Source organism: Rhizobium leucaenae USDA 9039 (assembly GCF_000426285.1).
Lineage (GTDB): Bacteria > Pseudomonadota > Alphaproteobacteria > Rhizobiales > Rhizobiaceae > Rhizobium > Rhizobium leucaenae.
The window spans coordinates 1-55,536 of record NZ_AUFB01000012.1 but is presented as its reverse complement, the minus strand read 5'-3'; the positions used below and the strand labels follow the sequence as shown (position 1 = coordinate 55,536).

Genomic DNA, 55,536 nt, shown 5'->3' with positions numbered 1-55,536 from the left:
AAGAAAGCCGGGGTCTCGGCCCTCGGCTTTTTCATGCCGGACAGGCCTCGTCATGCCCATAGTCGATGCTGCCATCGGCTTTGAAGACATCCGGGTTCTTCGTGTAGCCCGGGCCGACCACAAGCGCCCTTGTCGGCAGCACGGTCTGATCGAGATCGGATTTCACCTCGGTCTTGATGGTCTGGATCGTCTTGTCTTTGGCATCGACCAGCTTGATCGAGACGGAATAGGGGCGGTCCTTGCGGACGCAGCGCAGATCCGGACTTTCGAGCGTGATCTTGTCCCAGAACGTATATATCTTTTCCCGCACTACCAGGGGATCGCCACCCATCGGATTCTCGAATTCCGCGACCGCCGTCGTCCCTTCCGGGATCGGCGCGATCTTTTTCAGCGTGATCATGTAGTTCGCGGTTGCGACACGATAGTCGAAGACGAAGAGCCGGCCGCTCAGTTCGGTCGGGCCGTTTTCGGCCTGCCGCTGGCAACCGGCAAGCGCAAGGCCCGCAATTGCGGCCATCAAAACGATTGCCTGGGTTCTCATGGTGCACTCTCCTCCTTCTTGCGGCGATAATGCCGGTTCGCCTTGGCGCGGTTGCCGCAGACCGCCATGTCGCACCAGGCCCGGCTCTTGTTCTTGCTGCGGTCGATGAACAGCCAGCCGCAATTGCGGCAGATTTTCATGCGGTCCGGATCCGGCATGGCAATGAGCCTCAGCGTCGAATGCACGGTTGCGGCATCGAGCCCATCAGACGACGCGGCCCGCCGCAGCACCTTCGACTGCGCCTCCAATAGATCGGCGAGCAGCGTGTCGGCGTCACGGTCGAGAACACGGGCGCGAAAATAGCCGTCGATCGCCTCACGCAGATCGATAAAGCCGGATTTATTCTCCTGCCGCACCGGCAAGATATCGCCGAACAAAGCCCGCTCGGCGCAGAAATTCACTGCCGCTTTCGGAAAACTTTCCATCTGCCCCTGCGCCTCGAAACGATCGATGCGCCGCTCGTCGTCGTGGCGCATTATGACGCTGTTGGCGACGTCCAGCGCCAGCGCACCGCCGGAAAACCGATGTGGGGTCCAGGAAAAGCTCATGCGCTAAATTATAACTGGTAAAATGGATTTTACTAGTTACTATTCGTCGACATCCGGAGGTTCTATGGCCTATCTCCTTCAACAATTGGCGAATGCCGTTCCGCTCGCCGCACTCTATGCGGCGTTGGCTTTCGGCTATGCCGTTGCTTTCGGCGTGATGAAGCGGGCCGATATCACCTATGGTGCGCTTTTCGCCTTTTCCGGTCAGATGCTGGTGCTGTTTACCGACGTCGGCTACACGAGGATGTTTCTCATTCTGCCGGCAGCACTCGCCTTCGGCGGCGCCATCGCGCTCGCTTATACGCTGGGGACGAGCTTTCTCATCGGCCGGTCGGTCATGCTGCCGCTGTCGCGCAAATCGCCCAATACGATCATCGTCGCAGCGCTCGGCATGATGATCATCTTGATGGAGACGGCGCGGCTGGCCTCCAATACGCGTGGCATCTGGCTGCCGCCTTTCCTGAATGACATGATCGTCTTCTGGGATAGCGGCAATTTCCGGGTCACATTGACCGAGATCCAGCTTCTCAACACGGCGCTGATGGTTCTGGTGATCCTCGGCGGAGCCTATGTGCTGAGATTTACCGGATGGGGCCGTATCTGGCGGGCGGTGACGGATGATGCGCTGGCGGCCGAGCTTTGCGGCACGAGTGCCAATCGCGTCTTTCTGCTGGCTTATGTCGCCTCGGCATTGGTCGCAACCGCCTGCGGCCTGCTCGCGACCTGCTATTACGGCACGATGGATTTCGGCGCCGGGCTGATGTTTGGGCTGAAGGTGCTGATGATAGCCGCTGTCGGCGGCTATTCCGATCCGCTGAAATCGGCTGGCGGCGCGGCGTTGCTCGGCCTGTTCGAGACCATGTGGGGCGCCTACGGACCGTTCCTGTGGCGCGACTTCGTGATCTTCTCGCTGCTCGTCCTGCTGCTGGTATTAAGCCGGCGGGAGCGTGTGGTTCCGTAAGGATCAGTCCTTATCCGCCCACTTGGCGCGCGCGGCATCGTCCGCATCCTTGGCCGAAACCCAATCGCCCTCTTTCCCGTCTTTCGCATGTTCCTTCTTCCAGAACGGCGCCGAAGTCTTCAGGAAATCCATGAGGAAATTGGCGCCGTCGAAGGCGGCTTGCCGATGCGAGGCGGCGGCGATGACGAGAACGATGTTTTCTCCGGGTGCAATTTTGCCGTAGCGGTGAATGGCGGTCAGGCCGCGAAGCTCGAAGCGTTCGATCGCGAGCGTCGCGATGCGGGTGATCTCCGCTTCCGCCATGCCGGGATAATGTTCGAGTTCCAGTGCACCGAGCGCTCCGCCCTCGTCGCGGCAGAGGCCGGAAAAGGTGACCACCGCGCCGATATCATGATGCCCTTCCGTCAGGCGGTCGATTTCGACCCGAAGGTCGAAATCCTCGCGCTGGACTTTGACGAATGGTGCAATCATTGGCAATTTCCTATAGCCCTCTGAAAGAGTTTGCGGAGACTCCCGGCCCTTCGCTAGGGCTCAGGGCGTTCGTCGCTGCAATCGATTCACTGGATCGATTGCTCGGGCTTCGCCCGACCGCTCCTCACCCACCTGTCATCGGCGGAAAAAGCCCGATCTCGCGAGCTCCGGCGATAGGCTCGTCGTGGTCGGCATGTTCCATATTGATGGCGACGCGGATCGCCTCCGGAAACTGAAGTGCCGTCTCGTATTCCTCGCCCAAGGTCTTCAAATGATTCAGGAGATCGCCCACGGTAATCACTTCGGCGGGAAGCGAAATCTCTTCCTCTCCCTTGCCGATCCGCTCACGTACCCAGGCGAAATAGACGAGCTTCGTCATCAGTCCTCATCCACGACATGCTTCAAACCGGCGCGGAAATAATCGTAGCCGGTATAGATGGTCAGCAGCGCCGCAATCCAGAGGAGGACGATGCCGGTCTCCGTCGTATAGGGTAGCACCTTGTCGCCTGCCGGCCCAGCCAGCAGGAAGGCGATGGCGACAAGCTGGGCGGTCGTCTTCCATTTGGCGATGCGCGTCACCGGCACGCTGACCTTCAGCGCCGCCAGATACTCACGCAGGCCTGAGACGAGGATTTCGCGGCAAAGGATGATGATGGCAGCCCAGAGCGACCACCCCGCAATCGTGCCGTCGGCCGCGACCAGCAGCAGGATCGCAGAGACCAGCAGCTTGTCGGCGATAGGGTCGAGCATGCGGCCGATATTCGACGTTTGATTCCAGATGCGGGCAAGATAGCCATCCAGAAAGTCGGTGATCGAGGCGACGATGAAGATCCACAGCGCGATCCAGCGCGCAAAGTCGGACCCTTCCAGTTTGCCTTCGATGAAGAAGCACAGGACGATCAACGGCACGCAGAGAATGCGGCCATAGGTGAGCAGATTGGGAATGCTATATGCGCGCGAAGCCATGGAAATCGTTTCGTTTCAGTTGTTTCACTGGACCAAAATGGCCTCCCCCAAGGCGTCATCTCTTTCCAGCTATTCGATTTAGCATGATCTTATCCAAAAACCGTCCCGCGCCTCTTGGGATCATGCCCTAGATGGCGGTGTGAGGAGCTTGCCGTCAATATTGTTTCTGTTTTTTCATCCTCATTACGTGGAATTTGCGACCAGCTTCTTTTATTTCGCGGCGTCCTCGTGAAAATGGTTGTACACCTGCCGCGCCACGGTTTCCGATATGCCTTCGACCGTCATCAGGTCGGATAGTGCCGCGCGTGATACGGCCTTGGCGGTGCCGAAGTGTTGCAGCAGCGCCCGCTTGCGCGAAGGGCCGATGCCGCCGATTTCATCCAGCGGGTTTTTCACCATTTCCTTCTTGCGTCGTGCCCGGTGCGAGCCGATGGCGAAACGATGCGCTTCGTCGCGCAGGCGCTGGATGAAGTAGAGCACGGGATCGCGTGGCGGCAGGGTAAAACTCTCGCGGGCGGGCGCAAAGAAGCGCTCGCGCCCGGCATCGCGATCGACACCCTTGGCAACGCCGATGGCGATGACGCTGTCGGTAATTCCGAGCTCTTCGAGAATGGCACGCACCGCCGTCATTTGCCCCTGGCCGCCATCGATGAGGATTACGTCCGGCCAGGCGGGGAAGGGCTGATCGGCGGCATCGACGGCTGCCGTTTCCGCATCAGGGCTGCGGTCCGGCTTGCCCTCTTCCTTCAAGAGGCGAGAGAAGCGACGGGTCATGACTTCGCGCATCATGCCGAAGTCATCGCCGGGCGTGATGTCGGTCGATTTGATGTTGAACTTGCGGTACTGGCCTTTGACGAATCCTTCCGGTCCGGCCACGACCATGCCGCCGACCGCATTCGTGCCCATGATATGGGAGTTGTCGTAGATTTCGATGCGTTGCGGCACGTAGGGAAGCTGGAACGTCTCCTTGAAGCCTGCGAGCAGCCGCGATTGCGAGGCAGTTTCGGCAAGCTTGCGGCCATGTGCCTCGCGGGCATTGGCGACGACATGATCGACCAGATCGCGCTTCTCGCCACGCTGCGGCACCAGGATGGTGACCTTATGCGCCGCCTTTTCGCTGAGGGCGGCGGCCAGCAGCTCGATCTCCTCCACCGTCTCCGACAGCAGGATCTGCCTCGGCACGGGCTTGTCGTCATAAAATTGCGCGAGAAACGCATTCAGCACTTCGGCGCCGGAAAGCGACGGATCGGCCTTCGGAAAATAGGCGCGGTTGCCCCAGTTCTGGCCGGTGCGGAAGAAGAAGACCTGGATGCAGGAAATGCCACCCTCGTGATGGATGGCGAAGACATCGGCCTCTTCGACGCCGGCGGGATTGATGCCCTGATGGCTCTGCACATGCGAGAGCGCCGCCAGCCGGTCCCGATAGACGGCGGCGCGCTCGAAATCGAGGTCTTCGGCGGCAGCGTTCATGGCTTCCGCCATGTGCGCCTTGACGTTCTGGCTTTTGCCGGAAAGGAAGTCCTTCGCCTCCTGCACCAGCTCGGCATAGCCCTCATCGCTGATTTCGCGCGTACAAGGCCCCGAGCAGCGCTTGATCTGATAGAGCAAGCAGGGCCTCGTGCGCGTCTCGAAAACGCTGTCGGTGCAGGTGCGGATCAGAAAGGCGCGCTGCAGCGAATTGATAGTGCGGCCGACGGCGCCCGCTGAGGCGAAGGGGCCGAAATATTCACCCTTGCGGGCCTGCGCGCCGCGATGCTTGAAGATCGCCGGCGCCCGATGATCGCCAGTAATGAGAATATAGGGAAAGGACTTGTCGTCCCGCAGCAATACATTGAAGCGCGGCCGTAAGCGCTTGATCAGATTCGCTTCCAGCAGCAGTGCTTCGGTCTCGGTGCGGGTGGTGACGAACTCCATATTGGCGGTTTCGCGCACCATGCGGGCGATGCGGTTGGAATGCACACGGCCCATCGCATAGTTGGCGACGCGCTTCTTCAGGCTGCGGGCCTTGCCAACATAGAGCACGTCGCCGTCTTCATTGAACATGCGGTAGACGCCGGGATTGTTCGGCAGGCGCTTGACGAATTCCGCGATCAGCTCGGCGCCCCGAAGACCGGTTTCGTTCTTGCCGCCTTCGTTCCAGTCGACAGGCACGACGGGGGAGGCGCCGGCATCGCCTTCCACCTCGACGTCGTCTTCAATGTCTTCTGATTCGTCATAGAGAATGCCGCCGTCGGGCAGCTTTCGTCCGTTCATTCCATGCTCTCCGACACGTCAGGCGTTTCCCAGGCAAGATGCTGGCCGCCATCGAGCGCTATCATTTGGCCCGTGATCGAAGGCGTGTCAAAAAGAAAGCGGACGGTGCGACCGAATTCCTCAAGCCCGGGCGCCACCTTCAATATGAGCCCATCGATCTGCGCCTGGAAGTCCTCTTCCGTCTGGCGGACGCTGCGCACCGTCGGACCGGGACCGATGGCATTGACCCGGATATCAGGCGCAAAACTCTGCGCCATCGTCTGGGTCGCCGTCCACAGGGCAGCCTTCGATAGCGTATAGGAATAGAAGCGCGGGTTCAGCGCCCAGACGCGCTGGTCGATAATGTTGACGATCAGCCCGGGGACATCCTTCGGAAGCTGCCGCACGAAATCCGCAGCGAGGATGGAGGGCGCGCGGACATGCACGGCAAAATGCGCATCGAACGCTTCGGCGTCGAAATGGTCGGCAGAATCGGTCTGAAAAACGGAGGCGTTGTTGACCAGAAGATCCAGCGGTCCAAGCTCTGAAACAGCCCTTTCGATCAGCGTTGATGTTTCCGCCGAATTTTGCAGGTCGGCCTTGATGGCGATCGCCTTTCTGCCCTGTTGCCGCAATTTCGCCACGACTTCGGCTGCCACGTCCAGCGATTGATTGGCATGCAGCGCCACCGCAAAGCCGTTAGCCGACAAATCCTCTGCGATCGCCCTGCCTATTCTTTTAGATGCACCTGATATCAGCGCGGTGCGTAGTTTTTCCTGGCTCAACTTCTCGCCTTTTCGTCGCCATTACCCAACTGGCACTCATATAGGGCTTCGATACACCACATGAAAAGATGCTTCTGCATCGCGATGGGCAGCAACAACTTATGTAAAGCTTCAGTTATATTTCGATTAAAATAAGTATACCTGCATTAACCAATCATTATGGTTAACAATTCCTCTGTTGCGTTGAAGCAACATCGAAATTCAGCCACCTCTGTGCCACAATGATATCATATTTTAGCTCTTCGAATTCCTCAATTGCATTCCAATTTCAGTCCCGATCCGGGAGGGACATCTTGTAATTGCTCGTGGTGCTTCGAGGTCAACAGTAGACGAAGAACACGGGACTGAAAGGAGAAAAATATGCGTACTCTCATCACGACCCTCATGGTCTCTGGTTTTGCTCTCGGCGGCTTCACTGTGGCTCATGCAGCCGACGCTGTGGAGCAGGTTCCGCAGCCGCCCGTCGCTCAGGAAGCCCCGCCGGTGGTCAACAACTGGTCCGGTTTCTACATCGGTGGCGCTGGCGACTGGAATGCCGGCCACTTCAATCACAACGGCAACTCCTACGCCTTCGGCGGTGACGCTTTCACCGGCTACAACTGGCAGCAGGGTCAGATCGTATATGGCGTTGAAGGTGACATCGGCTACGCAGACTCCGACTCGACCCGCAACGGCCTCACCGCCAAGAACGGCGTAAACGGCTCGGTTCGCGGCCGTATCGGTTATGACTTCAACCCGTTCATGCTGTACGGCACGGCCGGTCTGGCAATCGGCCAGAACAAGCTCGAAGACGCTACCTCGTCCGAAAGCAAGACGGCTGTTGGCTACACGGTCGGTGCAGGTGCTGAAACATTCCTGACGAACAACATCACGGCTCGCCTCGAATACCGTTACACCGACTACGGCAAGAAGGACTTCAACCTCGACTCCGGCAGCTTCTCGCGCGGCTATGACGAGCAGAGCGTTAAGGTCGGTATCGGCGTCAAGTTCTAATAATTTGATGGCATAATCTGACGAAAGCCGGGGTTCGCGCCCCGGCTTTTTCCGTTTCACGGTTCTGAATATTTAAGCGCGTCCTTCGGAAAGTCTGTCGAGGCGGCGCGCTTTCGTCGATTTCGGGAAGACTGAGGCTGTCTGCCAGAGCTAATGCATGTCGCGCAAAAGTGTGCGGCGGTTTTGCGAGAACGACATGCAAAAACAAAGAGCTAAAGCGTCGGAGCGAATCTGAAAGCTCGCGACGAGCTTTAAGCCTGCTGCGGTTTCATCGCCTGATAATCCGGAAAATGCTTCTCGAACTTGCCTGGCCAATCGATGAGGTCGGCGTGGTCCGCTTCCCACTGTCCCTCGAAGCGCAGTTGCAGATAGCCCAGCAAGGAGGCGAGTGCAAAATGCCCGCCATGCAGCTTCTTGCCGACCTTCGGCGGTTCGGCATTGAGATGGGCGAGCGTGCGGCTCACCTTCGTCCACTGCCGGCCGATCCAAGGTTGGTGCTGCTTCTCCTGATCGCGCAGGCGCCGCTCGTAGACGATCGACAGGAGGCATTCGTTGGTGCCGTCGCAAAGCGCTTCCAGCACCTCGGCCTCAATGCGTTGGCTATCCTTGGCAGGATAAAGCCTCTTGCCCTTCTGCCGGTGGAAATGATGCATGATCGCGCGGCTGTCGAAGATCGACACGCCGTCTTCCGTCAGCAGCGTCGGGATCTTGCCGAGCGGATTATTGTCGACCAGCACGGCCGGGCCGGCATTGGTGTCAACGTGGATTTCGGTGAGTTCGATGCCGAGATAGCGGGCTGCCATCCGCACCTTGCTGGAAAAGGGGGAAGGGGGCGAGCAGAGAAGCTTCATGGGATTACCTATGCGATGGGCGAAGAATATTAGTGTTCGCCACGCAACCAGAAGGCGCGTTGCGAGGCGAAGCGGTCCTGCGCCAGCATATCCTTCAGGGCTGGCAGCAATGCATGCAGCTCATCCTTCAGCGTAAATGGCGGATTGACGATAATCAGGCCGGAGCCGGTCAGGCCGGTGAAGCCCCGATCGCTTTTGACGGTCAGTTCCGCGCAGAGCATCTTGGGAATCTCCAATGCCTGCAGCGCCTCATGGAAAGCCTTGATCGGCGCATCCTTCTTGAGGGGATACCATAGGCAGTAGGTGCCGCCGGGAAAGCGGCGCCAGGCCTTCGCAAGGCCGTCCGCCAGCCGCTCATACTCACCGTCCTCCTCGAAAGGCGGATCGACCAGTACGATGCCGCGCTTCTCCTTCGGCGGCAGGTGCGCGCCAAGCGCCAGCCAGCCGTCGAGTTCGGTGATGCGCGCATGGTGATCGCCCTCGAACAACCGATGCAGCCGCTGGAAATCTTCCGGATGCAGCTCCATCGCCGATAGCCGGTCCTGTGGGCGAAACAGCATGCGGGCAAGCTTTGGCGAGCCGGGATAGAGCCGGATGCCGCCTTCGGGGTTGAGTTCCCGGACAGCGGTGAGATAGGGCTCCAGCAGATCGGCCACTTGCGGCACGAGCTCGGCCTCCAGCAGCCGGCCGATCCCATCTAGCCATTCACCGGTTTTCTGCGCTTCTTCCGACGAGAGGTCGTAGAGGCCGATGCCGGCATGGGTATCGAGGACGCGGAAGGCCTTGTCCTTGTTCTGCAGGTAGCGGACGAGACGGGCAAGCACCGCGTGCTTCAGCACATCGGCGAAATTGCCCGCGTGGTAGATATGCCGATAGTTCATTGTCGGTGAAGTCCGCATGAATTGTTGCGATGGGCCAGATTATGCCTTTTGGCCGGACAAGGCATGAAATATACAAACGCTATGAACATTGCGACCCCTATTCACGCCAAATCCCGGATCGGACACACGGCCTGTCCGCACGACTGTCCCTCCACCTGCGCGCTGGAGGTCGATCTGACGGAGGATGGCCGGATTGGCCGCGTGCGTGGCGCGGGCGACCATTCCTATACGTCAGGCGTCATCTGCGCCAAGGTCGCCCGCTACGCCGAGCGGCTTTACCATCCGGATCGCCTGATGAAGCCGCTGCACCGCGCCGGCGCCAAGGGAGAGGGTCGCTGGCAGGAAATCTCCTGGGACGACGCGCTGGATGAAATCGCCAATGCCTTCGTCAAGGCTGAGGCAAAAGACGGCAGCGAGGCGGTCTGGCCCTACTATTACGCCGGCACCATGGGCTGGGTTCAGCGCGATTCCATCAATCGTCTGCGCCATGCCAAGCGCTATTCCGGCTTCTTTTCCTCGATCTGCACCAATCCCGCCTGGACCGGATTCACCATGGCGACGGGTACGCTGCGCGGTCCTGATCCCCGTGAGATGGGCCTGACCGATTGCGTCGTCATCTGGGGCACCAACGCGGTCTCGACCCAGGTCAATGTGATGACCCATGCGGTGAAGTCGCGCAAGGAGCGCGGCGCCAAGATCGTCGTCATCGATATCTACGACAATCCGACGATGAAGCAGGCCGATATGGCGCTGATCGTCAAGCCGGGGACGGATGCCGCGCTCGCCTGCGCCGTCATGCACATCGCCTTCCGCGACGGTTATGCCGATCGCGCTTATATGGCCAACTATGCCGACGATCCGACCGGCCTTGAGCAGCATCTGAAGACGAAGACGCCGGAATGGGCGGCCGCGATCACCGGCCTGTCCGTCGATGAGATCGAAGCCTTCGCCAAGCTCGTCGGCACGACGAAGAAGACCTATTTCCGCCTCGGCTACGGCTTTACCCGGCAGCGCAACGGTGCGGTCGCGATGCACGCGGCAGCCTCGATTGCCACCGTGCTCGGCTCCTGGCAATATGAGGGCGGCGGCGCTTTCCATTCCAACAGCGATATCTTCCGCATGGATGCGAGCGAACTGACAGGCCGCTCGATGCTGGACGCCGATATCCGCATGATCGACCAGTCGCAGATCGGCCGGGCGCTGACCGGCGATGCCGTCGCTTTGCGCCATCGTGGACCTGTGACGGCCATGCTGATCCAGAACACCAATCCGGTGAATATTGCGCCCGAACAGCGGTTGGTGAAGCGCGGCTTTGCCCGCAACGATCTCTTCGTCGCCGTGCACGAACAGTTCATGACCGATACCGCTGAGATGGCCGATATCGTCATCCCCGCCACCATGTTCGTCGAGCATGACGACATCTACCGCGCCGGCGGTCACAACCATATCCTGCTTGGCCCCAAGCTGGTCGAGCCGCCGCCGACGGTGCGCAGCAATCTCTTCGTCATCGAGGAACTGGCCAAGCGCCTCGGCGTCGCCGATCGTCCGGGCTTCGGGTTTTCGGCCCGCGAGATGATCGACCGCATTCTGGAGCGAAGCGGCCTGCCGGATTACGATCATTTCCTCGAGCACAAATGGTTCGATTGCCAGCCGGCTTTCGAGGACGCGCATTTCCTCAACGGTTTCGCCCATCCCGACGGCAAGTTTCGCTTCTGTCCTGATTGGAGCAACCAGCCGGCTCCGAACCGGCCACCGGAGGCCGTCGGCCTGCTCGGCCCGCGTGTCGAGCTGCCGCAATTTCCGGATCAAGTCGACGTCATCGAAGTTGCCGATCCCGAGCATCCATTCCGGCTTGCCACATCGCCCTCGCGCAATTTCCTGAATTCGAGCTTTGCGGAAACGAAGACCTCCCGCCAGAAAGAAGGCCGCCCGGAAGTGATGATCAATCCGGCGGACGCCGCAGCCTTGGACATCGCCCATGGCGACCTCGTCCAGCTCGGCAACCTCAGAGGCGATATCCGCATCCACGCGCGCATCACGACGGAAGTGAAGCCGGGCGTCTTGATTGCCGAGGGACTATGGCCGAACAAGGCGCATGTGGACGGCGAAGGGATCAATGTTCTGACCGGCGCCGATCCTGTGGCTCCCTATGGCGGCGCTGCCGTCCACGATAACAAGGTTTGGTTGCGCAGGGATAGAGCATGAACAAGTTCGACAAGGCGAAGGTCGAGATCGTCAGCGAGAAGACGCTTTCCGATCAATGGACGCGACTCAGCACCTTCGACATCGACTATACGGATTCGGCGGGCGAGACGCATCGGGTGAAGCGGGAAATCTATCACCGCACGCCGGCGGCCTGCATCCTGCTCTACGACCCCAAGCGCGAAAAGGTCATCCTCGTGCGGCAGTTCCGTCTGCCGGCGCATCTCACTGGCTTTCCCGCCTGGATGATCGAAGTGCCCGCCGGTTTGCTCGACGGCGATCACCCGGAAGAGGCGATCCGCCGCGAGGCTATGGAGGAAACCGGCTTCCGTGTTCGTGATGTGCGCTTTCTGTTCAAAGCATTCACCTCGCCGGGCGCCATCACCGAAATCATCCATTTCTTTGCCGCCGTCGTCGATACTGCCGACCGCATCGGCGACGGCGGTGGGCTCGCCCACGAGCATGAGGATATCGAGGTGCTCGAAGTGCCGCTCGCAGAAGCGATTGCGATGATCGAAGCCGGCGAGATCTACGACGCCAAGACGATCATGCTGCTGCAGTGGGCAATGTTGAACAAGGCAAGCCTGAAATAGCGATCACTCCCATGAGCGTTGATCTTTCGGCAGGCGGCCCGTCGGATCGATAACCGCAACGCTGTGGGGGAATTTGTCAGACCACGTCCACAATACCAGGTTGCTGATCGCCGGCTCGGCGCGATGGGCGAATGATGGAACGAGCACGCCGGCATGTTTCGCGTGCAGCTTGTCATAGATGCCCCAGGAGTCTGGACGCCGGCCTTCCGACAGGGCGGTGGCCCAAGCCGAACCCATGTTCTCGAGGGAAATGCCCAATGCCTTGCGCTCGTCAGGGCTCGTCAGATCGGCAATCCCCTCGCAATCGATTTCGTAAGAGCAAATAGTCAGCGGATGAATCTTATGACCAAAGCCCTGGCTCGCCTCCGTGATGGCGCCTTCGATGGAAGTGGAAAGATAAAGCGCGGAAACGCCCTTTGGATTGAAGCGCGCCCCACGAAGGCCTGCGCCGTCGCCAGAGGTCGGGCTCATTGCCCACCGCGGATCGTGGGCACGATAACAGACGCCGGTGAACCTCAAGCAAAACCGCCAAGCGCAAGGTGATCAAGATAGTCGCGCAGCGCTGCCGCCTTGCCGCTCTTGACGATGCTCTCCGCGGTCCGGCCGCCGAAGGCGGGAATGGGTTCGGCACGATACCAGGCAAGCGCCTGCCGCTCGCTCCCGGCCCATTCGGAGACACGATGAATAATCTCCGCCATCTCGCCGATGCGGGCCGTGACAGTGGGACCCTGCGCCCTCGTCTTACGATGCAGCGTCGAAGTTGCCAGTCCCGCCGTTTCAGCCAGTTCACGCTTGGATATCCCAAGCCGCTCCGAAACTGCATCGATTTCCAGTGCTGGCCATGCCGCCATGCTCTTCTGCCTTTTATGCATCTTGTCAGATTCCTGTACAGAAAATCTGTACAGGATATATGACGTATAAGCTCCGTTGTCCACCTGCGGACACATGGCGAGCTGTCGGCGTCTGCGCGGAAAATCAATCTTGGGGAAGTCATACCCATGTCACGAATCGCGACTACCGAGGGGCGCTCGCCGGATAGGTTCGGACCACAGCCATACCTTCAAAACGATTGATGTTCTTTCAGGAGAAAGCCGATGTGGCTCAGCAATTTCACGCTTGTGCTTCCCGATGAAGTCGTCGATCAAGGGTCTGTTCGCATCGAGGATGGCGTGATCGCCGAAATCCGGCCTGAGCTGGCGGAGGCTGCGACCTTCGAGGGCGGCGGACGGCTGCTGATGCCGGGCTTCGTCGATCTGCACGGTGACATGATCGAGCGCGAAATCGCGCCCCGGCCGAATGCGACGATGCCGATCGATTTCGGTATTCATGAACTCGACAAGAAACTCGCCGCAGCCGGTATCACCACCGCCTATGCCGCCGTCTCCTTCGCCACCGAAAGTGTCTACGGCCACGTGCGTTCGCTGGAGACCACCTCCGCAGTGATCAAGGGCATCAACAGCCTGCGTGATCATCTGCTGATCGACCATCGGGTTCATGCCCGCTATGAGATCACCAATGTCGGCGCGGCGGCGACGCTGGAGCGGCTGCTGGAAGATGGTTTCGTCGATATGGTGTCGCTGACGGACCATACGCCGGGGCAGGGGCAATATAACAATATCGAAGCCTACCTTCTCAGCATGTCGGAGCGCCGCGGTATTACTCGGGAAGCTGCCGAGGAAGTGCTGGCCCGGCGTATCGCCTTGCGGCACGACCTGGATATCGAACACAAGCTCCGCGATATCATCGGCCTGTCCTTGAAGCACAAGCTGTCGCTCGCCTCGCATGACGATGACAGCGCGGAAAAGGTGGCTGAGATGTTCGATCTCGGCGTCACGATCAGCGAATTCCCGGTGACACTGCCGGCCGCTGAAGAGGCCCGCCGTCGCGGCCTCTGGACGCTGATGGGCGCGCCGAATGCCTTGCGCGGCCAATCCATGTCCGGAAATCTGAGTGCGCTCGATGCCGCCGGCGCCGGCCTGCTCGGCATCATTGCCGCCGATTATCACCCGGCCGCCTTCGTGCCGGCGATTTTCAAGATTGCTGAGGTTGCCAAGGGTGGTCTCCCGGCGGCGGTGGCCATGGCAACGGCTGGTGCCGCGCGGGCGGCGGGACTCACGGATCGCGGCGAGATCGCCGTCGGCCAGAAGGCCGATCTGGTGGCCGTCGAGCATGGCGTTGTTCACCGCATCCGTGCAACCTTCCGCAACGGCCGCGTCGTCTACAGCGACGGCACGCTTCATCCGCTGATGGCGATGTCTGCTTAAGCAAAGACAATTGAAAAGGGCAAATTGAGGCAATCCGCGCCCCCTCATCCGCCCTTCCGGGCACTTTCTCCCCGAGGGGAAAAGGGGTTTTGCTAAACGCTCAATCCCGACGAAAGTGCCTCACAGAGAGGATGAAGTTTTCGCCTTTGAACGATACGGGCCTCGTCGAAACGGGAGCATCGGCAGCGCTCCCTCCTTCTCGGGGAGAAAGTGCCCGAAGGGCGGATGAGGGGGGGCCGTCGAGCGCCGTAGTTGCCCTACTTAACCCACATCACCAAGCAGTGACAAAATCTGCCGTCCATGCGCGGCGGGCGCGCTGGCGAGGCTTATGGCTTTGCCGCCCTCCATCCTGACTTTGCCCTCCGCCAGCAACCGAAGCGACTGCGGATAGAGCTGGTGCTCGATCGTCAGCACGCGGGCGGCAAGCGTTTCAGCCGTGTCATCGGTCAGCACCGGCACGGCAGCCTGGCCGATCGCCGGGCCTTCGTCCATGCCCTCGGTGACGAAATGCACGGTGCAGCCAGCGATCCGCTGACCTGCATCGATGGCGCGCTGATGCGTGTGCAGGCCGGGGAAGAGCGGCAGCAGCGAAGGGTGGATATTGATGATCCGGCCTTCGTAGCGCTGGATGAAACGGCCCGACAGCAGGCGCATATAGCCGGCAAGGCAGATGATGTCGGGCGACAGCACATCGAGTTGCGCGAGGATCGCCTCCTCATGCGCGTCCTTGCTGGCAAAATCCTTGCGCACGAAGGCGAAGGTGGAGATGCCCTCAGCCGCGGCTTTCGCCAAACCGCCGGCATCCGCTTTATCGGAGATCACACCGACGATTTCGGCTGGATAATCCGAAGCCGCTGCAGCCTTGACCAGCGCCATCATGTTGGAGCCACTGCCCGAGATGAAGACGACGACGCGTTTGCGGGCCGAACTCATATCGCCAGCGTACCCTTATAGACGGTGCCTGCTGCGCCTTCATCGCGGGCGATCATGCGACCCAGCGTGACGATGCTTTCGCCTTCGGCTTCAAGCGCTGCCTTGACGGTTCCAACATTCTCGGCTGCGACGACGGCGATCATGCCGATGCCGCAATTGAAAGTGCGCAGCATTTCCTTGGCCTCGACGCCGCCTGTCTTGGCGAGCCAGGAGAAGACCGGCGGCACCTTGACGGCGGCCAAGTCGATCTCGGCGGAAAGATGCTTCGGCAGCACTCGCGGAATATTCTCCGGAAAGCCGCCGCCGGTGATATGGGCGAGCGCCTTGATGGCATGGGTCTCGCGGATCGCCTTCAAAAGCGGCTTCACATAGATGCGTGTCGGCGTCAGCAGGGCTTCGCCGAGCGCCTTGCCATCCGCAAAGGGGGCAGGCGCGTCCCAACCAAGGCCGGAGAGGCCGACGATCTTGCGCACCAGCGAGAAACCGTTGGAATGCACGCCGGAGGAAGCGAGCCCGAGAATGACATCACCTTCGGCAATGTCGCCGGACGGCAGAAGCTGCCCGCGTTCGGCTGCGCCCACGGCAAAGCCCGCAAGATCGTAGTCGCCATCGGAATACATGCCCGGCATTTCCGCCGTCTCGCCGCCGATCAGCGCGCAGCCCGCCTCGCGGCAGCCGGCCGCGATGCCGCCGACGATCGCAGCACCTTGATCGGGGTCGAGCTTGCCGGTGGCGAAGTAGTCGAGGAAGAACAAAGGTTCGGCGCCTTGGACCACGAGGTCGTTGACGCACATGGCGACGAGATCGATGCCGACGGTGTCGTGGTAATTCGCGTCGATGGCGATCTTCAGCTTTGTGCCGACGCCGTCATTGGCGGCCACCAGTACCGGATCGGTGAAGCCCGCCGCCTTCAGGTCGAAGAGGCCGCCAAAACCGCCGATTTCGCCATCGGCGCCGGGGCGGCGGGTCGAACGGACCGCCGGCTTGATCTTTTCGACCAGCAGATTGCCGGCCTCGATATCGACGCCCGCGTCGCTATAGGTCAGACCGTTTTTTCCAGACTGGCTCATGCTTTCGCCTCCGGTGGCCATCGTTCCAGTTGGAACAATTTTAATCGGGTCGCCATTGCATGACAGCAACCTTTATGCAAGGCGCCAGCGCAGGCAAACCCTCGATTTTCCCCGCTTCACAGTGCTCCAAGGCCGATTTCGGCCGCAGGCTTGACCATAATTGCGGCGTCATCCTATGTCCTAAGCGAGCGGCAGATAGGCGGCGAAGAGTGGGGAAGTCGATGGAGCAACATGTCAGCGGGGCGAGCCTCAAGCGCCAGATCATCTTCTGGGTGATCGTGCTCGTCGTCTTCATTGTTTTTCTCTATCTTTTCAGCTCGATCCTCTTGCCCTTCATCGCCGGCATGTCGGTCGCTTATTTCCTCGATCCGGTCGCCGACCGGCTGGAAAGGATCGGGCTCAGCCGCTTCATGGCGACGGTGGTGATCCTTGTTGCCTTCGTGCTGGTCTTTGCGCTGGCACTGACGATCTTCATTCCGATCATCATCAATCAGTTCAACGATTTCATTCAACATATACCGGGCTATGTGCAGCAATTCCAGAAGTTCGTCGCCCATACGCAAACGACGATGCTGCCGGATTGGATGCGCAATCAGCTCGGCGCCATCAAGGACAATTTCTCCAACATACTGTCTGATGGCCTGAGTTTCGTCGCCGGCCTGTTTGCGCAGATCTGGAGCTCCGGCAAGGCACTGGTCAACATCATTTCGCTGATGATCGTCACTCCCGTCGTCGCCTTTTATATACTGCTCGATTGGGACCGGATGATAGCCAAGGTCGATGCCTGGATACCGCGCGACCATGTCTCGACCGTGCGCCAGATCGCCAGGGAAGTGGATCAGGCGATCGCCGGCTTCATCCGTGGCCAGGGCTCGCTCTGCATCATCCTTGGCGTCTATTATGGCGTCGGTCTGTCGCTGGTGGGTTTGAACTTCGGCCTGTTGATCGGCCTGTTTGCGGGCATGATTAGCTTCATTCCCTATGTCGGCTCGCTCGTCGGCCTATTTCTAGCGCTTAGCGTCGCTTTGGTGCAGTTCTGGCCGGACTATCTCTGGGTCGGCCTGACGCTTGCCGTCTTCTTCACCGGCCAGTTCCTGGAGGGCAATGTGCTGCAGCCGAAGCTGGTCGGCGAAAGTGTCGGCCTGCATCCGGTCTGGCTGATGTTCGCCCTTTTTGCCTTCGGCGCGCTCTTCGGTTTCGTCGGTCTGCTGGTCGCCGTCCCGGCTGCAGCCGCCTGCGGCGTCCTTGTCCGTTTCGCCCTTTCGCGCTACCTTCAAAGTGACCTCTATTATGGACGCTCGGAAGCCGGCAAGGCGCGCAGAACCAAGGCCGGCAATCCTGAGAACAAATAGCATGACCGATGCGAAGAATGCTGATTTGAGGTGGAAACCCGCCGAACAGCTACCCCTGGCTTTTACGCACGATGCCGCGAGCGGCCGCGATGACCTGCTGGTTGCCGATCCCTTGAGCGCGGCGGTGAAGATCGTCGATTCATGGCCGCATTGGCCATCGCCGGTGGTCATTCTCGCCGGGCCGGTCGGTTCGGGAAAATCGCATCTTGCCAGTATCTGGCGCGAGAGAAGCGGTGCGATTGCCATTCATCCGCAAGCCGGCTCTGGAGCGGCGGTCGTGGCCGCGAATGGCCCGGTCATCTTCGAGGATGTCGATCGCCTGGGTTTCGACGACACCGAGCTTTTCCATGTCATCAACAGCGTCAGGGAAAACGGCACGGGCTTGCTGATGAGCAGCAGGCTTTGGCCGATGTCCTGGCCGGTGACGCTGCCCGATCTGCGTTCGCGGCTGAAGGCGGCGACCGTCGTTGAAATCGGTGAGCCGGACGAAGAATTGTTGTCGCAGGTGATCGTGAAGCTCTTCGCCGACCGCCAGCTTTATATCGATGACAAACTTGTCCTCTATATCGTCAACCGCATGGAACGCTCCCTAAACGCTGCCCAGTTGATCGTCGATCGGCTGGACCGCCTCGCGCTCGGCCGCGGCACGAGGATCACACGCATCTTGGCCGCTGAAGTATTGAACGAATTGGGTAATTCCGCCCCGGCCGATTGAGCGATGGGTGAACTGTCACAGTTCCGTCGTCAAACTGCTATACGTGGCGCAAGGTTCTAAGATCAGGCAGGTGGAACATGGACTCGGCATTAACGGAACATCAGGACGCCAACCAGCAAGCCCCGGAGGCCGCGCCGCCGATCAATGAGTTGTTGACCAGCCCGGAGCGCTTCATCAATCGCGAATTCTCCTGGCTTCAGTTCAATCGCCGCGTTCTCGAGGAAACGCTGAACACGGCGCATCCGCTCCTGGAACGCATCCGTTTCCTCTCCATTTCCGCCGCCAACCTCGATGAGTTCTTCATGGTGCGCGTCGCCGGCCTCGAAGGCCAGGTCCGCCAGAAGATTCTGATGCGGACCCCGGACGGCAAGACACCAGCTGAGCAACTCGATGACATCCTGCGCGAAATCGACAATCTGCAGATGGAACAGCAGGCGTCGCTTGCCGTACTGCAGCAGTATCTCGCCAAGGAAGACATTCTGATCGTCCGCCCGCCAGCGCTTTCCGAGGTCGACCGGCAATGGCTTGCCAACGAATTCGATCAGGCGATCTTCCCAGTCCTGACGCCGCTTTCCATCGATCCGGCGCATCCGTTCCCGTTCATCCCGAATCTCGGCTTCTCGATCGCGCTGCAACTGAACAGCATGAACGGCCGCGAGCCGATGACTGCGCTGCTGCGTCTGCCGCCGGCGCTCGACCGCTTCGTCCGCTTGCCGGATGCCAGTAACGTCATTCGCTACATCACGCTGGAAGATGTGGTGAACATCTTCATTCACCGGCTCTATCCCGGCTATGAGGTGCAGGGTTCGGGTACATTCCGCATCATCCGAGACAGCGATATCGAAGTCGAGGAAGAAGCCGAAGATCTGGTGCGCTTCTTCGAAACAGCGCTGAAGCGCCGCCGCCGTGGATCGGTGATCCGCATCGAGACGGACTCGGAAATGCCCCTGGAGCTGCGCCAGTTCGTGGTGGAATCGCTGAACGTTCCGGAAAACCGCATCGCCGTTCTGCCAGGCCTGCTGGCCCTCAATACGCTCTCGGAAATCGCCAAGGCGCCGCGCGACGATCTGCGCTTCGAGCCCTACAATGCCCGATTTCCTGAGCGCGTCCGCGAACATGCCGGCGATTGCTTCGCCGCGATCCGCGAAAAGGACATGGTGGTTCACCACCCCTACGAATCCTTCGACGTCGTCGTCCAGTTTCTTCTCCAGGCTGCGCGCGATCCTGATGTTTTGGCGATAAAGCAGACGCTCTACCGTACCTCCAACGACAGCCCTATCGTGCGGGCGTTGATCGATGCCGCGGATATGGGCAAATCGGTGACGGCGCTGGTCGAACTCAAGGCCCGCTTCGATGAAGAAGCAAACATCCGCTGGGCGCGCGATTTGGAACGGGCCGGCGTGCAGGTCGTCTTCGGCTTTATCGAGCTCAAGACGCATGCGAAGATGTCGATGGTCGTGCGCCGCGAAGACGGCAAGCTGCGCACCTATTGCCACCTCGGCACCGGCAACTACCACCCGATCACCGCCAAGATCTACACCGACCTTTCCTACTTCACCTGCGACCCGAAGATTGCCCACGACATGGCGAACATCTTCAACTTCATCACTGGTTACGGTGAGCCGGAAGAGGGCATGAAGATCGCGGTTTCGCCCTATACGCTGCGCCCGCGCATCCTCCAGCACATCGAGGAGGAGATCGAGCACGCCAGAAACGGCCAGCCGGCGGCGATCTGGATGAAGATGAACTCGCTGGTGGACCCCGACATCATCGATGCGCTCTATCGCGCAAGCAACGCCGGTGTCGAGATCGATCTCGTCATTCGTGGCATTTGCTGCCTGCGTCCGCAGGTGCCGGGGCTTTCGGAGAATATTCGCGTCAAATCCATCGTCGGCCGCTTCCTTGAACACAGCCGCATCTTCTGCTTCGGCAATGGCCAGGGCCTGCCATCGGAGAAGGCGCTGGTCTATATCGGCTCGGCCGACATGATGCCGAGAAACCTCGACCGCCGGGTCGAAACCCTCGTTCCGCTGACCAATAAGACCGTGCACGAGCAGGTGCTTTCACAGATCATGCTGGGCAATATCATTGACAATCAGCAGAGCTACGAGATATTGCCGGACGGTACTTCGCGGCGCATGGAGGTGCGCAAGGGTGAAGAGCCATTCAACGCGCAGCAGTATTTCATGACCAATCCGAGCCTCTCGGGCCGCGGTGAAGCTTTGAAATCCAGTGCGCCGAAACTGATCGCCGGGCTGTTGTCGGGCCGCAAAATATAACTGGACCTGCATGGTTGAATCAGAAGCCCAGGGGCGCCTTCCCGGTATAGCCCCTGTCTCCGTTGTCGATATTGGGTCGAACTCGGTTCGTCTTGTCGTCTATGAAGGCCATTCGCGGTCGCCGACCATCCTTTTCAACGAGAAAGTGCTTTGCGGCCTTGGCAGGGGCATAGCGCTGACCGGAAAGATGGATGAGGAGAGCGTCGCGCGCGCACTCGCGGCCCTGCATCGGTTCAAGGCGCTGTCCGATCAGGCGCGCGCATCGACGATCTATGTTCTGGCGACGGCGGCTGCTCGCGAGGCAAGCAACGGTCCGGAATTCATCCATCAGGCCGAATCGATCCTGCAGCGTAAGGTGCGCGTGCTTTCCGGTGAGGAAGAGGCGCGTTTTTCTGCGCTTGGCATCATCAGCGGCTTTTTCCACCCGAATGGCATTGCCGGCGACCTCGGTGGCGGCTCGCTCGAACTCATCGATATCAAGGGCAAGGAGATCGGCAAGGGCATCACTCTGCCGCTCGGCGGTCTCAGGCTTTCCGAATATGCGGACGGCTCACTCGCCAGAGCCCGCAGCTTTGCCCGCAAGCATGTGAAAACAGCGAAACTGCTGAGCAAGGGCGAGGGACGCACCTTTTATGCAGTAGGCGGCACCTGGCGAAATATCGCCAAGCTGCACATGGAAATGCGCAAATATGCGCTGCATATGATGCAGGGCTACGAAGTGCCGCTGGACGAGATGATGCGTTTCCTCGACCAGATCAGCGAAGCCAAGGAATCGAAAGAGCCGGCGCTGCTGGCCATCTCCAAGCATCGCCGTTCGCTGCTGCCCTTCGGTGCGGTGGCGATGCGCGAGGTGTTGGCGGAAATGAAGCCCTCCATCATCTCCTTCTCGGCCCAGGGCGTGCGTGAAGGCTACCTCTATTCGCTGCTGACCGAGGCGGAACGCCATAGCGACCCGCTGCTGGTCGCCGCCGGCGAACTTGCCATCCTGCGTGCCCGCTCGCCGGAACATGCTCGCGAGCTTGCCGAGTGGACCGGTCGCATGATGCCTTTCTTCGGTGTTACCGAGACGGAGGAGGAGAGCCGCTATCGCCAGGCCGCCTGTCTGCTTGCCGATATCAGTTGGCGCGCCCACCCGGATTATCGCGGTCTGCAGGCGTTGAACATCATCGCCCACACGTCTTTCGTCGGCATCACCCATGCCGGCCGCGCCTTTATCGCGCTCGCCAACTATTATCGTTTCGAGGGTCTTCACGATGACGGCGCCACCGAACCGCTGGCTGCGATCGCCACGCCGCTGTTCGTCGAGCGCGCGAAACTGCTGGGCGGCTTGCTGCGCGTCGTCTATCTCTTTTCGGCTTCCATGCCGGGCGTCGTTCGCGCCCTGACATTTCGACGCTCGTCGAACGCCGATCTCGATCTCGAATTCGTCGTGCCCGCCGAATACCATGATTTCGCCGGCGAACGGCTGGAAGGTCGGCTGCAGCAACTCGGTCGGCTGACGAATAGAAGATTGGCATTTCGGTTCGAGTAGAAAAACCTTCTCCCCTGCGGGGGAGGTCGCGAAAAAGGCGCGGGTCGAGGGGCGTTGCACCAGGATCGGCCCACAACTTTTTAAGAGGCCATTGCTCCGTGCCTATTGCCTACTGCCGATTGCCTTCCGCTCCGGCCTTCTCGCCATATGCAGCGCAATCACCCCCAGCGTCTGGTCGCGGCCGCGGACGGCATGATCGCCAAGGTCCTCGCTGGCGATATCGTCGGGAAGCTGGATCCGTCTTGCAAGGTCGGTAGAGATCAGCACCTGCCGCTCCAGCGTCTTGCAGAGAGATTCCAGCCTGGCGGTGGTGTTCACCGTGTCGCCGAAATAGGCGATCTTGTGGTGGTCGACGCCGATTTCGGCAGTGACGATGCTGCCGCCGTGCACGGCGGCCCTCAGACGTGGCACCCTGCCGTAGGATTTCAACCAAGTCTCCGCATTCGCCTCTATATCGGCGAGAATGTCGAAAACGCAGCGAATGCAACGCGCATTCTTTACCCCACGTTCGAGCGGCCAGGTAATGATGGCGGCATCGCCGATATAATCATCGATCGCACCTTTGTGTCGCCGCACCGGGTCGGCAAGCGCACCGAACACCGATCCCAGGAATTGCTGCGTTCTAAGGTCACCATGCTCCTCGGCAAAGGCCGTCGAACCGACGAGGTCGACGAAGAGAAACACGCGCTCTTCCTGCACCGGATTGCGATAACGGCCGGTCAACAGGCTAAGGAAGACGTCACGGCCGAGCAGCTCCCGCACACGCCCGACGAAAATGATGATCGCGGTCACCATCACGGCATAGATGTAGACATCCATCTTCAGCAACATGACGTCAGCCCAGCTATCAGTAATCACGTGCAGGGATTTCATCAGGCCGCCGGCCATCGCAAAGCCGATGGCGATCAAGGCGAAATCGACAATCAAGGCCGAGGCGATAAACGCCGGCGTGGGTAGGCCATGCATCCAACGATTCAAGCGCGGCAGGATCATATGGCGTTCGAAGGCCAGCGCCGGCATACCGCAGAACAGCGCGTAGATTGCACCGATATACAGCGGCGATGAGTGGAAAAATATCCTGCCATAGATGACGCCGCTTGCGGCGACGACCATCGCGGTCACTATCCAGTTGAGCGCCGAAGGGAACCTTCCCATGCTGCCGATCCGCCAAGAGCCGGCGCGCGCCCCCGAACCGGAATTGGCTTGGGAAAAGGCTCGTGCGCCGTCGAATATGTGATTGCGCTAAGGGCCCATTCTGTCGGATGTGCGGCGCAATCGCGTTCGCAACCAGCATCTCTATTTTTAAACGGCACGCAACCGCCAAATGTTTGGAATCGTCGCGCGGCCGCCGAGGTCGCGCGCGGCTATAGGCTGACCGTCTCGACCCGCTTGCCGACGAAGCGCAGGGCCACCTGGCCCTGGATGAGCTGCAGAGCCGTCTCGCCGAAAAGATCGCGTCGCCAGCCGGTGAGGGCGGCCACTTCGGCTTTCTCACCTTCGGCGGCGATCTTGTCCAGATCTTCGCTGTTGGCGATGACTTTCGGAGCGACGCCATGCTTTTCAGCGGTCAGCTTCAGGAGAACCTTCAGCAGTTCGGCCGCCGCGGCCGTGCCTTCCGGCGCCTGCTGATGACGCGGCACATGTGGCATCTCGGCCTTAGGCAGTGCCAGGGCCTGATTAATTGCCTCCAGCACGGCCGACCCGGAGGCGGATCGTTCCCATCCCTTCGGGATCGTGCGCAGACGCCCGAGCGCTTCCATGTCCTTTGGCTGCTGCTGGGCGATTTCGTAGATGCCGTCATCTTTCAGTACACGGGCGCGTGGCACATTGCGCGCGCGCGCCTCGCGTTCGCGCCAGGCGGCGACGTATTTCAACACGGCCAGTTCCTGCGGCTTGCGCAACCGCATCTTCAGCCGCTGCCAGGCATCATCCGGATGCAGGTCGTAGGTTTCGCGCGCTTCGAGGATCGCCATTTCTTCGAGCAACCAGGAGGCGCGGCCTTCTCGCTCGAGCTGCTGTTTCAGCGCAAGATAGACATCGCGCAAGTGGGTGACGTCGGCGAGCGCATAGTCGAGCTGTTTTTCGGACAGCGGCCGGCGGCTCCAGTCGGTGAAGCGCGACGACTTGTCGATATGAACGTTCTTGATGCGGCTGACGAGTTGATCGTAGGAAACCGAATCGCCGAAGCCGCAGACCATCGCCGCAACCTGCGTGTCGAAGATCGGATGCGGAATGAGGTTACCGCGATTGAAGATGATTTCGATGTCCTGGCGGGCGGCGTGAAATACCTTCATGACGGCGGGATTGGCCATCAGCTCGAAAAAAGGCTTCAGATCAAGGCCCTTTGCCAGCGGATCGACCAACACTTCGGCCGTGGGGCTCGCCATCTGGATCAGGCAAAGCTCCGGCCAGAAGGTCGTCTCTCGCAGGAATTCGGTGTCGATGGTAATGAATTCTGACTTGGCCAGCTCTTGGCAGGCCGCCTCCAATTGGGCGGTAGTTTCGATCATATCAACACATTCACGGTAAAATACTTCGTTAACCTTCCTTCTCCTTTCGACCGGATATGTCAATACGTCGAAAGGGCAAGCCCCGCGCGAACACCGCTTTTAAGTGGAATCGTCCGTGGGATGTCTTGGGCGAGCATGAAGCACGTTTGCCCTCATGCCTAGGTCACACGCACATAGCTCGTCATGCCCGTCTTCTGATGTTCGATGATGTGGCAATGCAATACCCAGTCGCCTAGATTGTCGGCGACGAAGCCGAGCTGCACCTTTTCATCGGGCTGGATCAGGTAGGTGTCGGAAACGAAAGGCTGCACCTGGCGCGTCGAAGAGGAGAGCACGGTGAAGCTCATGCCGTGCAGATGAATCGGATGCGTATGCGGCGTCACGTTTTCCATGTCGATGATATAGCTCCTACCGAGTTTCAATTCGGCAAGCGGCGCCGTCGGATCCGGCGTGTCGCCCGGCCACGGCACCTTGTTGACGGCCCAGAAGCTGTAGCCAAGCGAGCCGCAAATGCTGTTGTCGGCCGTATTTTCCGCCGTGGCGCTGAGGATTAGCGGTATATGCTCCGCCGCGCGGATATCGGCCTTTGCGACCGGATTGTCTTCAAGGGACGGCAGATCGCGAACGTCGCGCTTCAGCGAGCTGCCGACCGAACGTAGCGTCGCGAGCACCTTCGGATCGGTGCCCCTGATATCCTCGAGCTTGACGATCGCGCCTTCGTCATCGGGCATGCGCACGGCCAATTCCAGGCGCTGACCGGGCCCGAGCTGCAGCAAATCGAGCGTGAAGCGCTGCGGCACCGGATTGCCGTCGATGGCGATCACCGTCGCCTCGGCTCCGTCGACGCGGAAAGAATAGATGCGCGTAACATCGGTGATGGCAAGGCGCAGCCGCACCAGCCCGCCAGATGGCGCCTCATATTGCGGCTGCTGCTGCCAATTGGCCGTCCGCACCGTCCCATAGGTACCCGACTTGGCGGAATCGCGCGGCCGGAATGGAGCAATGAACTGGCCGTCGCCACCGAGCCGCCAATCGCGCAAATTGAGAACGATTTCCGAATCAAAGGCCGGATCCTTCGGATTTTCCACGACAATGATCCCGGTCATGCCGTGTCCCATCTGGATCAGAGTGTTGCAATGCGGATGATACCAGAAGGTGCCAGCGTCCGGGGGCGTGAAGGCGTAGTCGAAATGATCGCCCGCATAGACGTAAGGCTGCGTCAGGAAGGGCACGCCGTCCATCTTGTTCGGCAGGCGAATGCCGTGCCAATGAATTGTCGTCGGATCGTCCATGCCGTTGATAAGGCGTGCCGCGAAGGGCTCGCCCTTCTTCATGCGCACGACCGGCGGCATGCCGGCGTCGCCATAGGTCAGGACATCCTTGGTCACCCCGGCATCCATCAAATTGGCTTGGATCTTTGCGGTCTTCAGCACCTGCGGCTCCGGGGCCGCCATAGCTTTGCCGCCAAACCTGCCGGCGATGCCGAGCCCTACACCATAGGCACCGGCAACGGCCGAGGCTTGCAGAAGATTGCGGCGGGTAAGAATGGGCATGCGAGGCTCCGGAGGCGCGGGGTAGGTAAGCCTGTTTAAAGTTGACTGTGGTCTTCAGCAATAGCGTTGGGGTGGCTGAATTGCCGCATCAACTACTGAAGCGGGTGGTGGCCGTTGGCGGATAATTCTCGTAATGCTAGAAATCTATTTGGCGCCATGCTTTTGGCGATAGTAACGAACACGAGAGAACTCTTGCATCGCAGCGTTCCTGATCGACATCGGCAATTCGCCAGAGCGATGCGCGGCGATGCCACCAAGGCCGAGAATATGCTTTGGCAGGCCTTGCGGGGTAGGCAACTTGAAGGATTCAAAATTCAAACGGCAGGTTCCATTCGATGGCTATATCCTGGACTTTGTATGTTTCGAAGCGCGATTGATCGTCGAGGTCCATGGTGCGCAGCACGCTGAAAGCGCGACAGACCGTATAAGGGACGAATATTTTATCGATCAGGGCTTTCGCATTTTCCGGGTCTGGAACCATGAAGTCGTTACGAATCTTGATGGTGTTTGCCTGACGATCCTGCCTGAACTGAAAAACACCGGAGAATGAACTGGAGCGCGAGGCAAGTTCGAGGCCTGTCTCGCCCTTGGCGGGCGTGAAAGCAATTTCACTGGTTTAGGAATTGCGTTATAGGAAGTTCCACACTCTCAAAAGCTTGACGCAATTTCTAAGCCATTGAAATTGCAAGAGCGGGGGTCCGCTTCTTGCTTAACCTAGTTCAAGAGTTTTGTACGTCCATGCCTTCCCCCTCTCTTGCAAAAACTAAGACTTAGAAGAGGGACGAGCCCTCGTCTAAGCCTAAGTTTTTGCTTTCACGCCCGCCAAGGGCGAGAAGGGCCATGCGTTCGAGCCTTGACAAATCAGGCGCACCATGCGCTTTTCCGCCCGATTTTCTCGTCGGCGGGCGAGGGGTCTGCGTGTCCTTTCGCCACCGTCCGCCAAGTCCAGGATATATACTATGCATCGCTATCGCAGCCACACATGCGCCGCCCTGCGCAAGTCCGACGTCGGTTCGACCGTCCGCATCTCCGGCTGGGTTCATCGCGTCCGAGATCATGGTGGCGTGCTCTTCATCGACCTGCGCGATCACTACGGCATCACCCAGGTCGTCGCCGATCCGGATTCTCCGGCCTTCAAGCTGGCCGAGACCGTGCGCGGCGAATGGGTTGTCCGCATCGACGGCCTAGTGAAGGCCCGTACCGAAGACACGATCAACAAGAACATGCCGACGGGCGAGATCGAGCTTTATGCGCAGGAGATCGAAGTGCTCTCCGCCGCCAAGGAGCTGCCGCTGCCGGTCTTCGGCGAGCCGGACTATCCGGAAGACGTGCGCCTGAAGTACCGCTTCCTCGACCTGCGCCGCGAAACGCTGCACCGGAACATCGTCAAGCGCACGCAGGTGATTTCCTCCATGCGCCGCCATATGGGCGAAGTCGGCTTCACCGAATATACGACGCCGATCCTGACGGCCTCGTCGCCGGAAGGCGCACGCGACTTCCTGGTGCCGAGCCGCATCCATCCCGGCACCTTCTATGCCCTGCCGCAAGCGCCGCAACAGTATAAGCAGCTCCTGATGGTCGCCGGCTTCGACCGTTATTTCCAGATCGCGCCGTGCTTCCGTGACGAGGACCCGCGCGCCGACCGTCTGCCGGGCGAATTCTACCAGCTCGACCTCGAAATGAGCTTCGTCACCCAGGAAGACGTCTGGAACACCATGGGTCCGCTGATGACCCAGGTGTTCGAAGAGTTTGCCGAAGGCAAGCCGGTCACCAAGGAATGGCCGCGCATCCCTTATGACGAAGCCATCCGCAAGTATGGCTCCGACAAGCCGGACCTGCGCAACCCGATCGTCATGGAGGCTGTCACGGACCATTTCGCCGGTTCCGGCTTCAAGGTCTTCGCCAATATGATCGCCTCGAACCCGAAGGTTCAGGTCTGGGCGATCCCGGCCAAGACCGGCGGCTCCAGAGCTTTCTGCGACCGCATGAACGCCTGGGCGCAGAGCCAGGGCCAGCCCGGCCTCGGCTATATCTTCTGGCGCAAGGAAGGCGAGAAGCTCGAAGGCGCCGGCCCGCTTGCCAAGAACATCGGCGAGGAGCGCACCGATGCGATCCGCACCCAGCTTGGCCTCGGCGATGGCGACGCCTGCTTCTTTGTCGCCGGCGATCCGGACAAGTTCTACAAGTTTGCCGGCGAAGCCCGCACCAGGGCTGGCGAGGAGCTGAACCTAGTCGACCGCGATCGTTTCGAGCTTTGCTGGATCGTCGACTTCCCCTTCTTCGAATGGAGCGAAGAAGAGAAGAAGGTCGATTTCGCGCACAACCCGTTCTCGATGCCCCAGGGCGGCCTTGAAGCGCTGCAGACCCAGGATCCGCTCACGATCAAGGCTTTCCAGTACGACGCCGTCTGCAACGGCTTCGAAATTGCCTCCGGCTCGATCCGTAACCAGTCGCCGGAAACCATGGTCGCCGCCTTCGAAAAGGTCGGCCTCAGCCAGGCTGATGTCGAAGAACGCTTCGGCGGTCTCTACCGCGCCTTCCAATATGGCGCGCCTCCGCATGGTGGTGCGGCCTTCGGCATCGACCGCATCGTCATGCTGCTGGTCGGCGCCAAGAACCTTCGCGAAATCTCGCTATTCCCGATGAACCAGCAGGCGCAGGATCTGTTGATGGGCGCTCCGTCGCCGGCAACGCCGACGCAACTGCGCGAACTGGCGATCCGCCCGGTGCCGCCGGTCAAGAAGGATTGAGGTCCCCGCGGGCTTCGATGGACATGCAAAACCCGGCGATTTCGGTCGCCGGGTTTTTTATTGATCATCGAATTCAGCCAATCAGGTGCATCTGCCGCATGAAAACCCGGCGACCGAAATCGCCGGGTTGCTGATTGTGAGGATCTAGACTTCAATCAATCGTTGGACGAAACCTTGAGGCCGATGACCTGCGGGATCGACTGCGGGGCGCCCATGGCGGCGCCTATAATCATCGGCAGCGGCACCGGCTTGTCCGGCGAAGCCTTGACGGTCAGGCTCTTCGGATTGTCGAGATAGGCGGTGACGGCGGCGGAAACGGCATTCTGCAGCTCCGGAATGTTGAGCTGCGCCATCATGATCGGCGTCATCGCCTTCAGCGTGTCGGCCAACTGCTTTCCGGAAACGCCCTGCTGCTTGCCGGCAAATTCGAGCGCGCGGGACGTGATCGAACTGTCGTCGAAGCGGATCTGTGCGCTGTTGAAGGTCAACTGCTGCAGAAGACCGAGCATGGCAAGACCGGCGGATTGCTGCGCATCCTGCTGGTTCGGATTGGAGCGAACGGTCTTGAGCGCATCCTGGAGCGATTTGGCGAAGGCAGGTGTATAGCCGGAAAGGCTAAGCGCGATATCCAGCTTGCCCACATCCTTGAAGTCGAAGGAATATTCGGTGATGTCGATCTTGCCGGGAGCCATCTCCCAACTACCCTTCATGGCGATCTTGCCGTCGAGCTGCTGCAAGTTGAGCTGGCTGATCGCCTCCCTGGCCTGCGGATCGTCGACCTTGCTGAGATCGACCTTGACGCCGTTTACTTCGGTATCGAAATCGAGGCCGGACTTGTCGGCACGCTTGTTCAGCGTGGCGTCCGCATTGGCGATTGCGAAGACTTGCGTGCCATCCTGCGTAAAGGAAAGGGAGCCGGCATGCGCGCTCTTGTAAAATAGCAGAGAATCAAGATCGCCCTTGGTTACGTCGGCGGGGATTTCGACGCCATTCATCTTGAGGTCGGAAGCTGCGATGGTAACGCCGTCCTTGGTCGTGGCGACGTTGGGAAAGGCGACCTGATCGACAGTGTAGCCGCCACCCGCTTCCGCGACGCCGGTCAATGTGATGTCGCCCAGCTTAATGCCATCGGCTGCGCCGGCCGGTTTGACGCTTACGCCTTTCAACGTCACCGTCGTACCGCTGACGTCGATGCTCTCGGCGGCGATCGAACCGCTTTGCTGAGGGTAGGCGTCATTGATCTTCTTCAGAAGATCGTTACCGTCCAGCGCGAAAGCGGAGCTGGCGAAAGACAGTATGGCGGCACTGGACAGCATCAGCCGTGTTGTCCGATAGAAAGTCATGATGGCTTTTCCTCATTGAGCTGGTGTAGCGGGCGTACATATTTTGCGTGTACTGCCGCGAGTTATATTCACGTTCGTCTAAAATTCCAATGGCAATGGCGATGGCAAATATATGCACGAGAATTGTGTCTAACGTTACGTCCAATCGTGCTTGAACTGAGGCGTCATCCACAAGTGCTTTCCACTGATTTCTTGCCGGGAATCGGCTTCTCCGCTAGTCAAGGGCCATGGGACAAAATCTTTTACCGCCCGGTGGCGGCGACGACGACAGCATCCTTCCGGTCGATCTCAAGGCGGCGCTCGAAGAGCGCTACCTGGCCTATGCCTTGTCGACGATCATGCATCGCGCCCTGCCGGATGTTCGCGATGGTCTGAAGCCGGTCCATCGCCGCATCGTTTATGCGATGAGCGAGATGGGCCTGCGCCCGACCTCCGCCTTCCGCAAATGCGCCAAGATCGTCGGTGAGGTGATGGGTAACTATCACCCGCATGGCGACCAGTCGATCTATGACGCATTGGCCCGCCTGGCGCAGGATTTCTCGCAGCGCTATACGCTGGTCAACGGCCAGGGCAATTTCGGCAACATTGACGGCGACAGCCCCGCCGCCATGCGTTACACCGAATCCAAGATGACGGCGGTCTCCGAACTGCTGCTTGAAGGCATCGATCAGGATGCCGTGGATTTCCGGGATACCTACGACGAGTCGAATTCCGAGCCGGTCGTGCTGCCCGGCGCTTTCCCCAACCTGCTCGCCAACGGCTCCTCGGGCATCGCTGTCGGCATGGCGACCTCCATCCCGCCGCACAACGCCCACGAACTCTGTGATGCTGCGCTGCATCTGATCCGTGATCGCGACGCGACCGTCGAAAAGCTGGTGGAGTTCATTCCCGGTCCGGATTTCCCGACTGGCGGCATCATCATCGACGGCCGCGACAGCATCATCGAAAGCTATAAGACCGGCCGCGGCGGCTTCCGCGTCCGCGCCAAATGGGAAACGGAAGATCTCGGCCGGGGCGGCTACCAGATCGTCATTACCGAAATTCCGTTCCAGGTGCAGAAGTCGCGGCTGATCGAAAAGATCGCCGAGCTGCTGCTGGCGCGCAAGCTGCCGCTGCTTGAGGACGTTCGCGATGAGTCCGCCGAGGATATCCGCGTCGTTTTGATGCCGAAGAGCCGCACCGTCGATCCGACGATTCTAATGGAATCGATGTTCAAGCTGACGGAACTGGAAAGCCGCTTTCCGCTCAACATGAACGTTCTCTCCATGGGCCGCATTCCGAAGGTCATGGCGCTGAACGACGTGCTGAAGGAGTGGCTGGATCATCGGCGCGAAGTTTTGCTGCGCCGCTCGCGCTTCCGGCTCGCGGCTATCGAAAAACGCCTGGAAATTCTCGGCGGCTTCCTGATCGCTTACCTCAACATCGATGAGGTCATCGCCATCATCCGTGAGGAGGATGAGCCGAAACCCGTGATGATGGTGCGGTTCGGTCTGACGGACAATCAGGTCGAAGCGATCCTCAACATGCGGCTGCGCTCCCTGCGCAAGCTCGAGGAATTCGAGATCCGCAAGGAATTCGACGGCCTGACCAAGGAGAAGGCCGATATCGAGGCCTTGCTCGCCTCGGAAGAGAAGCAGTGGCAGACAGTCGCCTGGGAAATCGGCGAGGTGAAGAAGAAATTTGCCAAGGCGACCGAGCTTGGCCGCCGCCGCACGCAATTCGCCGAAGCACCGGAAACCGATGAGGCTGCGGTCCAGCAGGCGATGATCGAGAAGGAACCGATCACAGTCGTCGTCTCGGAAAAGGGCTGGATTCGTGCGCTGAAGGGCCACATCTCCGATACGTCGACGCTCACCTTCAAGGAGGGTGACGGCCTGAAGGTGGCATTCCCGGCGCAGACGACAGACAAGATCCTGATCGTTACGACCGGCGGCAAGGCTTACACGCTTGGCGGTGACAAGCTACCCGGCGGCCGTGGCCATGGCGAGCCGCTGCGGATCATGGTCGATATGGAAAACGACCAGGATGTGCTCACCGCCTTCGTCCACGATCCGCAGCGCAAGCAATTGGTCGCCTCGACCGCCGGCAACGGTTTTATCGTGCCCGAAATCGAACTGGTCGCCAATACCCGCAAGGGCAAGCAGATCATGAACCTGACGACGCCGGATGAGACGAAGTTGCTCGTGCCGGTCTCGGGCGATCACGTCGCCGTTGTCGGCGAGAACCGAAAGATGGTGGTGTTCCCGCTGTCGCAGATCCCGGAAATGTCACGCGGCAAGGGCGTACGCCTGCAGCGCTACAAGGATGGAGGCGTCGGCGATATCAAGTGCTTCGCCATCGCCGATGGCCTGACATGGGAAGACAGCGCCGGCCGCACGTTCACGAAGACCAAGGACGAGCTGATAGAATGGCTTGGCGACCGCGCCTCGGCCGGCCGGGGAGTGCCGAAGGGCTTCCCGAGAAGCGGCAGGTTTTCGGGCTAGGAGCGGTCGGCGAGCAATCGACCCGGTAGGCCGATTGTAGCGCCGGATGCGCTGAGCGGTAGTAAAACGGTCGGATGGTGTGATGGAAAGATTTTCGATCAGTCGACCAGTGGTATGGAGAAGTCTCTGAGGAAGCGCGTCGCTCCCGTTTCGTCGATTTCTCCAGCAGCGACGCCTAGTACAAAGGCCACGATCATTCCATCGTCCGCTTCAATCAGATAGCCGTTGATGTAGAGAAATGTAAAAGCCGCCAGATATCCCGTTCGTTTATTCCCATCGGAAAAAGGATGATTCCGCACGATGCCGTAAAGGTAAGCCGCAGCGAGAGCGAAGAGATCATTCTCGCCATATGCAGCCTTGTTCAACGGACGGGCGATAGCGGCCTCTAACGCGTTTTCGTCTTTTAACCTCGGCAATCCGCCATGCTCAGCGAGCTGCTCGTGATGCATGATTTCAATGGCTTCGCGTGACAGCCACTTGTATTCATTCATTTCGCGAGCTCGCTCAAAGCTGCACGATACTTTTGCATCCCGAGCCTTGCCGCCCGCAATTGTTCGGCGAGATCGGCGCGCTCGGGAACCAATTCGATATTGCCGTTTACTTCGCGAATTTCCAAAGCGTCGCCATTTTTCAACCCGAGTCGGTGAAGAACTTCCTTCGGAATAATCACGCCTTCAGAATTGCCAATCTTGCGGATCACGACGTTCATGGTTCTGCTCCTGATGTAATAACGCCGTTATAACACCTCAAATTGACTGCCGCAATATGGAGTTCGTTAGCCCGCAGCCGCCAGCCTCGCCCTGACTCGCACCTGCCATAGCGAGTGCGCCGCCAGCGCCACAATGAGCACGAGTCCGCCGGCGAGCGTCATGTTGCTTGGCGCTTCGGCGAAGATCAGCCAGACCCAGATCGGCGCCAGGACCGTTTCCAGTAGATAGAACATCGCCACTTCCGGGGCCGAGAGAAAGCGTGTGCCAGTCGCAAGGCACCAGAAGGAGAGGGGCATCAGGATCGCGCCGTCCAGTAGGATCCAGCCGGGATGGTCGATTACGATGGCCGAGGGCATGACATGGTAGAGCCCGACTGCGGCAGGGATAATGGCGGACAACAGAGACGCGAAGCCCATGTCCCTGCGTGATGCCCGGCCTATTGTAATCGCACAGGCGATCGAAAAAGAAGCAAGAACCGACAGCGCGTCGCCGAGGAGATGACCGCCTTCCATGCCGTCCCGAACGATCAGGCCGACGCCGAAGATCATCGCGATCATGGTGACGATGGTGGAAAGGGCCGGGCGCTCCTTCAGGAAAATCCAGGAGAGCAGTGCTGCGAACATCGGATTGAGAGCGATGATGAACACCACATTCGCCGCCGTCGTATAATAGATGGCGAGAAGAAAGGTGATGGTCGTCAGGCCGTAGAAGAGGCCGACGGGAAGCCCGATCCAGCCCGGCAGCGTGTTGCGCAACGATCCCGTAACGCGGCGGATGACGACCAAGGCGGCAAGCGCCACCACGATCGTCGCAAGGCTGCGCGCCGACAGCACGGACCAGACGTCGCCGCTGGAAAGCCGGATCAGCGGAATATCCATTGACAGCGTAAGACCGCCGATGGTGGTCAGCAGCAAGCCTTTTTTATGATCCGAGAGATGGGAGACCATTTAGCGAGAAGGAGCTTCGCTGACATCGGCGGGATTGAAGCGTTCCCAGCCGCGCGGCGTCAGGTGCTCCTGCGGCTGAAACCGCGTCTTGTAGTCCATCTTTCGCGAGCCCTTGACCCAATAGCCGAGATAGACGTGCGGCAGTCCCAGCGCCTTGGTCCGCTTGATATGATCGAGAATCATGAAGGTGCCGAGCGAACGTTGATCGAGATCGGGATTGAAATAGGAATAGACCATGGACAACCCATCGCTCATCACGTCGGTCAATGCGGCCGCCAGCAGTTCACCTTTCGGCCGCTGCTCCAGCCCGGAACCTTCTTCGCGCCGGCGATATTCGATGATGCGGGTGTTGACGTGGGTATCCTCGACCATGATCGCGTAGTCGAGCACGGTCATGTCGGACATGCCGCCCTGCTGATGACGATAGTCGAGATACCGCCGGAAGAGCGAATATTGCTCGCTGGACGGCTGCGCCGGAAATTCGGTGGCGATGATATCGCTATTGGACGACAGCACGCGTTTCATCGACCGGCTCGGCTCAAATTCCTGAGCCAGAATGCGAACGGAAATACAGGCGCGGCAGGATTCGCAAGCGGGGCGGTAAGCGATATTCTGCGAGCGGCGAAAGCCGCCCTGGGTCAATATATCGTTCATTTCCGCCGCGCGCGGCCCGACGAGATGGGTGAAGACTTTACGCTCCATCTCACGCGGCAGGTACGGGCAGGCGGCCGGTGCCGTCAGATAAAACTGCGGGGATGGCGTCGACTGCGTGTTCATCTGCCGTTGATCAACCTTCCATTCGGCATTCGACTTCTCACAAGCATGGCCCAAGTTTAGAAAACGTCAACTATGTCCTTCGTCCAAGGTCATAGTTTCCCAGCTTCTTCAGAAGCAAGCGGGCTTCGTTAGGGTGATAGGGTGGACGACCAAATCGTTGGTACGACGTTGAGCGGAATAGCCAAGGTTTACGCCGTTCGGACGATGACCGTGCCGAGGAGCAGGTCATGCACCAGCCGGCTGCGTTCGATGAACAGGCCTGCAAGCAGGATGAGCGGTGTGAGGACGGAGTTCAGGATCCAGAACAGCGCGAGATGCACGATCGCGGTGAGAAAATCCATCCGCCGGCCATCGATCCGCACCATGGCGATGCCCATGGCGCGCATACCGAGCGAGGCCTGATGCGGTCCGCCGAGCGTCCAGCCGAAATAGAGGCCCGCGACGATGATGAAGAGGGCAGGGTAGAGCAGAAAGCCGAGCCCAAGCGTCAGGATCGAGACGAAGAACAGCACGATTGCTGCCGGAATGCAGAGCAGGCCGACGATGACATAGTCGAGGATGAAAGCGAAGATGCGCCGGCTCAGCACACCACTATAGGCGCGCCAGTCGTCCGGTGCTGCATAAAGCGGGGTTGGGTTCAGGCTCATGTCTTTCTCCTTCGCGCATAATCCCTTCAATCGTTCCGATTTAAGGAAAGGCCTATGCGCAGTTAACGATTCCTGGTGCAACCTTTGCGCATCCAGCGGGACGCGCGGCGCATTAGGAAACATTTGCCGAACATATGGTGTGGGGTCCGGCAAATGCAATAAGCTTTGTGGCCGGCAATTACCTCTTTGCCAGCAGTCTCGCCACTTCCGGTGCGAAATAGGTGAGAATGCCGTCGCAGCCGGCGCGCTTGAAGGCGAGCAGCGTTTCCAGCATCACCCGTTCGCCGTCGATCCAGCCGTTGGCAGCGGCGGCCTTGATCATCGAATATTCGCCGGAAACCTGGTAGGCGAAGGTTGGCAGGCCGAATGCCTCCTTCAGCCGCCAACAAATGTCGAGATAGGGCAGGCCCGGCTTGACCATCAGCATGTCGGCGCCTTCTTCGACGTCGAGCGCGGCGTCGCGCACCGCCTCGGTGCCGTTGGCCGGATCGATATAATAGGTTTTCTTGTCGCCCTTCAGCAGGCCGCCGGTCGAAATCGCCTCGCGATAGGGACCGTAGAAGGCGGAGCTGAACTTGGTGGCGTAGCTCATGATACCGACGCTCTGGTGACCAGCGGCGTCGAGCGCATGCCGGATCACGCCGATGCGCCCATCCATCATTTCCGAAGGCGCGATGATATCGGCACCGGCATCGGCCTGGTAGACGGCGGCGCGCGCCACCTGTTCGACGGTCTCGTCATTCACGATTTCGTCGCCTCGCAAAATGCCGTCATGGCCATGGCTGGTGAATGGGTCGAGGGCAACGTCGGTGATGACCCCGATGTTCGGCACGGCTTTCTTGATGGCGGCGGTGGCGAGATTGATGAGGTTGTTCTTTTCCAGGCTGTTTGAGCCGGTCTCGTCGCGCAGCTCCATTTCGATATTCGGGAAGGTGGCGAGCGCGGGAATGCCGAGGTCAGCCGCCTCTTTTGCGGCTTCTACGGCTTTGTCCACGGTCAATCTGAAGACGCCGGGCATGGCCGGGATCGGCTCGGCAATACCGCTGCCGGGGATGAGGAAGATCGGCCAGATCAGGTCGTCGACGGTCAGGCGATTTTCCTGCACCAGGCGGCGCGTCCAGTCGGCCTTGCGGTTGCGCCGCATGCGCCGATGTCCGGTGATCTCGTCAACAAGATGCGTCTTGTCCTGCATGGTGCCGCCATCCTTTTTAGTCTATCTATGGCCTCAGTTGTCGGCAGCGTACCTATCACGCTGTCCCCAGGATTCAAAACCCGGCGAAAGGCCGCAGCCATTATAGCGCTGGCGGGCCTTTGGCCTTCTACTTATTGTTCGCGCATGGAACCCGATTCTCCGACCATACCCAAGAACACGTTGACGGACATTCTGTTCGTGCTGTTCCTGCGGCTGATTGCCATCGCCTGTCTCTGGCTTGGCCTGCAATATTGGTCGATGCTGGTCGGCTATTCGCTGGACGGCCAGGCGCGTTTCGATCTTCTCAATCTGCCCTGGAAGGTGGCGGGTGCAGGCCTCGCCGTCGTCTTCCCCGTCGCAGCCCTCGGCCTGTGGCTGACGGTCTCCTGGGGCCCGGTTATCTGGGTGCTGGCGGCCGGCAGTCAGGCGCTGATGTATGGCCTCTGGCCGCAGATTTTCGGGTCGAATCCATTGATCGTAATCCTGCATGCAGGCGTCGCCGTGCTCTACTGTATTTTCCGTATTTTGCTCTGGCTGGAAAAGCGCCGGCGCGAGCAGCAGGTAATGGTTGATTTACCCTGAGACACCAAGACTTCCTGGTAAGGTGCTGTTAAGCCTGCAGTTTAAGTAGAATTTTATGTGTATTCGATAGGGTCTCACTCAAGGCGGGAAGAAAACGACACCGCCAAACAAAACAGTGAGGCCAAGTCATGATGAACACGAAAATCAAGCCGCAGGCAGTTGCGAATGCTCGGGACCAGCAGATCGAAGATATCCGCGGTCTGTATATGGAATCGCTCCACCTGGTGGAGCGCCTCCACCGCCGTCTCCTCGATGTTATCAAGGACGAGTTCGACCGCCAAGGCCGCGACGACGTCAACGCCGTCCAGGCGCTGCTCCTCTTCAACATCGGCAATTCCGAACTGACGGCCGGCGAACTGCGCTCCCGCGGTTTCTACCTCGGTTCCAACGTATCCTACAACGTCAAGAAGCTGGTCGACCTCGGCTTCATCAACCACCAGCGCTCGCGCATTGACCGCCGCTCGGTCCGCATCAGCCTGACGGAAACCGGCCAGGACATCGCCGAAACCGTCGCCAAACTCTACGAGCGCCACATCGCCTCCATCGACAAGGTCGGCGGCATCGGCACCGACGAGTTCACCCAGATGAACAAGCTCCTGCAGCGCCTCGATCGTTTCTGGAACGATCAGATCCTCTATCGCCTGTAAGTCACGGCGGCGGAGCTGCCGCTTGACTCTCCAGCAAAGCAAGCCGGACACGTTCCCTGCGTGTCTGGCTTGAATCTTTTGCCAGCTTACAATTGTGCGCTTTTTGCCACGCCACCGCTGCGACGTTGCGTTGCACACCGTGTATGCTGCGTCTGCGCCATTGACGGCGGATGAGCAAACGGTATGAACCACAATCATTTAGTGGTATTTTAGCAACGCAAAATGGTGTTTCCTCCGCTACGGCAGGCCAAAGCAAGTTTCATGCCGGGCGACACGAATTGGCCATATTGCTATGACAGCGGAAACGAACGGCAAACGGCGCTTTTCAAGTCTTGATCTTCATGCCTTAGCGCTTTGGGCTCGCAATATTGTGATGGTCCGGAGCGAAGTTTTAGTGGTGCTCTAAGGCAACGGATTGATAAGGACCTGCGTTACTTGGCGCGAGCTGCAGTAATTTACTGCTTTCTATCTTGGCTGCGGATGAATTTGGTCGCAGCGTCGAACGGTGGGATATGTCGAAGAAAACCGGAATTGAACCCTTCTCGCGCCGCTCCTTCCTGCGGTCTGCGGCAACTTTTGGCGTGGCCGCCTTGGCAGCCCCGGCTTTTGCACAGGACCAGACGCCTCTCGATGCGCTGATCAACAATCGTGCTCGCGGCAACTGGGACGATCAGTTCGATGCGAAGGCCGCCGCGCGCACCGCCGCAGCGGTTGTTTCCAACACGCCGATCCTCGGGCCTGATTCCGTACCCAACATCCAGCAGGCGATCGCCCAGTATCAGAGCATCGCTGCGAGTGGCGGCTGGCCGCAGATCAATCCGGGTGAGCAGCAGCTCCAGCTTGGCGTCACCGATCCTTCCGTGCAGGCTCTGCGCCAGCGCCTGATGGTCACCGGCGACCTGCCGAAGGAAGCCGGCATGTCCTCGGCGTTCGATTCCTACGTCGACGGCGCCGTCAAGCGCTTCCAGGCCCGCCATGGCCTGCCGCCGGATGGCGTTATCGGCGAGTTCACGCTGAAGGCGATGAACATTCCCGCCGAGGTGCGCCTGCAGCAATTGAACACCAACCTCGTTCGCCTGCAGACATTCCCGGCCGATCTCGGCCGCCGTCACGTCATGGTCAATGTTCCGGCGACCTATATCGAAGCCGTTGAGGACGGTCGGGTGGCGCTGCGTCATGAGGCGATCGTCGGCCGCATCTCTCGCCCGACGCACCTTATCAACTCGAAGATCTACGAGGTCATTCTCAATCCGTATTGGACCGCGCCGCGCTCCATCATCGTCAAGGACATCGTGCCGCTGATGCGCAAGGATCCGACCTACCTGACGAAGAACAACATCCGCCTTCTCGACGGCAAGGGCCAGGAAGTTGCGCCTGAGACGATCGACTGGAATTCGGACAAGGCGCCGGATTTGATGTTCCGCCAGGACCCGGGCAAGAACAACGCCATGGCGTCCACGAAGATCAACTTCCATAACCCCAACAACGAATATATGCACGACACGCCGGAACAAGGCCTGTTCAACAAGCTGATGCGCTTCGACAGCTCGGGCTGCGTGCGCGTGCAGAACGTGCGGGACCTGACGACCTGGCTGCTTGCCGAAACACCGGGCTGGCCGCGCCAGCACATCGAGCAGGTGATTTCCACCCGCGTCAACACGCCGATCACACTGGCGACGGAAGTTCCGGTCTATTTCGTCTACATCTCCGCATGGGGCGCGGGCAACGGCATCGTTCAGTTCCGGGACGATATTTATCAGCTCGACGGCAATTCCCAGCTAGCGCTGGATACGACGCAGGGCATGGAGCAGCCGGTTCAATAATCCGGCGCCACAGCGGCGATAGTCTCGGAAAGCCGCGTCCTCGGATGCGGCTTTTCCTTTGCTGGGGACCTCATCGTAGAATGCCCAGCAAATGTCGCTGATTGTATTGCTCTCGGGCGACCCTGACGCTAATACCGTCTCCATTGCCGTTCCGGCCCGTTCAGGAGCTCCCACGATGACCAATGCTTCAACCGAACTCTTCTTCAATCGCTCGCTCGCAGATACCGATGCGGAAATCTTTGGTGCGATCGGCAAGGAATTAGGTCGTCAGCGGCATGAGATCGAACTAATTGCCTCGGAAAACATCGTTTCCCGCGCCGTACTGGAAGCGCAGGGTTCGATCATGACGAACAAATATGCCGAGGGCTATCCGGGCAAGCGCTATTATGGAGGCTGCCAGTTCGTTGATATCGCCGAAGAGCTCGCCATTGAGCGCGCCAAGAAGCTGTTCGGCGCCAACTTCGCCAACGTCCAGCCCAACTCCGGTTCGCAAATGAACCAGGCCGTCTTCCTGGCGCTGCTGCAACCGGGCGACACCTTCATGGGCCTGGACCTCAATTCGGGTGGCCACCTGACGCATGGTTCGCCGGTCAACATGTCCGGCAAGTGGTTCAACGTCGTTTCCTACGGCGTGCGTGAAGGTGATAACCTGCTCGACATGGATGAAGTGCAGCGCAAGGCCGAGCAGCACAAGCCGAAGCTGATCATCGCCGGCGGCACCGCCTATTCCCGCATCTGGGATTGGAAGCGCTTCCGCGAGATCGCCGACAGCGTCGGCGCTTACCTGATGGTCGATATGGCCCATATTGCCGGTCTCGTTGCCGGAGGCCAGCATCCGTCGCCGTTCCCGCATTGCCATGTTGCTACGACCACGACCCACAAGTCGCTGCGCGGCCCGCGCGGCGGCATGATCCTCACCAATGACGAGGATCTGGCGAAAAAGTTCAACTCGGCCGTCTTCCCAGGTCTCCAGGGCGGCCCGCTGATGCACGTCATCGCTGCGAAGGCCGTGGCGCTCGGCGAAGCACTGCAGCCGGAGTTCAAGGACTATACGGCGCAGATCGTCAAGAATGCCAAGGCGCTCGCCGAAACGCTGATTTCCGGCGGTGTCGACGTCGTCTCCGGCGGCACCGACAACCACCTGATGCTGGTCGACCTGCGCAAGAAGAACGCTACTGGCAAGCGCGCGGAGGCAGCTCTCGGCCGCGCCTATGTCACCTGCAACAAGAACGGCATCCCCTTCGATCCGGAAAAGCCTTTCGTCACCTCCGGCGTCCGCCTCGGCACGCCGGCCGGCACGACGCGCGGCTTCAAGGAAGCCGAATTCCGCGAGATCGGCAATCTCATCATCGAAGTGCTTGATGGTCTGAAGGTCGCCAATTCCGACGAAGGCAATGCCGCCGTCGAGGCCGCAGTGCGCGAAAAGGTGGTCAACCTCACCGGCCGCTTCCCCATGTACGGCTACATGGGCTAAGGAGAGCGAATGCGCTGCCCTTATTGCGGTTCGGAAGATACCCAGGTCAAGGATTCGCGACCGGCGGAGGACAACACGTCCATCCGCCGGCGGCGTATCTGTCCGGATTGCGGCGGCCGCTTCACGACCTTCGAGCGTGTGCAACTGCGCGAGCTGATGGTCATCAAGAAGACCGGCCGCAAAGTGCCTTTCGACCGAGACAAGTTGGTGCGCTCCTTCGAGATCGCGCTGCGCAAACGTCCTGTCGACCGTGATCGCATCGAACGTGCCGTTTCCGGCATCGTCCGCCGCCTGGAAAGCTCCGGCGAAACGGAAATCAGTTCGGAACAAATCGGCCTTCAGGTGCTCGAAGCTTTGAAGAGCCTCGATGACGTCGCCTTCGTGCGCTATGCTTCCGTCTATCGCGATTTCTCGCATGCGGAGGATTTCGAGCAGGTGATCACCGAGATCAACGCCAAGATCGCCCGCGATCCGCTGGACCCCTGACCATGGCGCTGCGGCCTGAAGACGAGCGTTTCATGGCCGCGGCGATCCGTCTGTCGCGGAGGCATTTGGGGCTAACATCCACCAACCCATCCGTCGGATGCCTGATCGTCAAAGATGGTGCCGTCATCGGCCGCGCCGTGACCGCGCTTGGCGGCAGGCCACATGCCGAGCCGCAGGCTTTGGCCGAGGCCGGCGAAGCGGCGAGGGGAGCCACGGCCTACGTCACGCTTGAACCCTGTTCCCACCACGGCAAGACGCCGCCCTGCGCCGAGGCGCTCATCGCCTACGGTGTCGCCCGTGTCGTCATCAGCGTCACCGATCCCGATCAACGCGTTTCCGGCCGCGGCATTGCGCTGCTGCGGGAAGCCGGGATCGAGGTCGACGCCGGTATTCTCGAAGAGGAAGGCCGGCGCGCGCTGGCCGGCTACCTCATGCGTCAGACAAAAAACCGACCCTATGTGACTCTCAAACTTGCCGTTTCGGCAGACGGAATGATCGGTAAGACAGGCGCAGGGCAGGTGCGTATCACCGGTGATATCGCCCGCGCTCAGGTGCAGGTGCTCAGAGCCGAAAGCGATGCCATTCTCGTCGGGATCGGCACGGCGGTGGCCGACGACCCGGAATTGACCTGCCGTCTCCCCGGGCTGGAAAGCCGTACGCCGCTGCGCATCGTCATCGACGAGCAGCTTCAGCTTCCGCTCGGCAGCAAGCTCGTAAAGACGGCGCCTCAGTATGGTCTCATGATCGTTGCTGGCGATCCGCCGCCCTTTGATGAGAATACCGACAAGGCCTTCATAGGCCGCCGCGCCGCGCTGGATGCCGCCGGCGCCGAAGTGCTGCAATCCAATTCCGGCGAACCGCGGGAACTGCTTGAAGCGCTGGGAACGCGCGGCATCTCCACTTTGCTGGTCGAAGGCGGCGCAAGGACGGCACAGCGTTTCCTCGCCGCCGATCTCGTTGATCGCATCCTTCTGTTTCAGGGGCCGGCTATCATTGGCGAGGGCGGTATTGAATCGCCGATCACGAAGACCAATATCCCACCCAGTTTCAGACATATCCGCGCGAGCCGGTTTGGCGATGATCGCTGCGACGAATTTGAAAGAGGTTTTTGATGTTTACCGGAATTGTCACCGATATCGGCAAGGTCGAATCCGTTTTCCCCCTCAAGGAAGGCATCAAGCTGCGCGTCGCCACCAATTACGATCCGGCAACGATCGATATGGGCGCCTCGATCTCTCATTCCGGAATTTGCCTGACAGTGACAGGCCTGCCTGAAGCCGGCAGCAACGGCCGCTGGTTCGAAGTGGAGGCCTGGGAAGAAGCCCTGCGGCTCACCACCATCGGCACCTGGGAGGCCGGCAGCAATATCAATCTCGAGCGCTCGCTGAAGATCGGCGATGAACTCGGCGGCCACATCGTCTCCGGTCATGTCGACGGCAAGGCGGAGATCCTGTCTGTGACAACGGAAGGCGATGCCACCCGCTTTCGCCTGCGTGCTCCTTCCCATCTTGCCAAATTCGTCGCGCCCAAGGGCTCGATCGCCCTCGACGGCACGTCGCTGACGGTCAACGCCGTCGACGGCGCGGATTTCGACGTACTCCTGATCCGCCACACGCTGGAAGTCACGACCTGGGGCGAACGCAAGGCCGGCGACTTCGTCAATTTCGAAGTCGATACCATGGCTCGCTACGCGGCACGACTGGCGGAATTCCCGATGGCCCGCGAAAGCTGATTCAAAGTATCTCGCAGTCGCTGACGGCTCCGCCGTTAGCGTTCGAACATGACGTTGGGCTTATCCTTGTAAAACACTTCACCGATCCGCCGGAAGCCGACCTTTTCGGCGACGCGCAGCGACGGCCTGTTTTCCGGATCCACGATGCAGGTCATGCGCCGGCCCGGGAATGTGTCGTCGGCCCAGGCGATTGCGGCCTTGACGGCTTCCGTCGCATAGCCTCTGCCCTGCAGCGCTGGCGTGATCCCCCAACCGGATTCCAACGTACCTTCCGTGGTGATCGGGCTCATGTCGCGATGCAGGTCGAGAAAGCCGACTTCGCCGATGAAGCGGCCACTGTGACGTTCTTCGACGGCGAAGAAACCGAAGCCTAGGTGATGCCACATGCCCGCATAGCGCAACAGGCGTATCCAGGCTTGTTCGCGCGTCGACGTCTCGCCGCCAATGTAGCGGACAAGGTCCTCTTGCGACCAGAAGGCCGTATATTCTTCGAAATCCTCCAGCCGATGGGAGCGGAGAATGAGACGTTCGGTCATCAATGTCGGAATTATGGTCATGGCGAGAGCGGCTTCCTTCTTGTCTGCCATTTCTGCATTCATGCGCGTCTGTTTTATGCTCCCGGTTCACCGTCCCAATAATCCACCGCACCGCCTTCGCGCCCGATGAATCTGAAGTGCTGCGGCGCCTCGCCGGCGCGATTGGTTTTCGCCATGAACTTGCCGGAGCCCGGATATTCGACGATCTCTGTTTGGGCTTTGGTCGAAATGACGAGATAGATCAGCACGCCCGGGCCGATATTGACGAGTTGATGAGCGGTTTCATGGCCGCCGGCGGGTGCTCCCAATACATCGCCCTTCGCGACCAACATCCGCTCGTTCCCCAAGCGATATTCGCCTTCGCCCTCAAGAATGACGAAGAGTTCTTCTTCGACGTGATGATTGTGAAATGGACAGCCGGACTTGCCGGGCGGCACTTCATTATAGCTGATGCCGAGATCCTTCAGTCCGAGCAGTGCGCCGAAGGAGACGTCGCTGCCCGCAAAAAAATCTCCCTGCTGCCAATGATCGAGCTGTAGCTCACCAAGGTTGACAGCGTGTCTGGTTTTCTCCGTCATCAGGTTCCTCCCTGCCAGGACGAAATTATTATCGAAGCGAGTGAGCTGGCGGAAGATACAATTTCTGGCACAGATCAATGTTCCTCTAATCGGGATTAGAATCGGCGCAGGCATCCGAAAAACACTTGCCAAGCGCGGCCCGCCGTGGTTTGACCCGCCCTTAATCAAGGTGCTGCCCGCCCTCTCACTTGCAGGTGACGTATGTCCAGCTCTACCAATGCCCACATCCTCATCGTCGAAGCCCGCTTCTACGATGACATGGCCGACGCTCTTCTCGACGGCGCCAAGACTGCGCTCGAAGAAGCAGGCGCGACCTACGACGTCGTCACCGTGCCCGGCGCCCTGGAGATTCCGGCCGCCATCGCAATGGCGCTCGACGGCGCCGACAATGGCGGCACCGAATATGACGGCTATGTCGCCCTCGGCATGGTCATTCGTGGCGAGACTTATCATTTCGACATCGTCTCCAACGAATCTTCGCGTGCGCTGATGGATCTGGCCGTCAGCGAATCTCTGGCGATCGGCAACGGAATCCTGACGGTCGAAAATGACGATCAGGCCTGGGTGCGTGCGCGCCGCTCGGACAAGGACAAGGGCGGTTTCGCCGCCCGCGCAGCGCTGACGATGATCGCGCTGAAACAAAAGTTGGGTGCATAAGTTCATGGGCAATCAGGATAACGAGCGACCGGCAAAGACCGCGAACCAGCGGGGGGCAGCACGCCTTGCCGCCGTTCAGGCGCTCTATCAGATGGATATCGGCGGCACCGGCGTGCTGGAGGTGGTGGCCGAATACGAGGCACACCGTCTCGGGCAGGAGCTGGACGGCGATACCTATTTGAAGGCGGACGCATCCTGGTTCCGCTCCATCGTCTCCGGCGTGGTGCGCGAGCAGACCCGGCTCGATCCGCTGATAGGCTCCGCCCTGCAGGATGATTGGGCACTGTCACGCCTGGACAGCACCGTGCGCGCCATCCTGCGCGCAGGCACCTTCGAGCTTCTCGACCGAAAGGACGTGCCGGTCCCGGTCATCGTCACCGAATATGTCGAGATTGCCCACGCCTTCTTTGAAGAGGATGAGCCGAAGCTCGTCAACGCCGTGCTCGATCGAATCGCCAAGCAGGTTCGCGGCGAAGCCAAGAAATAAGGATCGATGTCAGCGCCGGTGCTTATTCCCGCCGCTTTCGTTTCCTTCGCTCGCGCGTCATTTCAGCCAGCGACATTCTTTTGAACCTCCTTCGGGTGTTTTACCCGCGGGCGGTCTTGACGCGACGTTTTCGCAAACGCAATCTCCCCTTGCACATTTGCCGACCCCCTTGGGAGGAGGGGGCTGGCCGTTGTCGCAGGCGGCCGGAGGGGGAGTGAACCGCCGGCTTTTTTGGAGGGAAAAAGCGAAATGTCGATTCTTTTAGGAGTTATCGCGTGCGGACTGCTCTCGGTGATCTACGCCGTCTGGGCAACCCGGTCGGTGCTATCAGCCGACCAGGGTAACGCACGCATGCAGGAAATCGCAGGCTATATCCGAGAAGGCGCGCAAGCCTATCTGGCGCGTCAATACAGAACCATTGCCATTGTCGGCATCATCGTTTTCATCCTGGCCTGGCTGCTCCTGTCGGGCGAAGCCGCCATCGGTTTCCTGATCGGCGCCATTCTGTCTGGTTCCGCTGGTTTCATCGGCATGCATGTCTCCGTGCGTGCCAATGTCCGCACCGCACAGGCCTCCTCGCATAGCCTGTCGGCCGGTCTCGACATCGCTTTCAAGTCGGGCGCCATCACCGGCATGCTGGTCGCCGGTCTCGCTTTGCTCGGCGTCTCCATCTATTTCTACGTGCTGACCGGTATCCTCGGCCATGAGCCGGGCTCGCGCGACGTGATCGATGCCCTGGTGGCGCTCGGTTTCGGCGCTTCGCTGATTTCGATCTTCGCCCGTCTCGGCGGCGGTATCTTCACCAAGGGCGCTGATGTCGGCGGCGATCTCGTCGGCAAGGTGGAAGCCGGCATTCCGGAAGACGATCCGCGCAATCCCGCGACCATCGCCGATAACGTCGGCGACAACGTCGGCGACTGCGCCGGCATGGCCGCCGACCTCTTCGAAACCTATGCGGTCTCCGTCGTGGCGACCATGGTTCTTGCGGCGATCTTTTTCGCCGGCACGCCGGTCCTCGCCTCGGCCATGATCTATCCGCTGGCTGTCTGCGGCACCTGCATCATCACCTCCATCATCGGCACTTTCTTCGTCAAGCTTGGCGCAAACGGCTCGATCATGGGCGCACTCTATAAAGGCTTGATTGCCACGGGCATCCTGTCGATCATCGGTCTCGCGGTCGCCACATCGCTGACCGTCGGCTGGGGTTCGATCGGCGCCACGGCAGGCTACGATGTCACCGGCACGAGGCTTTTCACCTGCGGTATAGTTGGTCTGATCGTCACGGCGCTGATCGTCGTTATCACTGAATATTATACCGGCACCAACAAACGCCCCGTCAATTCCATCGCCCAGGCCTCGGTCACCGGCCATGGCACCAACGTCATCCAGGGCTTGGCCGTTTCACTCGAATCGACGGCGCTCCCGGCAATCGTCATCGTCGGCGGCATTCTTGCCACCTATCAGCTCGGTGGCCTGTTCGGCATCGGAATTGCGGTCACCGCCATGCTCGGCCTCGCCGGTATGATCGTTGCCCTCGACGCCTTCGGTCCGGTTACCGACAATGCTGGCGGCATCGCCGAAATGTCGCATCTTCCGCCGGAAGTACGCAAATCGACCGACGCGCTGGATGCGGTCGGCAACACCACCAAGGCGGTGACGAAAGGCTATGCCATCGGCTCGGCCGGCCTCGGCGCACTGGTGCTCTTCGCCGCCTATTCGAACGATCTGAAATATTTCGCAGCCCATGGCGATCTGTTCCCTTATTTCAAAGATGTGGGCGCGATTTCGTTCGACCTCTCCAACCCCTATGTCGTCGCCGGCCTATTGTTCGGCGGCCTGATTCCCTATCTTTTCGGCGGCATCGCCATGACGGCCGTCGGCCGTGCAGCCGGCGCGATCGTCGAAGAGGTGCGCAAGCAGTTCCGCGAAAAGCCGGGTATCATGAAGGGCACCGAGCGTCCCGATTACGGCCGGGCCGTCGACCTTCTGACCAAGGCCGCCATTCGCGAGATGATCATTCCGTCGCTGCTGCCGGTGCTGGCGCCGATCGTCGTCTATTTCGGCGTGCTGCTGATCTCGGGCTCGAAAGCTTCGGCCTTCGCAGCGCTCGGCGCCTCCCTGCTGGGCGTCATCATCAACGGCCTGTTCGTCGCCATTTCCATGACGTCGGGTGGCGGTGCCTGGGACAATGCTAAGAAGAGCTTCGAAGACGGTTTTGTCGACAAGGACGGCGTGCGTCACCTGAAGGGCTCTGAGGCCCATAAAGCTTCCGTCACCGGCGATACTGTCGGCGATCCCTACAAGGACACGGCGGGTCCCGCCGTCAATCCGGCGATCAAGATCACCAATATCGTCGCGCTGCTGCTGCTTGCCATTCTCGCCGGATAAGGGCGAGGGCCATACCACTGAAAAACCCGCGAAGCCTGCGCTTCGCGGGTTTTTTGATGTGATCTCGCCAGCTTATTGGCCGGCGTTGAGGTTGTTGAGGAAGTTCTTCGCGCCGTTGATGCCGTTGCCGCCACCCTGCAGGATCTGTTGCAGGAAGGTCATGTCGCGGCCGCCGGTCGGCGTCGTACGGCTGATCATGTCAAAGACCCGGCCGTCCTTCAGCGTGTAGTTGGCTTCCTGCTTCACCACACCGTCCTTGTCGAAATAGATCGCCAGGATATTCTGGTCGACCAGCTTCGGCTTCATGAAGGCCGCGGCGCGCGTGCGCTTCTGGGAGATGTAGTAGAAGACTTCGCCATCGAAGGTCGCCGTCGTCGACGGCGTGCCGAGCGAAAGCAGCACCTGCTCGCGGCTCGAGCCGACAGGCACGAGATTGAGCGATTGCTGGTCGAAGATGTAGCCGTTGTTCATGACCTCGCTGGTCTGGCAGCCCGCGAGCCCCGCGGTGGCAATCACCAGAGCGATAGCGGCACTGCTGATGAAAGTCCTGTCAGACTTGAAATACCGTCTCGTCAACGACATCTCATCTCCCCTAATGAATCAAACCGATGGCCCAACGGCCGATGTGACCTTGCTGTGCACATCATTGTGGCCATTCCGCGATTGCGGAAGACACAGCGATGTTGTTCGGCACTCTTCATAACCAATCATGCACGGGAGTGACGACGGCTTGGGGCGGGACCTTTGAAGCGGGCACAAACGGCATTGCAATTCGCGCCTGCTTCGGTAAACCAGCTTTCAAGTGGATGCAACAAGGCCGAGCGCAACGGGGCGCTCTGAATGAGCCAATTCCGGGAATTTTCATGATTTTTGGGCTCTTCCGCAAAAGAAATCACAACCAGATCATCGTCGTCAGGCAATATGCCATCCTGACCGCGATGGCGCGCCAGCCGGTTTTCTATACGGACTATGAGGTGCCGGATACGGTTATGGGCCGTTTCGAGCTGCTGTCGGCGGTGATGATCCTGTTTTTCCGCCGTACGCGTTCGTCGGAAACCAGCGGCCAGGAGCTTGCCCAGGAAATCGTCGATGCCTTTTTCGAGGATATCGATTATTCCATCCGCGAACTCGGAATCGGCGACAACAGCGTACCGAAGCGGATGAAGAAACTGGCCGGCATGTTTTACGGGCGGCTAGAAAGCTACGCCGCCGCGATGGATGGGAACGACCGCGGCGCACTGGCCGCTGCCCTCAGGCGCAATATCTATCCCAAGGCAGGCGAGGAAGCCCCATCGATGATTGGCCTGGCGGATTGGATGATGACGGCCGAGGCGCATCTGTCAGGGGTCGCCGAATCCGAGATCGCCACCGGCTCCGCAACCCTCCCGCAGCCGCCACGCAAGGCCATCGGCGAAGACGCACCCTAGGAGACAAAAATGAAAAGACCCAACTCCGACGAAACACCCTTTTCCTATCTCGTGAAGGTCGGTCATATCTCCGCCAACCCGGTGGATGTGCACCTCGAAGCCGATAAGAGGGAGCTCGTCGGCCTAGCTGCGCTTTGGGACGTACTTTCGGTCGAGAAGCTCTCGGCGGAACTGAAGATTTCCCGTTGGAAGCGCGATGGCGTCCGCATCAAGGGCAATGTCCGCGCGAAGATCGTTCAGGCTTGCGTGGTCACCTTGGAGCCGGTCGAATCGGAGATCGACGAGGACTTCGAACATATCTTCATTCCGGAGGATTCGAAGCTGGCGCGGGCGCCGGCGATGGATGCCGGCGAAATGGTGCTCGACCCCGACGGTCCGGATCTTCCGGAAACTTTCACGGGCGATACGATCGACGCTGGTGCCGTCGTCACCGAATTTGCTGCCCTTGCCATCGATCCCTATCCGCGCAAGCCCGGTATCGAGTTCGAAGGCCACATCGAGGACAGTGGCGAAGATGACAAGAAACCGTCGCCTTTCGCTGTCCTGAAAGACTGGAAAAAGGAATAGACCCCTCTGGCAATTGAACACAATTCAGTTGTAACGCGGGGAGAAACCGGTATTTTGACGCCAAATTCGCCGGGCTCGGCGGACAAAAAGGACTAGGGACGCGTGATCAGAATTTCTCTTGACCTAATGGGTGGCGACTTCGGCCCTGAGGTTGTCATTCCTGGCGCGGCCAAGGCGCTGGATAGGCATCCTGACATTACGTTCATTATGTACGGCATGAAGGATCGTTGCGAAGCGATCCTCGGCAAATATCCGAAACTTCGGGAAAAATCCGTCTTTCACGAATGCGATGTCGCCATCAGCATGGACGAAAAGCCGAGCCAGGCCCTGCGCCGCGGCCGCTATATATCCAGCATGTGGCGCTCGATCGAGGCGGTGAAGGTTGGTGACGCCGATGTCGTCGTTTCCGCCGGCAATACCGGCGCGCTGATGGCCATGGCAAAATTCTGCCTGCGCACCATGGCCAACATCGAACGTCCGGCGATCGCCGCGATCTGGCCGACGCTGCGCGGCGAAAGCATCGTGCTCGATGTGGGGGCGACCATCGGCGCCGATTCGCAGCAATTGCTCGATTTCGCCTTGATGGGCGGTGCCATGGCGCGCGCGCTCTTCGAGATCGAACGACCGACTATTGGCCTCCTGAATGTCGGTGTCGAAGAAATCAAGGGCCAGGAAGATGTCAAGGAAGCCGGCCGCCTGATCCGCGAAGCCAATCTCGAATCGCTCGAATATTTCGGCTTCGTCGAGGGCGACGATATCGGCAAGGGCACGGTCGATGTGGTGGTGACGGAGGGCTTTTCCGGCAATATCGCATTGAAGGCGGCCGAGGGTACGGCAAAGCAGATAGGCGCTTATCTGCGCGCCGCCATGACGCGCACGCTGCTCGCCCGCATCGGCTATGTCTTCGCCAAGGGCGCCTTCGACCTTTTGCGCGAGAAGCTCGATCCGAGCAAGGTCAATGGCGGCGTCTTCCTCGGCCTCAACGGCATCGTCATCAAGAGCCATGGCGGCGCCAATGTCGAGGCTTTCGCAGCCGCCATCGATGTCGGCTATGACATGGCCAAGAATGGCCTCACCCAAAAAATCGAAAACGATCTGAAAAAATATCATGCCAAACGGCAGCCGCCGATCGGACCGGAAGCGGCATGAGCGACGGGGTATAACAAGAATGATCCGTTCAATTGTTCGCGGATTTGGATCGGCGCTCCCCAAGCGCGTCATGACCAATCGCGATATGGAGCAAGTCGTCGACACGAGCGACGATTGGATTATCCAGCGCACGGGCATCCGCCAGCGCTATATCGCCGGCGAAGGCGAAACCACCGCCTCGCTCGGCGAGCAGGCAGCGCGGGCAGCACTTGCCAATGGCGGTCTGACGGCTGACGATATCGACCTGATCATCGTCGCCACCTCGACGCCGGATAATACCTTTCCCGCCACCGCCGTGAACATCCAGAACCGTCTCGGCATGCATCATGGCTTCGCCTTCGATGTCCAGGCTGTCTGTTCAGGCTTCGTCTATGCGGTGACCACCGCCGACGCCTACATTCGAGGCGGCATCGCCAAGCGCGTGCTCGTCATCGGCGCGGAAACATTTTCGCGCATTCTCGATTGGACGGACCGCACGACCTGCGTCCTCTTCGGCGATGGCGCCGGTGCGCTCATCCTCGAAGCAGGCGAGGGGACCGGCGCCAGCACCGATCGCGGCGTGCTGACGGCGAGCCTGCGGTCCGACGGCGCACACAAGGACAAACTTTATGTCGATGGCGGCCCTTCCTCGACGGGAACGGTCGGCGTGCTGCACATGGCCGGCCGGGAAGTGTTCAAACATGCCGTCGGTATGATCACCGACGTCATCCAGGCGACCTTCGAAGCAGCACGCGTGACTGCGGACGATCTCGACTGGCTGGTGCCGCATCAAGCGAACCGCCGCATCATCGACGGCTCGGCCAAAAAGCTCGGAATTGCTCCCGAGAAGGTTGTGGTTACCGTGGACCTCCATGGCAATACTTCAGCGGCGTCGATCCCGCTCGCGCTTGCCGTAGCGGCAGGCGACGGCCGGATCAAGAAGGGCGATCTTGTGATGTTGGAAGCCATGGGCGGCGGTTTTACCTGGGGCGCCGTCCTGCTGCGCTGGTAGGCCGCGTCTCTAAAATCCGATTCCTAACAAGAGCTTGACCGTTTGGTGCAAGGGCAATAGTCTCTTGCAGCTTAGATAAAATTACGTAGCAATATGGGCGGGGAACTATGACTGGCAAGACAGTGACGCGCGCGGACTTGGCGGAGTCGGTATTCCGGAAAGTCGGCCTCTCCCGGACTGAGTCAGCGGAACTGGTTGAGACGGTGATCGACGAAATTTGCAACGCCATCGTGCGTGGCGAAACTGTAAAACTCTCCTCCTTTGCGACGTTTCAGGTGCGCGACAAGAATGAGCGCATCGGTCGAAATCCGAAGACCGGCGAAGAAGTGCCCATCTCTCCGCGCCGCGTCATGACTTTCAAGGCGTCCAACGTTCTCAAGACGCGTATCCTGAAGGCCCATGCCAGCCGCAAGGCGAAGGCCCGGCCGGCAAATCCCGTTTCCTGATCCACTAAAACAGACATTGGTGGCGCCGGCGGTATGTGCGCCGGCACGCCGTTTTCCACGCCATTCGCGGTTATTTTTCGGCTTGCTTGTGAAAGAGCTGAAGAGGCGACTTGAATTTCTCCCGGCAAACCGTTGAAATATGATGAGTCGTACCGCGATGAGCTGCGGTGCGGATATGCGGTTTCGCATGATCTGGCCTGATAGCGCCGGAGTCATGCTGTGGGAGTATGACGATGGACAAGAGCCCGGATGCATTTCGCACGATCAGCGAAGTCGCGGAAGACCTTGATCTGCCGCAGCATGTCCTGCGTTTCTGGGAGACCCGTTTCCCGCAGATCAAGCCGATGAAGCGCGGCGGCGGGCGGCGCTACTATCGCCCTGAAGACGTCGATCTGCTGAACGGTATCCGCCATCTGCTCTATGATCATGGCTATACGATCAAGGGCGTTCAGAAGCTTCTGAAAACCAATGGCAACAAATTCGTCGTCGCCGTCGGTCATGGCGATCTCGCGAGCGTAGAGGCGTTGGCCACCGCACAGGAGCCGCCCGTGGCCGAGCCACGCGTCGGCTCTCCCGACGACGACCAGATCGTCGGCCGTCCCAAGGCGCCGATCAGCCGTCGCTTCTTCAACTTTGTCAGCGGTGAAGACGATGCTCCCGATGTTTCCATCGGGAAATCGAGCGTCGGCAAGGAAGATCGGGCGCTGCTGCAGGAAACGCTTTACGACCTGCTGGAATGCAAGCGACTGCTCGATCAGGTGCGTTAAGATAGGGGCCGCCTCAGAAAACCGATAGTCTGCCTCGCCGGCTCAATTGCACCTGCGAGGAACAATGGGGTTCGCCTGACTCGGCGCAACGATCGATTTGCCATCGGCGGAGCGGGGTAGTGTCCAGCACGCGTTCGGGTCTTTTTCCTCTGCGTCGCTCGCGTCCCGATCACCGACAATGGTGTTGCGATAATTGCCAGGGTCGTCCGCGCCCGGACTGTCGCCCCAACCGCCGCGATCACTGCCGTGATCGTTAGACGCCGCCATAGCCGCCGTGGTCATGCCGACGGTGAGAAGAAATATGCTTATCGCTTTGAAAAACATTGGCTTTTCTCGCTGATCTAGTCATCTGCTACCATTGCGGTTACCGCAGATATGGTAATATCCAACCGGCGGATTGTATTTATTTATTGTCGTCATTCAATATAGCTGAAATACGCCCTTCAGAAGCGGAGCAGCTTTCAGGTGCCATTTTCGAGTAATTGCCAAGAATATGAGCAAATGTAAGCGTTATTTCTTCGCATATGAAGTTCGAGATAATGCGCCGATTGGTTTGCTTTGCTTATTTGAATCTGCAGCTCGCCTATACCTTCTCGAAGATTTTCGAGGCCACGGACCAACGTAAAGTTCAACCCGGTCAAGAACCTGCTCATCGAGCCGGAATTGACCTATATGCATTGTGATTTCATCAACGATGATACCGTCGCCATCCTCCGTTTCGAGCGAAACTTCTAAGCGGAAGCGATTTTCGACGGAAAGCTGACTTCGGAAACGGCCGCCGCTGTAAGCCGGCATAGCCGTAAACGCCGAGAATGGGGACCGGTTTGGCCTCCAAGCCGGAGCCTTTATTTTTGGGCGTCGGCCAATTCATCAGCCTTCGCGCTTCCGCGAACCGATAATACTATCTGATTAACCAGTTAGTATAAGAAGGCTTGTGTTCGCTTACTTCTGGCTGTAGTGCGCTGTGTCGGGACTACACTTGAAATTGCCGGAGAGGAATATGCGCATACGTGCTGCCATGGCGATCAGTCTTTTCGCCATATCGACCATTTTGTCTAGCTGCCAGACGCCGGAGCAATCCGCCACCAGTGCTGAAATGACCTGTCAGGCCCAGGGGCTGCGCCCGGGCACGCAGCGTTACGGCCGTTGCGTCGGCACCACCTATCAGGCCAATCGCGCCCAGGCGCAGCAGGCCGAGAATCAGGCCGCCGCAGGTATTGCCGCGGGCATCATCGGCGGCGTCCTCGTCGGCGCTGCGGTCAGCGACAATCATTACCATCATGGCTATTACGGCCGTCCCTATTATCGCCGCTGCTATCGCTGCTGGTAAGCCGGCAATCATTTCGCCGAAAACGAAAAACTCCGCCAGCGCTGCGCCGGCGGAGTTTTTTAGAGCATTTCATGTTTTGTTTGAAGCGTATCCGGCATTGACAAGATAGTTGGTGCACTCGTCTGGATCGATTGTCTGGACGAGTGAGCCGAGATATCGCCAGGTGTCGTCGACGGTGCGCTTTTGCGCTTTTCGCATCCAATGCTTGATCTTGGCGAAGGCCTGCTCGATTGGATTGAGGTCAGGTGAATAAGGCGGCAGAAACCAGAGCCTTGCACCGGCGGCCTTGATCAACTGGCGTATCTGCGCGGATTTGTGGCTACCCAGATTGTCCATGATGACGATGTCGCCTGGTCGCAGCGTCGGGACGAGTTGTTGCTCGACATAGG

58 protein-coding genes and 1 pseudogene are annotated in these 55,536 nt (G+C 59.6%); 31 read left to right on the top strand and 28 right to left on the bottom strand.

The genetic code is table 11. The annotated features are described in order from the left end of the window. Positions 1–31: 31 nt before the first annotated feature. The gene (locus K290_RS0118650) at positions 32–541 is read right to left on the bottom strand and encodes a hypothetical protein (protein WP_028753350.1); all 510 of its coding nucleotides are present in this window, start codon (positions 539–541) and stop codon (positions 32–34) included. Further along, positions 538–1,089, bottom strand: a complete 552-nt coding sequence (locus K290_RS0118645) for a CGNR zinc finger domain-containing protein (RefSeq protein WP_028753349.1) — start codon at positions 1,087–1,089, stop codon at positions 538–540. Before K290_RS0118645 ends, K290_RS0118650 begins: the two co-directional genes overlap by 4 nt. A 64-nt stretch (positions 1,090–1,153) precedes the next feature. Between K290_RS0118645 and K290_RS0118640 the strand changes: the two genes are divergently transcribed. Next, positions 1,154–2,050 carry a branched-chain amino acid ABC transporter permease gene (locus K290_RS0118640; protein ID WP_028753348.1) on the top strand — a complete coding sequence of 299 codons (897 nt, stop codon included), beginning with the start codon at positions 1,154–1,156 and terminating at the stop codon, positions 2,048–2,050. Between the two features lie 3 nt (positions 2,051–2,053). On the opposite strand, the gene K290_RS0118635 is transcribed toward K290_RS0118640, so the two are convergent. The 5 genes from K290_RS0118635 to K290_RS0118615 form a co-directional block, all read right to left on the bottom strand. Further along, on the bottom strand, positions 2,054–2,521 hold the full coding sequence (locus K290_RS0118635) for a molybdenum cofactor biosynthesis protein MoaE (protein ID WP_028753347.1): 468 nt from the start codon (positions 2,519–2,521) through the stop codon (positions 2,054–2,056). A 124-nt stretch (positions 2,522–2,645) separates the two neighbouring features. Then, entirely contained in the window at positions 2,646–2,900 is a 255-nt protein-coding gene (moaD, locus tag K290_RS0118630) for a molybdopterin converting factor subunit 1 (RefSeq protein WP_028753346.1), read from the bottom strand. Then, on the bottom strand, positions 2,900–3,487 hold the full coding sequence (gene pgsA / locus K290_RS0118625) for a CDP-diacylglycerol--glycerol-3-phosphate 3-phosphatidyltransferase (protein ID WP_028753345.1): 588 nt from the start codon (positions 3,485–3,487) through the stop codon (positions 2,900–2,902). The genes moaD and pgsA overlap by 1 nt, the downstream gene beginning before the upstream one ends. A gap of 210 nt (positions 3,488–3,697) precedes the next feature. Beyond that, positions 3,698–5,740 (bottom strand): excinuclease ABC subunit UvrC, encoded by a 2,043-nt coding sequence (uvrC, locus tag K290_RS0118620; protein WP_028753344.1) that lies wholly within the window; start codon positions 5,738–5,740, stop codon positions 3,698–3,700. Continuing rightward, entirely contained in the window at positions 5,737–6,504 is a 768-nt protein-coding gene (locus tag K290_RS0118615; RefSeq protein WP_028753343.1) for an SDR family oxidoreductase, read from the bottom strand. The genes uvrC and K290_RS0118615 overlap by 4 nt, the downstream gene beginning before the upstream one ends. Positions 6,505–6,864: 360 nt before the next feature. Between K290_RS0118615 and K290_RS0118610 the strand changes: the two genes are divergently transcribed. Beyond that, positions 6,865–7,497, top strand: coding sequence for an outer membrane protein (locus tag K290_RS0118610; protein WP_028753342.1), 633 nt, complete (start codon positions 6,865–6,867; stop codon positions 7,495–7,497). A gap of 251 nt (positions 7,498–7,748) precedes the next feature. Here K290_RS0118610 and K290_RS0118605 read toward each other — a convergent pair whose 3' ends face one another. After that, complete coding sequence (locus K290_RS0118605) at positions 7,749–8,348, bottom strand: glutathione S-transferase (protein WP_028753341.1); 600 nt, start codon at positions 8,346–8,348, stop codon at positions 7,749–7,751. Between the two features lie 29 nt (positions 8,349–8,377). Beyond that, positions 8,378–9,229, bottom strand: a complete 852-nt coding sequence (locus tag K290_RS0118600) for a 23S rRNA (adenine(2030)-N(6))-methyltransferase RlmJ (RefSeq protein ID WP_028753340.1) — start codon at positions 9,227–9,229, stop codon at positions 8,378–8,380. Positions 9,230–9,292: 63 nt separating this feature from the next. Between K290_RS0118600 and K290_RS0118595 the strand changes: the two genes are divergently transcribed. Then, positions 9,293–11,434, top strand: coding sequence for a molybdopterin-containing oxidoreductase family protein (locus K290_RS0118595; protein ID WP_051264129.1), 2,142 nt, complete (start codon positions 9,293–9,295; stop codon positions 11,432–11,434). Beyond that, the gene (locus K290_RS0118590; protein WP_028753338.1) at positions 11,431–12,024 is read left to right on the top strand and encodes an NUDIX domain-containing protein; all 594 of its coding nucleotides are present in this window, start codon (positions 11,431–11,433) and stop codon (positions 12,022–12,024) included. Before K290_RS0118595 ends, K290_RS0118590 begins: the two co-directional genes overlap by 4 nt. Before the next feature lie 3 nt (positions 12,025–12,027). Here K290_RS0118590 and K290_RS0118585 read toward each other — a convergent pair whose 3' ends face one another. Together K290_RS0118585 and K290_RS0118580 are read right to left on the bottom strand one after the other, a co-directional pair. Continuing rightward, positions 12,028–12,543 carry an RES family NAD+ phosphorylase gene (locus K290_RS0118585; RefSeq protein ID WP_028753337.1) on the bottom strand — a complete coding sequence of 172 codons (516 nt, stop codon included), beginning with the start codon at positions 12,541–12,543 and terminating at the stop codon, positions 12,028–12,030. After that, complete coding sequence (locus tag K290_RS0118580; protein ID WP_154668633.1) at positions 12,540–12,896, bottom strand: antitoxin Xre/MbcA/ParS toxin-binding domain-containing protein; 357 nt, start codon at positions 12,894–12,896, stop codon at positions 12,540–12,542. Before K290_RS0118580 ends, K290_RS0118585 begins: the two co-directional genes overlap by 4 nt. Before the next feature lie 222 nt (positions 12,897–13,118). Between K290_RS0118580 and K290_RS0118575 the strand changes: the two genes are divergently transcribed. Beyond that, positions 13,119–14,288: an alpha-D-ribose 1-methylphosphonate 5-triphosphate diphosphatase gene (locus K290_RS0118575; protein ID WP_028753335.1), complete on the top strand. Its 1,170-nt coding sequence runs from the start codon at positions 13,119–13,121 to the stop codon at positions 14,286–14,288. A 261-nt stretch (positions 14,289–14,549) separates the two neighbouring features. Here the strand turns inward: K290_RS0118575 and purN are convergent, their stop codons facing one another. Both purN and purM read right to left on the bottom strand, forming a co-directional pair. Further along, positions 14,550–15,221, bottom strand: coding sequence for a phosphoribosylglycinamide formyltransferase (gene purN / locus K290_RS0118570; protein WP_028753334.1), 672 nt, complete (start codon positions 15,219–15,221; stop codon positions 14,550–14,552). Next, positions 15,218–16,291 carry a phosphoribosylformylglycinamidine cyclo-ligase gene (gene purM / locus K290_RS0118565; RefSeq protein ID WP_028753333.1) on the bottom strand — a complete coding sequence of 358 codons (1,074 nt, stop codon included), beginning with the start codon at positions 16,289–16,291 and terminating at the stop codon, positions 15,218–15,220. Before purM ends, purN begins: the two co-directional genes overlap by 4 nt. 221 nt (positions 16,292–16,512) lie before the next feature. Between purM and K290_RS0118560 the strand changes: the two genes are divergently transcribed. From K290_RS0118560 to ppx, 4 genes are all read left to right on the top strand, one after another. Beyond that, positions 16,513–17,643: an AI-2E family transporter gene (locus tag K290_RS0118560; RefSeq protein WP_028753332.1), complete on the top strand. Its 1,131-nt coding sequence runs from the start codon at positions 16,513–16,515 to the stop codon at positions 17,641–17,643. A gap of 1 nt (position 17,644) precedes the next feature. Beyond that, positions 17,645–18,358 carry a DnaA regulatory inactivator HdaA gene (gene hdaA / locus K290_RS0118555; RefSeq protein ID WP_028753331.1) on the top strand — a complete coding sequence of 238 codons (714 nt, stop codon included), beginning with the start codon at positions 17,645–17,647 and terminating at the stop codon, positions 18,356–18,358. A 77-nt stretch (positions 18,359–18,435) separates the two neighbouring features. Next, positions 18,436–20,637 carry an RNA degradosome polyphosphate kinase gene (locus tag K290_RS0118550; RefSeq protein WP_028753330.1) on the top strand — a complete coding sequence of 734 codons (2,202 nt, stop codon included), beginning with the start codon at positions 18,436–18,438 and terminating at the stop codon, positions 20,635–20,637. Between the two features lie 10 nt (positions 20,638–20,647). Then, positions 20,648–22,168, top strand: coding sequence for an exopolyphosphatase (ppx, locus tag K290_RS0118545; RefSeq protein WP_028753329.1), 1,521 nt, complete (start codon positions 20,648–20,650; stop codon positions 22,166–22,168). A 102-nt stretch (positions 22,169–22,270) separates the two neighbouring features. Here ppx and K290_RS0118540 read toward each other — a convergent pair whose 3' ends face one another. From K290_RS0118540 to K290_RS0118525, 3 genes are all read right to left on the bottom strand, one after another. Next, positions 22,271–23,323 (bottom strand): adenylate/guanylate cyclase domain-containing protein, encoded by a 1,053-nt coding sequence (locus K290_RS0118540; RefSeq protein ID WP_028753328.1) that lies wholly within the window; start codon positions 23,321–23,323, stop codon positions 22,271–22,273. 209 nt (positions 23,324–23,532) lie between these two features. Continuing rightward, on the bottom strand, positions 23,533–24,678 hold the full coding sequence (rnd, locus tag K290_RS0118530) for a ribonuclease D (RefSeq protein WP_028753327.1): 1,146 nt from the start codon (positions 24,676–24,678) through the stop codon (positions 23,533–23,535). 158 nt (positions 24,679–24,836) lie between these two features. Then, positions 24,837–26,231, bottom strand: coding sequence for a multicopper oxidase family protein (locus K290_RS0118525; RefSeq protein WP_028753326.1), 1,395 nt, complete (start codon positions 26,229–26,231; stop codon positions 24,837–24,839). A gap of 156 nt (positions 26,232–26,387) precedes the next feature. Here K290_RS0118525 and K290_RS38960 point away from each other — a divergent pair, with 156 nt between their 5' ends. The 3 genes from K290_RS38960 to aspS all read left to right on the top strand — a co-directional run bounded on the left by K290_RS38960 (position 26,388) and on the right by aspS (position 28,981). Then, positions 26,388–26,639 carry a DUF559 domain-containing protein gene (locus K290_RS38960; protein ID WP_425337600.1) on the top strand — a complete coding sequence of 84 codons (252 nt, stop codon included), beginning with the start codon at positions 26,388–26,390 and terminating at the stop codon, positions 26,637–26,639. After that, on the top strand, positions 26,605–26,781 hold the full coding sequence (locus K290_RS38955; RefSeq protein WP_425337599.1) for a DUF559 domain-containing protein: 177 nt from the start codon (positions 26,605–26,607) through the stop codon (positions 26,779–26,781). Before K290_RS38960 ends, K290_RS38955 begins: the two co-directional genes overlap by 35 nt. A 409-nt stretch (positions 26,782–27,190) precedes the next feature. Then, a complete protein-coding gene (gene aspS, locus K290_RS0118510; protein WP_028753325.1) occupies positions 27,191–28,981 on the top strand; it encodes an aspartate--tRNA ligase in 1,791 nt (596 codons plus the stop codon). Between the two features lie 155 nt (positions 28,982–29,136). Here the strand turns inward: aspS and K290_RS0118505 are convergent, their stop codons facing one another. After that, entirely contained in the window at positions 29,137–30,324 is a 1,188-nt protein-coding gene (locus K290_RS0118505) for a hypothetical protein (protein WP_028753324.1), read from the bottom strand. A gap of 227 nt (positions 30,325–30,551) precedes the next feature. Between K290_RS0118505 and parC the strand changes: the two genes are divergently transcribed. Continuing rightward, on the top strand, positions 30,552–32,807 hold the full coding sequence (parC, locus tag K290_RS0118500) for a DNA topoisomerase IV subunit A (RefSeq protein WP_028753323.1): 2,256 nt from the start codon (positions 30,552–30,554) through the stop codon (positions 32,805–32,807). Positions 32,808–32,905: 98 nt separating this feature from the next. Here the strand turns inward: parC and K290_RS0118495 are convergent, their stop codons facing one another. The 6 genes from K290_RS0118495 to hemB all read right to left on the bottom strand — a co-directional run bounded on the left by K290_RS0118495 (position 32,906) and on the right by hemB (position 37,080). Beyond that, positions 32,906–33,298, bottom strand: a complete 393-nt coding sequence (locus tag K290_RS0118495; RefSeq protein ID WP_028753322.1) for a type II toxin-antitoxin system death-on-curing family toxin — start codon at positions 33,296–33,298, stop codon at positions 32,906–32,908. Continuing rightward, complete coding sequence (locus K290_RS0118490) at positions 33,295–33,516, bottom strand: AbrB/MazE/SpoVT family DNA-binding domain-containing protein (RefSeq protein ID WP_028753321.1); 222 nt, start codon at positions 33,514–33,516, stop codon at positions 33,295–33,297. The genes K290_RS0118495 and K290_RS0118490 overlap by 4 nt, the downstream gene beginning before the upstream one ends. A gap of 66 nt (positions 33,517–33,582) precedes the next feature. Then, complete coding sequence (locus K290_RS0118485) at positions 33,583–34,464, bottom strand: DMT family transporter (protein ID WP_028753320.1); 882 nt, start codon at positions 34,462–34,464, stop codon at positions 33,583–33,585. Further along, complete coding sequence (locus tag K290_RS0118480) at positions 34,465–35,241, bottom strand: arginyltransferase (protein ID WP_028753319.1); 777 nt, start codon at positions 35,239–35,241, stop codon at positions 34,465–34,467. Positions 35,242–35,429: 188 nt separating this feature from the next. After that, entirely contained in the window at positions 35,430–35,888 is a 459-nt protein-coding gene (locus K290_RS0118475; RefSeq protein WP_028753318.1) for an RDD family protein, read from the bottom strand. Between the two features lie 178 nt (positions 35,889–36,066). Next, on the bottom strand, positions 36,067–37,080 hold the full coding sequence (gene hemB / locus K290_RS0118470) for a porphobilinogen synthase (protein ID WP_028753317.1): 1,014 nt from the start codon (positions 37,078–37,080) through the stop codon (positions 36,067–36,069). A 144-nt stretch (positions 37,081–37,224) separates the two neighbouring features. Here hemB and K290_RS0118465 point away from each other — a divergent pair, with 144 nt between their 5' ends. From K290_RS0118465 to K290_RS0118435, 7 genes are all read left to right on the top strand, one after another. Then, positions 37,225–37,662 carry a DUF6163 family protein gene (locus K290_RS0118465; protein ID WP_028753316.1) on the top strand — a complete coding sequence of 146 codons (438 nt, stop codon included), beginning with the start codon at positions 37,225–37,227 and terminating at the stop codon, positions 37,660–37,662. A gap of 131 nt (positions 37,663–37,793) precedes the next feature. Beyond that, entirely contained in the window at positions 37,794–38,309 is a 516-nt protein-coding gene (gene ldtR, locus K290_RS0118460; RefSeq protein ID WP_028753315.1) for a transcriptional regulator LdtR, read from the top strand. Positions 38,310–38,821: 512 nt separating this feature from the next. Further along, positions 38,822–40,132 (top strand): L,D-transpeptidase family protein, encoded by a 1,311-nt coding sequence (locus K290_RS0118455; RefSeq protein WP_028753314.1) that lies wholly within the window; start codon positions 38,822–38,824, stop codon positions 40,130–40,132. Between the two features lie 175 nt (positions 40,133–40,307). After that, on the top strand, positions 40,308–41,606 hold the full coding sequence (glyA, locus tag K290_RS0118450; RefSeq protein ID WP_028753313.1) for a serine hydroxymethyltransferase: 1,299 nt from the start codon (positions 40,308–40,310) through the stop codon (positions 41,604–41,606). A 9-nt stretch (positions 41,607–41,615) separates the two neighbouring features. Then, positions 41,616–42,092 carry a transcriptional regulator NrdR gene (nrdR, locus tag K290_RS0118445; RefSeq protein WP_028753312.1) on the top strand — a complete coding sequence of 159 codons (477 nt, stop codon included), beginning with the start codon at positions 41,616–41,618 and terminating at the stop codon, positions 42,090–42,092. Between the two features lie 2 nt (positions 42,093–42,094). Beyond that, positions 42,095–43,204, top strand: a complete 1,110-nt coding sequence (ribD, locus tag K290_RS0118440; protein WP_028753311.1) for a bifunctional diaminohydroxyphosphoribosylaminopyrimidine deaminase/5-amino-6-(5-phosphoribosylamino)uracil reductase RibD — start codon at positions 42,095–42,097, stop codon at positions 43,202–43,204. After that, positions 43,204–43,824, top strand: coding sequence for a riboflavin synthase (locus K290_RS0118435; protein WP_028753310.1), 621 nt, complete (start codon positions 43,204–43,206; stop codon positions 43,822–43,824). The genes ribD and K290_RS0118435 overlap by 1 nt, the downstream gene beginning before the upstream one ends. Before the next feature lie 35 nt (positions 43,825–43,859). Here the strand turns inward: K290_RS0118435 and K290_RS0118430 are convergent, their stop codons facing one another. Together K290_RS0118430 and K290_RS0118425 are read right to left on the bottom strand one after the other, a co-directional pair. Beyond that, entirely contained in the window at positions 43,860–44,381 is a 522-nt protein-coding gene (locus K290_RS0118430; protein ID WP_081670356.1) for a GNAT family N-acetyltransferase, read from the bottom strand. 53 nt (positions 44,382–44,434) lie between these two features. Next, positions 44,435–44,938: a cupin domain-containing protein gene (locus K290_RS0118425; RefSeq protein ID WP_028753308.1), complete on the bottom strand. Its 504-nt coding sequence runs from the start codon at positions 44,936–44,938 to the stop codon at positions 44,435–44,437. A 201-nt stretch (positions 44,939–45,139) separates the two neighbouring features. On the opposite strand from K290_RS0118425, the gene K290_RS0118420 reads away from it, so the two are divergent. The 3 genes from K290_RS0118420 (at position 45,140) to K290_RS0118410 (ending at position 48,470) form a co-directional block, all read left to right on the top strand. Next, positions 45,140–45,595: a 6,7-dimethyl-8-ribityllumazine synthase gene (locus tag K290_RS0118420; RefSeq protein WP_028753307.1), complete on the top strand. Its 456-nt coding sequence runs from the start codon at positions 45,140–45,142 to the stop codon at positions 45,593–45,595. Positions 45,596–45,599: 4 nt separating this feature from the next. Further along, complete coding sequence (gene nusB / locus K290_RS0118415; RefSeq protein ID WP_028753306.1) at positions 45,600–46,082, top strand: transcription antitermination factor NusB; 483 nt, start codon at positions 45,600–45,602, stop codon at positions 46,080–46,082. A 249-nt stretch (positions 46,083–46,331) separates the two neighbouring features. Then, positions 46,332–48,470 (top strand): sodium-translocating pyrophosphatase, encoded by a 2,139-nt coding sequence (locus K290_RS0118410; protein ID WP_028753305.1) that lies wholly within the window; start codon positions 46,332–46,334, stop codon positions 48,468–48,470. A gap of 72 nt (positions 48,471–48,542) precedes the next feature. On the opposite strand, the gene K290_RS0118405 is transcribed toward K290_RS0118410, so the two are convergent. Continuing rightward, positions 48,543–49,052: an outer membrane protein assembly factor BamE gene (locus K290_RS0118405; RefSeq protein WP_028753304.1), complete on the bottom strand. Its 510-nt coding sequence runs from the start codon at positions 49,050–49,052 to the stop codon at positions 48,543–48,545. 224 nt (positions 49,053–49,276) lie between these two features. Between K290_RS0118405 and K290_RS0118400 the strand changes: the two genes are divergently transcribed. The 6 genes from K290_RS0118400 to K290_RS0118375 all read left to right on the top strand — a co-directional run bounded on the left by K290_RS0118400 (position 49,277) and on the right by K290_RS0118375 (position 53,817). Then, positions 49,277–49,897 (top strand): ubiquinol-cytochrome C chaperone family protein, encoded by a 621-nt coding sequence (locus K290_RS0118400; RefSeq protein ID WP_172831041.1) that lies wholly within the window; start codon positions 49,277–49,279, stop codon positions 49,895–49,897. Positions 49,898–49,906: 9 nt separating this feature from the next. Beyond that, on the top strand, positions 49,907–50,464 hold the full coding sequence (locus tag K290_RS0118395) for a YceD family protein (protein WP_028753302.1): 558 nt from the start codon (positions 49,907–49,909) through the stop codon (positions 50,462–50,464). A gap of 102 nt (positions 50,465–50,566) precedes the next feature. After that, on the top strand, positions 50,567–51,613 hold the full coding sequence (gene plsX, locus K290_RS0118390; protein ID WP_028753301.1) for a phosphate acyltransferase PlsX: 1,047 nt from the start codon (positions 50,567–50,569) through the stop codon (positions 51,611–51,613). Between the two features lie 19 nt (positions 51,614–51,632). Continuing rightward, on the top strand, positions 51,633–52,604 hold the full coding sequence (locus K290_RS0118385; protein WP_028753300.1) for a beta-ketoacyl-ACP synthase III: 972 nt from the start codon (positions 51,633–51,635) through the stop codon (positions 52,602–52,604). 107 nt (positions 52,605–52,711) lie between these two features. Continuing rightward, the gene (locus K290_RS0118380) at positions 52,712–53,050 is read left to right on the top strand and encodes an integration host factor subunit alpha (protein ID WP_028753299.1); all 339 of its coding nucleotides are present in this window, start codon (positions 52,712–52,714) and stop codon (positions 53,048–53,050) included. A 227-nt stretch (positions 53,051–53,277) separates the two neighbouring features. Then, on the top strand, positions 53,278–53,817 hold the full coding sequence (locus K290_RS0118375; RefSeq protein ID WP_037135720.1) for a MerR family transcriptional regulator: 540 nt from the start codon (positions 53,278–53,280) through the stop codon (positions 53,815–53,817). Positions 53,818–53,859: 42 nt separating this feature from the next. Here the strand turns inward: K290_RS0118375 and K290_RS0118370 are convergent, their stop codons facing one another. Further along, positions 53,860–54,141, bottom strand: a complete 282-nt coding sequence (locus tag K290_RS0118370; protein WP_028753297.1) for a hypothetical protein — start codon at positions 54,139–54,141, stop codon at positions 53,860–53,862. 245 nt (positions 54,142–54,386) lie between these two features. Here K290_RS0118370 and K290_RS38390 point away from each other — a divergent pair. Both K290_RS38390 and K290_RS0118365 read left to right on the top strand, forming a co-directional pair. Beyond that, positions 54,387–54,552, top strand: a pseudogene (locus K290_RS38390) (porin); the annotation flags it as partial. A gap of 265 nt (positions 54,553–54,817) precedes the next feature. Next, entirely contained in the window at positions 54,818–55,147 is a 330-nt protein-coding gene (locus K290_RS0118365; protein ID WP_028753296.1) for a hypothetical protein, read from the top strand. Between the two features lie 69 nt (positions 55,148–55,216). Here K290_RS0118365 and K290_RS0118360 read toward each other — a convergent pair. Then, positions 55,217–55,536, bottom strand: a 320-nt coding sequence (locus K290_RS0118360) for a transposase (RefSeq protein ID WP_028753295.1), incomplete at its 5' end; no start/stop codon positions are given.

Coding starts and splice junctions, on each gene's coding strand:
- K290_RS0118650 (WP_028753350.1), bottom strand. CDS start 541: ATGAGAACCCAGGCAATCGTTTTGATGGCCGCAATTGCGGGCCTTGCG.
- K290_RS0118645 (WP_028753349.1), bottom strand. CDS start 1,089: ATGAGCTTTTCCTGGACCCCACATCGGTTTTCCGGCGGTGCGCTGGCG.
- K290_RS0118640 (WP_028753348.1), top strand. CDS start 1,154: ATGGCCTATCTCCTTCAACAATTGGCGAATGCCGTTCCGCTCGCCGCA.
- K290_RS0118635 (WP_028753347.1), bottom strand. CDS start 2,521: ATGATTGCACCATTCGTCAAAGTCCAGCGCGAGGATTTCGACCTTCGG.
- moaD (WP_028753346.1), bottom strand. CDS start 2,900: ATGACGAAGCTCGTCTATTTCGCCTGGGTACGTGAGCGGATCGGCAAG.
- pgsA (WP_028753345.1), bottom strand. CDS start 3,487: ATGGCTTCGCGCGCATATAGCATTCCCAATCTGCTCACCTATGGCCGC.
- uvrC (WP_028753344.1), bottom strand. CDS start 5,740: ATGAACGGACGAAAGCTGCCCGACGGCGGCATTCTCTATGACGAATCA.
- K290_RS0118610 (WP_028753342.1), top strand. CDS start 6,865: ATGCGTACTCTCATCACGACCCTCATGGTCTCTGGTTTTGCTCTCGGC.
- K290_RS0118605 (WP_028753341.1), bottom strand. CDS start 8,348: ATGAAGCTTCTCTGCTCGCCCCCTTCCCCCTTTTCCAGCAAGGTGCGG.
- K290_RS0118600 (WP_028753340.1), bottom strand. CDS start 9,229: ATGAACTATCGGCATATCTACCACGCGGGCAATTTCGCCGATGTGCTG.
- K290_RS0118595 (WP_051264129.1), top strand. CDS start 9,293: ATGAAATATACAAACGCTATGAACATTGCGACCCCTATTCACGCCAAA.
- K290_RS0118590 (WP_028753338.1), top strand. CDS start 11,431: ATGAACAAGTTCGACAAGGCGAAGGTCGAGATCGTCAGCGAGAAGACG.
- K290_RS0118580 (WP_154668633.1), bottom strand. CDS start 12,896: ATGCATAAAAGGCAGAAGAGCATGGCGGCATGGCCAGCACTGGAAATC.
- K290_RS0118575 (WP_028753335.1), top strand. CDS start 13,119: ATGTGGCTCAGCAATTTCACGCTTGTGCTTCCCGATGAAGTCGTCGAT.
- purN (WP_028753334.1), bottom strand. CDS start 15,221: ATGAGTTCGGCCCGCAAACGCGTCGTCGTCTTCATCTCGGGCAGTGGC.
- purM (WP_028753333.1), bottom strand. CDS start 16,291: ATGAGCCAGTCTGGAAAAAACGGTCTGACCTATAGCGACGCGGGCGTC.
- K290_RS0118560 (WP_028753332.1), top strand. CDS start 16,513: ATGGAGCAACATGTCAGCGGGGCGAGCCTCAAGCGCCAGATCATCTTC.
- hdaA (WP_028753331.1), top strand. CDS start 17,645: ATGACCGATGCGAAGAATGCTGATTTGAGGTGGAAACCCGCCGAACAG.
- K290_RS0118550 (WP_028753330.1), top strand. CDS start 18,436: ATGGACTCGGCATTAACGGAACATCAGGACGCCAACCAGCAAGCCCCG.
- ppx (WP_028753329.1), top strand. CDS start 20,648: ATGGTTGAATCAGAAGCCCAGGGGCGCCTTCCCGGTATAGCCCCTGTC.
- K290_RS0118540 (WP_028753328.1), bottom strand. CDS start 23,323: ATGGGAAGGTTCCCTTCGGCGCTCAACTGGATAGTGACCGCGATGGTC.
- rnd (WP_028753327.1), bottom strand. CDS start 24,678: ATGATCGAAACTACCGCCCAATTGGAGGCGGCCTGCCAAGAGCTGGCC.
- K290_RS0118525 (WP_028753326.1), bottom strand. CDS start 26,231: ATGCCCATTCTTACCCGCCGCAATCTTCTGCAAGCCTCGGCCGTTGCC.
- K290_RS38960 (WP_425337600.1), top strand. CDS start 26,388: ATGCTTTTGGCGATAGTAACGAACACGAGAGAACTCTTGCATCGCAGC.
- aspS (WP_028753325.1), top strand. CDS start 27,191: ATGCATCGCTATCGCAGCCACACATGCGCCGCCCTGCGCAAGTCCGAC.
- K290_RS0118505 (WP_028753324.1), bottom strand. CDS start 30,324: ATGACTTTCTATCGGACAACACGGCTGATGCTGTCCAGTGCCGCCATA.
- parC (WP_028753323.1), top strand. CDS start 30,552: ATGGGACAAAATCTTTTACCGCCCGGTGGCGGCGACGACGACAGCATC.
- K290_RS0118495 (WP_028753322.1), bottom strand. CDS start 33,298: ATGAATGAATACAAGTGGCTGTCACGCGAAGCCATTGAAATCATGCAT.
- K290_RS0118490 (WP_028753321.1), bottom strand. CDS start 33,516: ATGAACGTCGTGATCCGCAAGATTGGCAATTCTGAAGGCGTGATTATT.
- K290_RS0118485 (WP_028753320.1), bottom strand. CDS start 34,464: ATGGTCTCCCATCTCTCGGATCATAAAAAAGGCTTGCTGCTGACCACC.
- K290_RS0118480 (WP_028753319.1), bottom strand. CDS start 35,241: ATGAACACGCAGTCGACGCCATCCCCGCAGTTTTATCTGACGGCACCG.
- K290_RS0118475 (WP_028753318.1), bottom strand. CDS start 35,888: ATGAGCCTGAACCCAACCCCGCTTTATGCAGCACCGGACGACTGGCGC.
- hemB (WP_028753317.1), bottom strand. CDS start 37,080: ATGCAGGACAAGACGCATCTTGTTGACGAGATCACCGGACATCGGCGC.
- K290_RS0118465 (WP_028753316.1), top strand. CDS start 37,225: ATGGAACCCGATTCTCCGACCATACCCAAGAACACGTTGACGGACATT.
- ldtR (WP_028753315.1), top strand. CDS start 37,794: ATGAACACGAAAATCAAGCCGCAGGCAGTTGCGAATGCTCGGGACCAG.
- K290_RS0118455 (WP_028753314.1), top strand. CDS start 38,822: ATGTCGAAGAAAACCGGAATTGAACCCTTCTCGCGCCGCTCCTTCCTG.
- glyA (WP_028753313.1), top strand. CDS start 40,308: ATGACCAATGCTTCAACCGAACTCTTCTTCAATCGCTCGCTCGCAGAT.
- nrdR (WP_028753312.1), top strand. CDS start 41,616: ATGCGCTGCCCTTATTGCGGTTCGGAAGATACCCAGGTCAAGGATTCG.
- ribD (WP_028753311.1), top strand. CDS start 42,095: ATGGCGCTGCGGCCTGAAGACGAGCGTTTCATGGCCGCGGCGATCCGT.
- K290_RS0118435 (WP_028753310.1), top strand. CDS start 43,204: ATGTTTACCGGAATTGTCACCGATATCGGCAAGGTCGAATCCGTTTTC.
- K290_RS0118430 (WP_081670356.1), bottom strand. CDS start 44,381: ATGACCATAATTCCGACATTGATGACCGAACGTCTCATTCTCCGCTCC.
- K290_RS0118425 (WP_028753308.1), bottom strand. CDS start 44,938: ATGACGGAGAAAACCAGACACGCTGTCAACCTTGGTGAGCTACAGCTC.
- K290_RS0118420 (WP_028753307.1), top strand. CDS start 45,140: ATGTCCAGCTCTACCAATGCCCACATCCTCATCGTCGAAGCCCGCTTC.
- nusB (WP_028753306.1), top strand. CDS start 45,600: ATGGGCAATCAGGATAACGAGCGACCGGCAAAGACCGCGAACCAGCGG.
- K290_RS0118410 (WP_028753305.1), top strand. CDS start 46,332: ATGTCGATTCTTTTAGGAGTTATCGCGTGCGGACTGCTCTCGGTGATC.
- K290_RS0118405 (WP_028753304.1), bottom strand. CDS start 49,052: ATGTCGTTGACGAGACGGTATTTCAAGTCTGACAGGACTTTCATCAGC.
- K290_RS0118400 (WP_172831041.1), top strand. CDS start 49,277: ATGCAACAAGGCCGAGCGCAACGGGGCGCTCTGAATGAGCCAATTCCG.
- K290_RS0118395 (WP_028753302.1), top strand. CDS start 49,907: ATGAAAAGACCCAACTCCGACGAAACACCCTTTTCCTATCTCGTGAAG.
- K290_RS0118385 (WP_028753300.1), top strand. CDS start 51,633: ATGATCCGTTCAATTGTTCGCGGATTTGGATCGGCGCTCCCCAAGCGC.
- K290_RS0118380 (WP_028753299.1), top strand. CDS start 52,712: ATGACTGGCAAGACAGTGACGCGCGCGGACTTGGCGGAGTCGGTATTC.
- K290_RS0118375 (WP_037135720.1), top strand. CDS start 53,278: ATGACGATGGACAAGAGCCCGGATGCATTTCGCACGATCAGCGAAGTC.
- K290_RS0118370 (WP_028753297.1), bottom strand. CDS start 54,141: ATGTTTTTCAAAGCGATAAGCATATTTCTTCTCACCGTCGGCATGACC.
- K290_RS0118365 (WP_028753296.1), top strand. CDS start 54,818: ATGCGCATACGTGCTGCCATGGCGATCAGTCTTTTCGCCATATCGACC.